The following is a 56961-nucleotide window of genomic DNA, read 5'->3' on the forward strand; positions in this document are numbered from 1 at the left end:
CTCAACCTCTACGGCATCATCGCGGTCGTTGGCGCCCTGGTCGTCTCCGCCCTGGTCTGGGCCTGGGGCCACCACTCCGCCGGGCACCAGGCCGAGGCCAACGGCAAGAAGGGCGTCATGGTCGCCATCGGCTGTGCCCTGTTGATCGGCGCCGCCAACGGGCTCATCACGTTCTTCTCCGCACTCGGCGGGCAGGTGAAGTGATGCCCCGTCAAGTGAATCTCCCCGCCTCCGGCCGCAGTCGCCTCCTGCTGCTCGCGGCGTGCACGATGGTGGTCCTGGCCGTGGCCGCGGGCATTGCCGTCCTGCTGGCCCGCGGCAGCGGCCACCATGACGCCGCGAGCCCCAACCCGACGCATACCGCCGTGCCCGCCCCCAGCCCGACAGCGTCGGAGCCGACTGCGCCGGGCGCCGCGCCCACAGGCTCAGCCCGGATCCCCGGCCCGCCCTCCACCACCGACCCGGTCGCCTTCGCCCGGGCGGCCGCGGCGGTGCTGTGGAGCTACGACACCCGAACCGAGACCCGCGCCGCGCATCTGGCGGTTCTGGAGCGGTGGATGACCGGCGATCGTGCGGTCGCCGACCCCGCCTCCGTCGACGATGTCGTGCCGGATGTGCCGCTGTGGCCGCGGCTGGCCGCTGAGCGGCAGCATGCGACGGCCACGGTGGCCGAGGCGCACATTCCGTCGGCGTTCCGGCAGGCGATGGCGGCCGATCCGCAGGCCATCACCCGCACCTACACCTACGCCGTGACCGCCACCGGCACCCAGCACCTGGCCTGGACCGGCGGCTCGGGCGCCCAGGGTCAGGCGATCACCCTGGCCGTCCAGTGCCGACCGGGCACCCCGTGCCGGCTGGCCGGGATCGCCCCCGTCACCGCCCCCTGAACGACCTTCATCCCGACCGACACGGAGGAGATGCCTGCCGTGGGCGTGTGCAACCTGCCCCTGTGGAACGTGGTCTGCGACACCACCAAGGACGTCGGCCTCGGCTTCGTCGGCCAGGCCATCGACCTGGTCAACCAGATGGTCGCCGACCTCGCCGTCAAATGCGCCGACCTGGCCGCCACCGCCACCAACGCCACCACCCGCATCGACCTGAACGCCGCCTGGTTCCGCCACAACTACGAACTGCTGCTGCCCATCGGCCTGACCCTGCTGGTCGGCACCTTCTGCCTGCAGCTGATCACCGCCGCGTGGAGTCGCGACGAACGCGCCCTGGCCGTGGCGGTGACCGGCACCATCAAGGGCTGCATCTTCGCCTTCGCCGCCACCCTGGTCACTGCCATCGCCCTGACCGTGGTCGACGCGTTGTCGGACGGGCTGTTCGCGGCGGCCGGGACCAGCCTGAAGGCGGCGATCAAACGGGTCCTGGTGGTCGATGAGATCCCCTCGCCGCAGGGCGTCAACGGGATCGTGCCGCTGCTGTTCGGGCTGCTGCTGGCCGCCGGCGGCCTGATGTTCTGGGCCGTCCTGCTTTTGCGCAAGGTCGGTGTCTACATCCTGGCCACCCTCGCCGTGCTGGTCGCCTCGGGCGGAGGCTGGGAGGGGGCGGAGCGCTGGCGTCGCCGTTGGACCGAGGCGATCGCCGCCCTGGTGGTCTCCAAGCTGGTGATGACCATCGTCTTCCTGCTGGGCATCTCCGCGATCGGCAAGAGCCAGGTCACCAAGAACCCGATCCAGGGGATGGGCGACATGCTCTCCGGCGTAATGATCATGATGCTGGTGTGTCTGACCCCGTTCGCCGTGTACAAGTTCCTGCACTGGGCGGACGAATCCGGGGCCGGCCACAGTCTCCACCTTGGTGCCGCCTCCGGGGCCGCGACGGCGGGTCGGGCCGGGGCGCAGGCGGCCTCGAAGGCGCAGATGCTGGCGGGCCGCGGCAGCGGTCCCGCCCCCCAGGGCCCGGCGACGAACCCCGAGTTGAACATCCCCGCCACCGGCGGCCAGGGCACGGGCGGGAAGAGCAAGTCCGGCGGACAGTCGGGGGCACCCGACCCCAACCCCAACCGCCCCATCCCCGGCGCGTATCCCGCCAGCAAGGCAAGCAGGGACACCAATCCGTCGGCAGACCACCAGGCGAACAACGGAGGAGGTCTTCCTCCGTGGCCAGATGACTCTAATCCGCTGCCCGGGCCGGCCACGACCGTGTCGCCTCCGGATCGTGCACCTCGAACGCCTCGTGTCGCTGATCCGCTGAGCAGCCCAAGCGCTCCGTCGAGTGTTGAGCCCTCTGGCGATCCACAGCAGCACCGTGCTCCGTAGATCACGCATGACGAGATGAGGCATCGTGCCAGCCCAGGTCTTCGAATCGTCGACTGTTCGTTTTCCGCATCGCTCGCGCCGTGGTGTGCTGCTGGGCCTGAGCGTCCCGCAGCTCGTGGTCGCCGGCGCCGCCGCGCTGCTGCTGCTGATCGCCCTGATGGGCTCCGGCCTGCTCGGCGCGGCCAAGCTGATCCCCTTGTGGATGGCCGCGGCCGTCCTCGTGGCGGTCCGCTTCCAGGGCCGGTCGCTGGCCGAGTGGGCGCCGATCGCCGCCCGCTACACCCTGCGCCGCGCCACGGGCCAGCAGGCCTGGCTCGCCCAGGTCGGCACCCGGCCGCGCAAGGCCGGGCTTCTGCACCTGCCCGGCACCGCCGCCTCCCTGACCCTGGTCACCGCCCCCGACCGACGACTGTCCGCGGTCCACGACCCGCACCATCGCACCCTGACGGCCGTGTGCCGGGTCACCACCCGCGCCTTCGCGCTGCTCGATCCGGCCGTCCAGGACGCTCACGTCGCCGGGTGGGGGCGGGTGCTGGCCGCCCTGTCGCGGACCGGCCACCTGACCCGCATCCAGGTCCTGGAGCGCACCGTCCCCTCCTCCGGAGACGCCCTGCAGCGGCACTGGAGGGGCCGCGGCAACCCCGCCAACCAGGAAGCCTCCCGCATCTACACCGAGCTCGTGGAGGCGGCGGGCCCGGCCGCGGCCGCCCACGAGACATATGTGGTGCTCGCCCTGGACCTGACGGCGGCCCGCCGGCTGATCCGCCAGGCCGGCGGCGGCCTGACCGGCGCCTTCACCCTCCTCACCCAGATCGCCTCCACCTTCGACCAGTCCGCGCGCACCGCAGGACTCACCCCGGCCGGCTGGCTGACCGGCCCCCAGCTCGCGGCCGTGATCCGCACCGCCTACGACCCGGCCGCCCTGCCCGCCCTGGAGCACTGGGCGCCCGACGGCCCCGCCCAAGCCGACCCTGCCGCCGCCGGCCCGGTGCTGGTGGTCGAGGAGGCCGACCATCTGCGCACCGACAGCGCCTTCCACACCGTCTACTGGATCGAGAACTGGCCCCGCACCGAGGTCAGCCCCGGCTTCCTGCACCAGCTGCTGTTCACCGCCGGCATCCGCCGCACCCTCTCCCTGACCTACACCCCGCACCGCATCGACGCCGCCTTGAAGGACGTGCGCCGCCGCAAGGCCACCGTGGTGGCCGACGCGCACGAGCGCACCCGCCGCGGCCAGGTCGACTCCGAAGAGGACGGCATCGAGTACGCCGACATCACCTCCCGCGAACGGCAGTTGATCGCCGGCCACGCCGACATCTCCCTGACCGGCCTGCTGACCGTCACCGCCGATTCCCGCCGGCAGCTGGAGGCCGCCTGCGCCTCCATCGAGACCGCCGCCGTGACCGCCCAGGTCGACCTGCGCCGACTGACCTGGCAGCAGACCGAGGCCTTCACCACCGGCGCCCTCCCCCTGGCCCGACCCTGACCTGAAAGGCAGCCGGCCACCGGAGCGTTTCGGATCACTTCCACCTCGGACCGGTAAGGAGCCCAGAAGTCTCGTGCCCGAATCCGGAGCCCCGAACGAGCCCGCCCCCAAACTCCTGGTGAACCCCCGCTACCTCGCCGGACCCACCCGGACCCCCGACGCAGCCCTGTTCCCCCTGCTCGATGCCGGATGGCCCTTCCACACCGACCATCTGGACAACCTGTACTTCGCCAGCCCCGACGAGCGGATCCGCATCGCCTACCTGCCACAACCGACCGCATGGGGACGGGAGATGACCTGGAGCGTCACCGGCTGGCGCAACCCCTTCGATCGCCCCAGGTGGTCCGCCCGATTCAGCGCCGACACGCCCGAGGAGATCGTCGCCGGCCTCACCAAGGCCCTGCTGGACACCTACACCGACGGCGGCGACCGGCATCTGTACGGATCCCGCCTCCGGCCCACCGCCCTCGAACCGCTGACGGCCGCCGGATGGGACCTCACTTCCGATCCCGCGATCACCCTCCGCCACCGCGCTACCTCGCCCGACGGGCACGCCGTGCTGGCAGCCGATGCCTCCGCTATCCCCGACGATCAGGATCCTGACGGGTTCGACCTGGTCCGCCTGCAGGTAGCCGAGGCGTGGGCGGCCCGCTTCTCCTACTTCTTCCCGCCGCATCTGCTCCACGCCGTCACCAGGGCGCTGGCCGATCCGGCCCCGGTGCTCCGCTGCGAGTCGCAGATCCCCGAGGTCTTCCGCACCGCTGTCCGCTGCGCCCCCGTCCGCCGCCCCGACCCCGGCACGGCCGCGACGACGGCCTCCGCACTCGCGACCACCGCAGCCGAGGCACCCGCCGAGCCCATTTCGCCGGCGACACCGGACCAAGCCGCACCGCCACACCCAGCAGACCCCTCGCGCAGCTCCTCGCATCCCCGCTGAAAGCGCCCAGCACGCACACCCCAACGCCTACGGAGGCTTCCCGAACATGCCCGACCACAGCGTCCTTGTCGCCCCCCGCTACCTCGCCGGAGCCATCAACGACCCGCAGCAGCCCCTGAACCCGCTCCTGGCGGCCGCCTGGCCCAGCCACGACGACGAAGTCGGAAACCTCCACCTCACCAGCCCCGACGCACGCATCCGAGTCGGCTACGTCCCCGAACCAGGCACCCTCGCCTCCCTGTGGCAACCGGTCGACCTGTGGCACATCACCGCACACGACCACCCTTATGAATCCCCAAAGTGGACCGCGCGGTTCACCGCCGACGTCCCCGAGGAAATCGTGGCCGCCCTGACCCAGGTCCTGGCGGAGCAGTACGCACGCGCCGACGACCGCCTCCTGCGTCCCCTCGGCGGCAAGCAGGACGCCGTCGCCCCGCTGATCGATGCCGGATGGACGATGCACGGCACTCCGGGCACCGACCGCCAGCTCGACCTCACCGCGCCCGACGGCCTGGCCGCCCTGCACGCCGACACCAACGGCCGCACCGACGCCTGGGTGGTGACGGTCCGTTCCGACCGCGCGGTCGACCTGACCGGGGCCGGCTGGTCGGCCCGCTTCAGCCAGGCGATCCCACCCCAGTTGCTCGCCGCGATCACCGGTGCCGTAGTCGACCGAGCCCCGGTGCGCCGCACCGAGCACCAGATCCCCCTGGCCTTTCGCGGCGCCGCCCACCTCACTCCTGCCGCCAGCAACAACGCCGCCGCGGCCGCCGCTGCAACCTCCCCGCACCTGTCCTCTCAGGCAAGTGCAGCCGCAGAACCGAATCCGCCGACTCCCGAGGCCACACCTACTCGTAGCCACCGGCGCTGACCCAGGACCGAGGTGAAATCTTGTCGACCCCAACGACACCGCCACCGATCCCGCGGCTGGCTCACGCCACGGCCTCACAAGCAGTCGACGCCGAAATCCTCCGCCTTGCCGCAGAAGTGAGCGACACCCAGCAGCGGTTGCTGGGCTTCCCGGCCAATGCCGCGCCGCAGGTCGACGACGAGCTGGCGGCGCCGCTGCTGAACATGCTGCTCAACAACATCGGCGACCCCCGCACCCCCGACCCCTACGGCATGGGCTCGAAGGACTTCGAGCAGGAGGTCGTGGAGCTGCTGGCCTGGCTGGCCGGCGCCCACCCGGACGATACCTACGGCTACCTCGCCCCCTCCAGCAGCTACGGCATCGGCCACGGCCTCAAACTCGGCCGCGACCGCCTCCCGCACGCCCCCGTCTACTACTCCTCCGCCGCGCACTACGCGGTGCCGCGGCAGATCGACCTGCTGCGAATGGACGCCGTCCAGGTCCCCGCCCTCCCGGACGGCCGCATGGACACCATCGCGCTGGAACGCGCCTGCAAGGCACGGCCCGGACGGGGTGCGGTGGTGCTGGCCACCATCGGCACGACGATGACCGGCGCGATCGACCCGCTGCCCGAGATCCGCCGCGCCGCATCCCCCGCCGGCCCGATGCACCTGCACGCCGACGGGGCGCTCGGCGGCCTGGTCGCCGCCCTCGCCCCACCTTCGGAGCGGCATCCGTGGGCGTTCGACGGCGGCGCGGACTCCGTGACCGTCTCCGGGCACAAGTTCCTCGGCTGCCCCATCCCCTGCGCGATCCTCCTCGCCAGGAAGGAACTGGTTCGCCCCGCGCAGCAGGGCCAGTACGTGGGGAGGCACCAGGACGGCACCCTGGCCTGCTCCCGCTCCGGCCTGGCCGCACTCCTGCTGTGGCGGACCCTCGCGCGCCTGGGGCTGGGCGGCATGGAAAAGCAGGTCCTCAGTTGCCTGGAGGTCGCCGACTACGCCCAACAGCGGCTGACCGAGCTCGGGCTGCACGCCTGGCGCCACCCCGGATCGATCACGGTCGTCCTCGACCCCCCGCCGCCCGAGGTCCGCGCCCGCTTCAGCATCCCCGTCGAGGACGGCATCGCCCACATCATCGCCGTGCCTCACGTCACCCCGGACCTGGTGGACGAGTTCTGCGACGCCCAGCAAACGGCGAAAGCCCAGGGGAGCCCTCTCTCCTGACGCCGCTTCGCACACGGCGCCCCCCTATGCACCCGGATCTTCCTGACGACAGCGAGAGGAACCGCCTCCATGGCCTACCTTCGTCCGCGCCTGGTTCCCGGCCTGGCCAGCCTCGCCCTGTGGGTGCCCCAGCACACCCCAAGCCCCGGGGACATCCACGACTACCTGCTGGGCGCCACCCCCAGCGGCGCCTACCAGCTGCGGCACCTGTCCGGACTCCGCGAAGACCTCAACGCCCTGCTGACGGCCCATGAGGGCGAGCATCCGATCCTCGCGGCCCTGTCGGACAACGCCGCCCCGGCCGGCACCGGCCTGCGCTGGGAGTGCGCGGCCGCCTGGGTGGAGATGACCGCCGACGGCCACGCCTCCAGCAGCCGCGGCGAGCTGCCGCCGGAACTGATCGAGGTGGCCTGGCACCGGCTGCGCGGCAAGCTCGGCACCGCCGCCACCGGCGAACACCTCAACAGCCGCCACCCCACCCCGCTCATGGCCCGCGCCGCCCAGGTGGGCTGGCCCCTCCTCTACCGCGTCAACACCGACCCCGTCCCCGCCGGCCAGAGCGCAGGCGGCGCCCCAATCACCGCCATCCGGATCGGCAGCGTCCACGACCTCTACCTGTGGCCCGCCCCGTTCACCGCACCCTGACCCGAGGCAGAAAGCCCGACCCGACCGCACCTCAAGGAGGCCCACCCGCCCTTGCACCAGACCACGCTGACGCCCCGCCAGAACCCGCTCCTATTCTGGCCGCCGCCGGTCCGCCTGGCCCTGGCCGGCACCGCGGTGACCCACGTCCTCGGCTTCGCCAACGCCTTCCTCGCCTACGCCCTCGCCCACCGCGGCCTCACGCCCCCGGCAGTCTCCGCGGTTCTGAGCGCCTACGGTGCCGGATGGATCGCCGGCCAACTGGCCTTCGGCCACCTCACCGACGCCCTCGGCCGCCGCCGCACCCTCATCCTGGCCAACACCGCCTCAGCCGCCGTCCTGATCACCCTCCCGCTGCTGCATCCCCTGCCGGCGCTGATGGTCGGTGCGTTCGTGCTCGGCGCTGTCTTGGACGGAAGTCGACTGGCCGTCAGCGCGCTGATCAACGACCAGCTGGCCGACAGCGCCCAGCGCACCCGCGTCAACGGCTGGCGCCACTGGTGCCTGAACGCCGGCGCCGCCCTGGCCGGCGCCACCGGCGGACTGATCGCCGACCACTACGGCTACGGCCCGCTGTTCGTCGCCAACGCCGTCTCCTGCGCGGCCTTCGCTGTCCTGGCCGCCGTGCTGCTGCCGCCCGATCAACCCGGCACCCGGACGAAGGAGGCGGGGCCGGGGCCGGCCGCGCTGCTCGAAGATGACCGGCTGCACTGGCTGCTCGCCAGCAGCCTGTGCGCGTTCACCTGCGCAGTCTCCCTGACCAGCGCCCTGCCGATCCTCATGGTCCAAGACCGGCTCCCGGCCGCCGACTACGGCCTCGCCAACGCCGCCAACGCCCTTGCCGTCCTGGCCCTGACCCCGCCGCTCACCGTGGTTCTTACCCGGCGCGCCCGCAACGCGCCGCTGATTGCGGATCTGGCCGTCGGCTCGCTGATCCTCGGCGCCGGCATGGGCGGCTGCGCCCTGGCCCACACCGCATCCGGCTACCTGACCGCCGTCGTGGCGGCCACCCCCGGGGAGATCATCCTGGCCGTCGCCGCCTACGACATCCTCGCCCGCATCGCCCCCGCCCACCTGCAAGGCCGCTACCAGGGCGCGCTCGGCATGACCCTGGCCACGGCGGGCCTGCTGGCACCCGCGCTCACCAGCCTCGCCCTCCACCTCGGCGGCAGACCCGCCGTCGCCCTGGCCCTCGCCGCCCTCGGCGGTGTCGGAGCGCTGAGCTGCCTGCCCCTTCACCACCGCATGCCGAAGGGGATGAGCTCGTGAGTCTGCGCTCCGTACTGGCCCTGGCCAGAGACCCCCGACGCGGCAATGGCCACGCTGCTGCCGCACCGCTAGGCACGGGTCTGCCTCCGACGGCGGCCATCGTCGCCCCCTACGGTTCCGGCGCCCTGTATGCCGCCGAGTTCCGCCGCCGCGGATGGCAGCCGGTCGCCGTCACCACCCCCGACCATCACCTACCAGCCGTCTTCCGCGACGCCCTGGTCCCCAGCGACTACCACGCCACCGTCGTCCACACCGGCAACCTCACCGCCACCCGGCGCCGCCTCCAAGCCCTCGGCACCGCAGCCGTCGTGGCCGGCAACGAGATCGGGACCGTGCTGGCCGAACGCCTCGCCGCCGACCTCAACCTGCCCGGCAACCCGCCCGCCACCAGCACGGTCCGGCGCAGCAAGACCGCCATGGCCCAGGCCCTCACCCGGGCCGGGCTCCCCGCCCCCGCCACCCTGCACACCCGCCACCTGGACCAGGCCCTCGCCTTCGCAACCGGCCTGCCGGCCGGCACCGGCTGGGTGCTCAAGCCCGACGACGCGGCCGGCTCCGACGGCGTCACCCTCGGCGCCACCCCCGAGCAACTCGCCGCCGCCTGGCACCGCACCCACCACGGCGTCAACATCCTCGGCCACCGCAACACCCACCTGGTCCTCCAGGAACGCCTGACCGGCATGCAGTACGTCGTCAACAGCATCAGCCGCGCCGGCCACCACCACATCACCGAGACCTGGCGCGACACCCGCCTGCACCGCGACGGCGCCACCCTCTACGACCGGCGCGACCTCCTCCACCCCGACCACCTCCTGCACGCCGCCCTGGCGGTCCAAGCCCGCCGCGTCCTCGCGGCCCTGGAGATCACCGACAGCGCCGCCCACAGCGAGTTCATCCACACCGGCGACGGCCGCCTCATCCTCATCGAGACCGGCGCCCGCGCCGAAGGCTGGCTCCACCCCCACCTCGCCCACGCCCTCGGCAGCCACCAGGTCCGCGACCACGTCGCCGTCCTGACCAGCCATCTGCTCCCACCGCCCGCAACGACCCGCCCGCCGCGGCACTGCGCCAAGATCCACCTGATCGCCCCCGGCCCCGCCCGCCTCACCGACCGCGGCCTGAAGGAACTCGCCGCCCTCCCCGGGCTGATCGCCATCCTCGGCACCCTCACCTCCGGCACCCCCGTCGTCCGGACCCGCGACCTGATGACCTCCCCGGGCATGGCCGTCCTCGCCGCCGACGACCCGAACGTGATCGACCGAGCCCACCGAGCCCTGCGCGCCCTGGAAGACACCACCCTCTACGCTCCGGAGGACTCAGCCATATGACGCCCCGTCACCGCCTCGTCCGCGCCGCCGCCCTGGCCGTCACCGCCCTCACCCTCACGGCCTGCACCACCACCCACCCCACCGCGACACCCAGCCCCGCACACCACATCCCGGCCGCACAGCGCCCCCTGGTCACCCGCGCTCAGGCCCAACGGATCCTCGATCACTACGTGCGGGTCAACAACCAGGCCAACGCCAAGCTCGCCGACGCGCCGCTGCGCACCATCGAGACCGACCCGCTGCTGGCGATCGACGAGCAGGCCAACCGCCAACTGCGCACCTACAGCCGCAAGGACCAGGCAGAGGACCAGAAGCCCTTCTACTACACCAAGCCGGTCTACTACATCCCCGCCGCCGGCCACGCCACATGGTTCGCCGTCGAGGTCACCGGGACCGGCCCCGCCTGGAAGCCCCCGTCCAAGCGCCTACTGATTTTCGATCACACCGGTGCCGCCGGATACAAGATGGCCACCACGGTCGACCTCACCTCCCGCCTCCCCAGGATCGCCACCGACCGGAACAGCTGCGCCCTCGTCTCCACCCCGAGCACCACCGTCACCCGCCAATTCCAGCAGGCCCTCGCCGACCTCTACGACGGCGGCCACAGCGACGGCACCCTGTTCGGGACGAGTCCCGCCCGCGGCTGGATCACCAACGACACCAAGGACACCGCCAAACACCTGGCCCCGTACGCCGACGCCGTCTACCGCGACATCAGCACCAGTACTGATAACCGCCGCCTCGCCGGCCGCACCTACGCACTGGCCACGGCCGACGGTGGCATCCTTGCCGTCACCCTCGACCGCGTCCAGATGAACGCCTTCCCCACCAGCCCGACCGCCTACATCAAGCCCGGTCGAGCCGAGGCCGCCTACACCGGCCACCACCGCCTGGACAACCTGACGGTCGACTACGCTCACCAGACCGCCAGCTATGTATCAAGCAGCGGTCAGGCCCGTCTCCTTGGGCTCGACCGTGACGTCGTTCAGGCAACCGGCGTTTCAGAGTGAAGGGCTGCAGACTGCCGACGGCTGATCACGCCGAACCGCGACGTCCAAAGGAAGTGGCATGGCCATGACTAACTCTCGGCTGGGGCGTGCCGCGGGCCCCGAGCGCTCATCGGTTGATGGGCCGATCAAGCTGTACACCGCCGAAGAGGCCGCCAAGATCCTCCAATGCAGTGCCAAGTTCCTCAACGAGCTTGCCAACGCACGCAAGATCCCGTTTACCTTCGTGGGCGACAGCCGCAAGATTCGCCGGTGGACCGACGAACACCTTCGCGAGATTGCGCTCATGGGAGAGTACGTCCCGCCCGTCCGGCGATGAACTCTGTCGCCGTGCCCCTGGTGGAGGCCGCTTCATGCGCGGCTGCCGCCAGGGGCGCGAAGGCTCAGCCTGGATTCGGGCAGCCCGCGGGCGGCGGATCGCCGTACTCACGGTGGTCGGGGTCGGGCCGGGTTGAGGCTTCCCACAGCTCTTGCAGCGTCGCGGCGATCTTGAGTTCCATGCCCAAGGTGACGTGCGAGTAGACCCCTTCGGACCCTTGAAGTACATGTCCCATTCGCGCTTCGACGGCGACGCGCGGGTGTCCGGCCTCGTCCAACCAGACCTTCATCGAGTGGCGCAGTCCATGGGGTGTCATCCCGGAGAGGCCGGGCACTGGGCGGACGGCCGGGCGGGCTTTGGCGCCGCGGACCGTCGGGCGGAATGGTCGGCCCTCGACGATGGGATGCCACGTATGAAGGTAGAAGTCGCCGCCGGAGAGGAGGCGACCGCCCCGGACGGCGGTGAAGACGAACTTCCCTCGTCTGGCTTCCCCGGTCTGGGCCGCGATCGTCTCGTGCAGCAGCTCGGCGAGGAACGGTGGGAGGATCAGGCCGCGTCCGCTGTCGTATTTGCAGGGGATCAGCTGAGGTAGTCCATCGACATACTGAGCCTGGTACTCCAGCAGGATCCGGGCTCCAGAGCCGTCCGCATCCTCCAACTTCAGCCGATCTTTTGTCAGACCGGACAGCTCACCGATCCGCAAGCCGCAGTACGCAGAGGTGAGGACGAGGGAGTACGTGCTGAGCCCCTGCAGTACGAGCGCGTTGCGGGCGATGAGGAGGGCCTGCCGCGGGGTAGCGATGACCCGGTCGTCGTCCTTGGGGCGCGGCTGGAAGCGCCCGCGTCGTCCTGCGAGACGGCTGGGTATCGGATTCTCCTGGATCATTTTTGAGGCGACGGCGTCGTCGAGCATGGTCCGGAGCAGACCGCGGATGCCGTCGATGCTGTTCTTGGCGCGCCCCTCGACACGGAGTTGCTTCTCCCAGCGGCTGTAGCTGATTGGCGTGATGTCTTCGAGGTTGACGTCGCCCCACGCAGGAAGAATCACGGACCGCAGTCTGCTGCGGTAGTCGCGCTCGGTCAGCGGAGCGACGTCGATGGAGTCGATCCATATGTGCGACCAGTCTCGGACCGTGACCTTGCCGGCCCTGGGGCTGATGTAGACCTTGCGGTGGACATCAGTCTCGAGCCGTCCCGCATACTCGACTGCGGACCGTTCGGTTCTGAACCGTTGGCCGTTCTCGTCCTTCCGGTGTGCGCCGTAGCGGCCGTTCGGCAGCTTGTTGTGCGCGCGGTAGTACCACCTCTTGTCCTTCTTTGACCAGTATTTCGAGGCGTACGGCAAGACGCGAATCCCTTCACATGGCGGGTGGTGGGGGAGGTGCGCGCCGCTCGAACCTGCGGCGGAAGCGGTCGTACGTTGACATCCCTGCGAGGCGTGTCACCAGTCGCTTCGGGATGTTCTGCCGTGGGCGAATGGCTCATCAGGAAGGAGCAGGAGCATCATCCAGAGCTGCCGTCCGCGGTCGCTCCGCGGAGCGACTCTCGGCACTGTCTATGGTAGTTGGGAGGGCGGGATGATCCTTGTTGAGCGAGACCGCCCAAAGGGGGCCTCGTGTGGGTACCGACGAGGCCAGCAGAACCGGTAGAAAAACGGTAGATCAACTTCGGGTGGGACCTGGTTTCATGAGGGGGCGACAGGGGGTCCTCTGGGTGTCACTGGAGGACTCTTCCCAGCTCAGGTCCGGGCTGGCTCGATCGTCGCAGGTCGGGGCTGCCCGGAAGCGGTCCCTTGAAGATCTACACGATCTTCGAGGGCACCAGCGAGATCCAGCGGCTTGTCATCTCCCGGGCGATCAGCGGGGTGCAGATCCGCTGAACCCGGCCCGCCCGCCTGGCATGATCGCGGGATGAGCGAGATCGAGATACCGGCGCCGGGCGGCGGCCTCCTCCGGGGCGAGCGGACCGGCGCCGGCGCCGGCCGCCCGGTGGTGGTGCTGCTGCACGGCGCCGGGATGGACTCCCGGCTGTGGGACGGGGTCGTCCCGGGGCTCGCCGCGCACCACGAGGTGGTCCGCTACGACGCCCGCGGACTGGGGCGGTCCGACGCGCCCGTCCGGCCGTTCGACGACGTCGCGGACCTGCTGGCGGTGCTCGACCACTGCGGGCTGGAGCGCGCCGCGCTGGTCGGCCTGAGCATGGGCGGCGAGACCGCGCTGGACTTCGCCCTCGTCCACCCCGAACGGGTCGCCGCCCTGGGGTTGGTGGGCGCCTCGGTGAGCGGCCACGCCTGGCCCGACGACGACCCCGAGCAGGCGGCGTACGCCGCGGCGCGGCGGGCGGGCGACGCCGGCGAGCTGGCCCGGCTGGAGCTGTCGATCTGGGCGTCCCTCGGCCGCGGCGCCCCGGGTGGCGCGCTGGTCGAGGCGATGGTGGCGGAGAACGCCGAGCGCCGGATCGTCAGCGAGCACTACCTGACGGGGGCCGCGGCCCTCGACGCGGAGCGGCGGCTCGGCGCGATCGGCGCACCGGCGCTGGTGGTGCACGGCGACCGCGACCACCCCGAGATCGGCGCGATCGCCCGCCGCCTCGCCGCCGATCTCCCGCACGCCCGCGCCGCGTTGATTCCCGACGCCGACCACTACCTCCCGCTCCGCACGCCCGAGCGCCTCGTCGCGCTGCTGCTGGAGCACCTCGCCAAGCCCGCTTAGGGGGTGACGCGGGCCAGCGCGCCGATCTCCAGGGCCGTCCACAGCGCGCCGTCCGGGCCGAGGACGATGCCGTGCGGCTCGGAGGCGGGGGTGGGCAGGTCGTGCACCTCGACCGTGCCGTCCGCGGTGATCGAGCCGACCCGGTTGGCGCCCCACTCGGTGAACCACATCGCACCGCCCGCCGGTCCGGCGGTGACAGCGTGCGGACGGGCGGCCCGGTCCGGCAGCGGGAACTCGGTGATCGCGCCGTCCACGGTGATCCGGCCGATCTGGCCGGCGCCGATCTCGGTGAACCACAGCGCGCCGTCCGGGCCGGGGGCGATGCCGACCGGCGCGGCGCCCTCCGTCGGCAGGGGGTGGGTTGTGACGGTGCCGTCCATGGCGATCCGGCCGATCGCGTTGCCCTGGTTGAGGGCGAACCACATCGCGCCGTCCGGCCCGGCGGCGATCGCGGACGGGAACGCGCCGGCCGCGTCCAGCGGGTACTCGGTGACCTTGCCGTCCACCGTGATCCGCCCGATCCGGTCGGCGGCGGTCTCGGTGAACCACAGCGCGCCGTCCGGGCCCGCGGCGATCCCGAACGGCCCGCACTCCGCGGTCGGCAGCGCGAACTCGGCGACCTCGCCGGCGACGGTGATCCGCCCGATCCGGTGCGCCCGGTACTCCGTGAACCACAGCGCGCCGTCGCCTTTCGGCCCCGGCGCGATGACCGTCGGCCCGCAACCCGGATCCAGCTGGTGGCTCCCCGCCTCCCCCTCCCCCGGCACCAGCCGCCCGATCCGCCCGGCGTGCACCACCGTGAACCACAGCGCCCCGTCCGGCCCCACCGCAAGCGCGTACGGCCCGTCCCCGGGCCCGGCGACCCGCACCTCCTGAAGCGACGTCATGCGTACCTCTCCTCCCGTTGATCGGCGGCGTCCGGCCATCATGGCGCACAGCCGGAGGAGGACGGGGAAGCAGAGGGCAGGCCGACGGTGCCCACCCCGGGCGGCGGGCCGACGCCGTCGTCGCGCTGATCCGCAAACGTTCGCCGGGTGCTGGGCAAGGGGGCGGGGGGCGGGTACGGTGATCTCTCGGATAGCGCTTACTGCACCTCACAACTGCCTGGGAGCAGACGTCATGCGCCGGATATCGCCCACCGCCATCGGCATCCAGCTGTACACCGTTCGAGACCTCATGGAGAAGGACGCGGCAGGCACGCTCGCCGAGTTGGGACGCATCGGCTACGCGACGGTCGGGGTGAGCGGCCGGTACGGCCACAGCCACGCCGAGTTCCGCGCGATGGCCGACGACGCGGGCGTGCGGCCCGTCCTGACGCACCTTCCGCTCACCGCCGTCCGCGAGGACTGGGCCGGCGAGCTGGAGGGCGCCCGCGTCCTCGGCGTCGACCACGTCGTGGTGCCCGCGCTCCCGGTGGAGCTGCGCAACCCGGACGGCTACCGCGCCGTCGCCGAGGAGTTCAACGAGGCCGGCCGGGCGGCGAAGGAGGCCGGTTTCCAGTTCCTCTACCACAACCACGCGTTCGACTTCGAGGTCGTGGACGGGGTGCGGCTCTACGACATCTTCGTCGAGCGCTGCGACCCGGAGCTGGTCAAGTTCGAGCTGGACCTCTACTGGGCCGTGAAGGGCGGCGTCGACCCGGTCGCCTACTTCGACGCCTCGCCGGGGCGGTTCCCCGCCCTGCACGTCAAGGACATGGCGGAGGACGGCTCCTTCGAGGACGTCGGCTCCGGCACGCTCGACTTCGCGCAGCTCTTCGACCGCGCGCTGGCCGCCGGCTCCCAGGAGTTCGTCGTCGAGCACGACGCCCCGGGCGACTCGCTCGCCTCGGCCCGCGCCAGCTACACCTACCTGAAGAACTTCGAGTTCTGACGGACCGGCCGCACACCGCGAAGCGGGGCCCCGTTGCGCAACGGGGCCCCGCTTCGCGGTGTGCCGGCGGTCAGGCGATGCGGCGGACCTCGGAGCCGCCGTTCCAGCCCGGCCAGTGCTGCTTGTGGAGGTCGAGGAAGTCGGTCGCGCGGGCCGCGGCGTCCGCGTCGGTGGCGGCCTCGATGATCGCGTAGGCGGTGGGGACGGGGGCGCCCTCCCCGCCGACCCCGCGGGAGGCGGTGATCGCGCCGTTCTCCAGCTGGAGGCGGGTGCCCTCCTCGGCGGGGGCCAGCCCGCCGGTGTCCAGCAGCACTCCGGCCTGCTGCCACGCGGCGGCGGCCTTGCCGATCGCCTCGAACAGCTCCGCGGGCGGGGCGCCGGCCTCGGCGTTCTCGGTGGCGACGAGGGTCATCAGGTAGCGGGACATGGCGGTCTCCTTCTCGGTGCGCGACGCGATGCGGTGCGACGCGGTGCGGTGCGGTGGGGATGGAGGGTGGCGGTGACGGGGCCTCAGGTGGCGCTGCGGTAGCGGCTCACGGCGAGCGCGGCGATCCAGGCGAAGGAGAGCACCACGGACGCGGTGAAGACGAGCGTCGCCCAGGAGGCGTGCGCGCCGGCGACGATGCACAGGAACCCGGCGAGGAACTGGATCCCGGTGAAGCGGGTGTACCCCGCCCAGCCCGGGGCCCCGCGGTTCTTGAAGTAGCGGGCCAGCACCAGGCATCCCGCGATCAGCGACAGGAAGCCCAGGCCGCCGAAGAGCAGGTGGAGCATGCCGTGCCAGCTCACCGTGGTCGCGTCGGCCGGCGTGCCGGCCGGGAAGCCGAGCGCCGGGTCGGCGCGGAAGACGCCGGCCAGCATCATCCCCAGCCCGAAGCCGGAGACCAGTCGCGGCGCGACGCGCCGGGCCCGCCCGAGGTCGAGCGTGCGGCGCAGGCCGACCGCGAAGGCGATCGTCATGGCGCCGGTGAGGATCAGGTTGGTGCTCTGGATCCAGCCCGTCGGGCCGTTGGCGAGGGTGCTCCAGTCGTGCTTGGTGAAGTCGAACCCCTGGCGGAGCGCGCCCTGCAGCACGGAGGTGAGCACGTACACCGGGCCGGCGATGACGCCGTAGCCGAGCAGGGAGCGGGTGACGCGGGACTCGGGGGAGCAGTCGGAGCGGGTGCGGGCGGCGGAGTCGGCGACGGTGCTCGACATGGCGGCGGTTCCTTCCGGATCGGGCTGTACCTCGGACTTTCGGGTGTTCCTGCGTTCCGGGAACCACTGTGGCCGCCACACCTTCAGAGACACTTCCGGTGCGCTTACGGTCCTCCTCTACAGTGCGTATGTGCTGCTCTTCGAGGTGCTGGGCCCGCTGGTGGTGCTGTCCGACCGGGGCGCGGACACGGGTGCGGACGGGCGCGGGGACAGGGGCGCGCGCGGAGGCGCGGACGGCGCCCGGGTGCGGGCGCCGATCCCCGACCGCCGGGTGCGCGCGCTCCTCGCCGACCTGCTGGTCCACGACGGCCGGATGGTCCCCGCGGAGCGGCTCGTCGACGACCTGTGGGGGGAGCGGCTGCCCGCCAACCCGTCGGCCACCCTGCAGACCCGCGTCTCCCAGCTGCGGCGGGCGCTGGAGGAGGCCGAGCCCGGCGGGCGCGGGCTCGTCGTCACCCGCGCGCCCGGCTATCTGCTGCAGCTCGCGCCCGGACGGCTGGACGCGGCGCGGTTCCGCGCCCTGGCGGCGGACGCCCGCCGGGAGGGGGACGCGCGCGTCCGGGCGGACCGCTACGGCGAGGCGCTGGCGCTCTGGCGCGGGCCGGCGTACGCGGAGTTCCGGGAGCTGCCGTGGGCGGAGGCGGCGGCCGTCCGGCTGGAGGAGGAGCGGCTGGCGGTGCTGGAGTCGCTCGCCGAGACCCGGCTGGAGCTGGGCGCGTACGACCAGGCGGCCGCCGAGCTGGCCGAGTTGACGACCCTGCATCCGCTGCGCGAGCGGCTGCGGGCGGCCCAGATGCAGGCGCTCTACGGCAGCGGGCGGCACACCGAGGCGCTCGACTCCTACCACGAGCTGCGCACCCGGCTCGCCGACGAGCTGGGGCTGGACCCGGGCCCCGAACTGGAGGCGCTGCACCGGGCGATGCTCGCCCGGGACCCGTCGCTGACTCCGGCGGCTCCGGCGGCTCCGGCGGTCCCGGCGGCTCCGGCGGTCCCGGAAGCCGTCCCGGAGGCCGCACCGGACGCCGTCCGGGATGCTCCGGACGCCTCCGTCCGGCCCACCAACCTCCCCGCCGCGCTCACCGAGCTGATCGGCCGTCGGGAGGCCGTCGCGGAGGCGTGCACCGCCCTGGCCCGCGACCGGCTGGTCACCCTCACCGGTCCCGGCGGGGTCGGCAAGACCTCGCTCGCCCTGGAGGTCGCCCGCGCCGCCGCCGACCGTCACCCGGACGGCGCCTGGCTGGTGGACCTCGCCGCGCTGCCCGCCCGCGCCCCCGCCGGGCAGGTGTCCGCGGCCGTCGACGAGGCGACCGGGGACGGCGGCATCCGGGGCCGGGAGCTGCTGCTGGTCCTCGACAACTGCGAGCACGTGGTCGACGCCGCCGCGGCCGTCGTCGCCGGGCTGCTGCGCGAGCGCGCCGCCGCCGGCCTGCGGGTCCTGGCCACCAGCCGGGAGCCGCTCGGCGTCCCCGGCGAGCGCACCCTCCAGGTGCCGCCGCTGGACCTGCCCGGCCCCGACGCACCGCCCGAGGACGCCGCCGCGGCATCGGCCGTCCGCCTCTTCGCCGCCCGCGCCGCCGACGCCGCGACCGGGTTCGTCCTCGACCCCGGCAACCTGCGCGAGGTGGTGGAGATCTGCCGCCGCCTGGACGGGCTGCCGCTGGCACTGGAGCTGGCCGCGACGCGGGTGCGCGCCCTCGGCGTCCACGACCTGGCCGCCCGCCTCGACGACCGGTTCCGGCTGCTGGCGACCCGTCAGCACACCCTGCGCGCCGTCATCGAGTGGAGCTGGGAGCTGCTCGGCCCGGCGGAGGGCGCGGTGCTGCGGCGCCTGGCGCTGCACGCCGCGCCCTGCACGCTGCAGGCCGCCGAGGCCGTCTGCAGCGGGGACGGAGGCGGGGACGGGGGCGGGGACGGCCGCGGCGCCGCCGACGGCGACGGCCTCGACGTCGACGTCCACGAGTTCGAGGTCGCCGACCTGCTGGCCCGGCTCGTCGACCGCTCGCTGGTGGTGCGCGTCGAGGGCAGCAGCGGATCGCGCTACCGGCTGCTGGAGACCGTCCGGGCGTTCTGCCTGGAGCGGCTGGAGGAGGCCGGCGAGCGGGAGGCGACGGGGGAGCGCTACGCCCGCTACTACGACGGGCTGGCGCAGCGCAGCGAGCCGCGGCTCTTCGGCTACGGCGAGATGTTCGCGCGGATGAGCGACGTCTACCTCTCCGGGACCGGCGCCGGCGCCGGCGGCAGCGGCAGCGGTCACCCGACCGCGACCGCGACCGCGGCCGCCCCGCCGGCGGCGTCACCGCAGCCCGTGGCCGCCGCCCGCTCCACCGTCTCCGCCGACGGCACCCGGATCGCCTACGAGCAGCACGGCGAAGGCGACGGCGGCGGCAGCGGCGACCGGCCGGTGGTGCTGCTGGTCGCCAACACCCTGGCGACCCGCGGTGCGCTGCGCCCGCTCGCCGCGAGCCTCGCCGCGGCCGGCTTCCGCGCGGTCGTCCACGACCGGCGCGGGCGCGGCGGCAGCGGCCCCGTCCCGATCGGCGCCACCCCGCCGGACGCGCTGCGGCGCGAGGTGGAGGACCTCGCCGCGGTGATCGCGGCGACGGCCGGTCAGGCGCCGGACCGCGGGCCGGTCTTCGCCTTCGGCGTCACCACCGGCGGGGTGCTCGCCGCGGAGGCCGCCGCCCGCGGCATCGGCCTGGCCGCGGTGGCGATGGTGGAGCCGCCGATCATCCTGGACGGCAGCCGCACCCCGATGCCGGACGGCTTCCGCGAGCAGCTGGACGCGCTGATCGCGGCGGGCCGGCGCGGCGACGCGGTGGAGCGGTTCCTCAGCGAGGCGGTGCAGATGACGCCGGAGGTCATCGCCCCGCTGCGCAGCACGGACCGGTGGCGCGAGCTGGAGGCCGTCGCCCACACCATCGGCCACGACCTCGCCGTGATGAACGGCTGGGTGCTGCCGGGGCATTGGGCGGACCGGGTCGCCGTCCCGGTGCTGGTCCTGGAGGGCGGGGTGAGCATGGAGTGGCGGCGCGCCGGGGCGCGCGCCGTCGCGGAGCTGCTGCCGCACGGCCGGCTGCGCACCATGCGCGGCCAGCCGCACGACCCCGATCCGGAGGTGCTGACCCCGATCCTCACGGAGTTCTTCCGCGGCGTCACCCGTTGAACCGTGCCGCGGAACCGCCGGGATACCCCGACTCGTCATGGTGGGGACAACCACGGGGCGACCCGTGGGTCACGGGGACATGCCACGGGGACACGGGGAGGCGACCGCGATGAGTCAGCCATGGGGTCTGAGCGGACCGGAGTTCCTCGGCCTGTACGCGCCCGCCTTCGCGGCCGCCGCGATCGCGGCGGGCCTGCTGCGGCCGGTGCTGCGCCGCGGCCGGACGCCCGTGCCGCCGGCGGCGCTGGACCGCGACCCCTACACGGTGGCCGCGGTGCAGGAGGGCGCCGGCCGGGTGGTCGAGGTCGCGGTGGTGGCGATGGTCGACGCCCAGGTGCTGAGCGTCAGCCGGGACCGGAGGATCCGCCGGACCGGGGTGCCGCCGGAGGGGGACGCGGTGCAGCGGGCGGTCTTCTCCGCGGTGCCGGAGGACGGGACGACCACCCTGGCGTCGCTGACGTTCCGGGCGGCGGACACGGAGGCGGTGCGGCGGGTGACCGAGGCGGCGGCCAAGTCCGGCCTGCTGCTGGACGACGGGCAGCGCGCCCGGATCGGCGGCCTGCTGCTGATCCCCGGCGCGGTGCTGCTGGTCGGGGTGGTCCGGCTGCTCATCGGGATGTCCGCGCACCGGCCGGTGACCTTCCTGGTGCTGATGCTGATCGCCTCGGTGGTGGTGATGTTCGCGCTGGGCTCGTCGCGGCCGCGCCGCACCCGACGCGGCGACGAGTTCCTGGCGGCGAGCCGGAGCAGCCATGCGGCGGCGCCGCCGGCCGACCGGGGGTCCGTGACGGGCGGCGGACCGGGCTCGCCGACGGCGGCGCACGCCGCGCTGGGCGTGGCGCTGCTCGGCTCCGCCGCGCTCGCCGACGTCGAACTCCGGCATGCGCTGTGGGGCGCGCCCTCGGTGTCCTCCTCCGGGGGCGGCAGCAGCTGCGGCTCGTCCTCCTCCAGCTGCGGGGGCGGTTCCAGCTGCGGCGGGGGTTCGAGCTGCGGCGGCGGAGGCGGCTGCGGCGGATGACGCCCCGTCAGCCCGCGGCGTCCGGCCCCGCCGCGGGCTCCGGCGCGGGCTGGTGGCAGACCGCCTCGACGTTGTTGCCGTCCGGGTCGCGGACGAACGCGCCGTAGTAGTCCGGGTGGTACTCGGGGTGCAGCGCCGGCGCGTGCAGCGACTCCGCGCCCATGGCGAGCGCCGCCGCGTGGAAGGCGCGGACGGCGGCGCGGTCCGGGGCGGTGAAGGCGAGGTGCGTCTCGCGTCCCTCGTGGCCCGCGTCCGCGTCGCCGACCGGCCCGATCCACAGCGCGTAGTGCCCGCGGCCGAACGCGATCACCTCCCCGAAGTCGAGGACGCGGCCCGCGCCCAGCGGGGCGAGGACCGCGTCGTAGAAGGCCGCGGAGGCGGCGACGTCCGCGCACTGGAGGGCGATGTGGTCGAGGAGCTCGGGCATGCGGCCACCCTGCCAGGCCCGGCCGACAACGACCGGCGTTCATCGGGGGATCGATGCCGTCCGGTGCCGCCGTTGGGCCACTCGGGTGACGGTGCGCAACGCCGGGCGCCCGCGGGCAGTTGGGACGTGCGGGGCTCCCTGCCCCCTTGCCGACGATCCTTGTGCACATGTCCCGGGAGGAACCCATGGAACGCATCCCCGTCGTGCGGTCGCTGGCGGCGCTCGCCGCCACCGGAACCGCGCTGCTCGCCGGTGCCGGAGCGGCCCACGCCGATTCAGGGGCTTCCGGGTCGGCCTCCGGCTCCCCGGGCCTCGGCTCCGGCAACAGCGTGCAGGTGCCGGTGAACGTGCCGGTCAACGCCTGCGGCAACACCGTCAATGTGATCGGCCTGCTCAACCCCACCTTCGGCAACTCGTGCAGCAACGGGACCCCGTCGGCGGCGCCCGCCGCGCCCCGTCCGGCCGCCGCGGCCCCGAAGCCGGCCGCACCGCCCGCGCGGCATGTCGTCGCCCCGCCCCCGCCGCCGGCCGGCCACGCGGGCCGCGATGCCGTTCCCGCCGCCCCGGCGCACCGGTCGCTCGCCACCACCGGCGGCGGCCTCACCCCGCTGGAGGTGCTGCTGCCCACCGGCGCCGCGGCGCTGCTCGGCGGCGCGGTGCTGATGCGCCGCTCCGCCCTCGCCCGCCGCCGCTAGCACCGGGCCACGGAACCGCACCACCGAACCGCGCCACGGAACCGCACCACCGTCAGTGCCGCCCCTGCAGCCGGGCGGCCTCGGCGCGGATGCGGGGCATCGCGTCGTAGAGATTGCGCCCCGGGCAGTACGTCTCGTAGGTGTCCCGGTGGCCGAGGATGGCCGGCAGGTCGACGGTCCGCCCGGACGGGTAGCGGCTGTGGTCGTCCGTCGAGGTGATCCGGGTGGTGCCGCGCGGGTCGACGCCCTCCAGCCCCAGCTTCCACGCCGCGAGCGCGGCGATGGCGCGCCCCATCGCGGCCGGGACCCGGCAGCTCGGCCCGTAGGAGCCGATCGCGGCGACCCCGGCCGTGCCCACGTTGAAGCCGTCGGCGTGCGCGCCGATCACCGCGCGCGTGATGCCGCCCGCGCGCCCCTCGTAGATCGTGCCGAACCGGTCGACCATGAAGTTGTAGCCCAGGTCGCCCCAGCCGCGGCGCCGCACATGGTCGACGTAGAGGGAGCGGATCATCTCCGGGACCTCGTCGGCCCGGTACCCGTTGCCGCTGTTGGTGTGGTGCAGCACCATCGCCGTGACGGCCGGCGCGTAGTGCGCGGAGGGGTCGCGCAGCCGCTCGTCCGCGCCCCACTCCGCGCGGGTGACGACCCGGGGGCGCGGCGCCGCGAACGGGGAGCGCGCGGCCACCGGATGCGCCTGGGCCAGCGCGGCCGAGGCGCGCGGGGGATGCCGCTGCAGCAGCCCGGGGGCGCCGGCGGCGACGGCGGAGAGGGCGCCGGCCGTGCCGACGCCGAGGGCGGCGGTGATTGCGGTGCGTCGCCGCATGCGGTCCTCCGCGGGGTAGGGAGTGGGACCGCGATCCATCTAACGAGGCGTCAGCGGACGCTGCATCAGGTGATCACCCCTTTGGGGATCGGACGGGGCAGCGGGCGGGGCAGCGGCCCCGCTGGGCGAGACGGAGCGGGACGGCGCCGGCGAGGCGTGCGAGGCGTGTGCGGCGTCGGAGTCGTGTGCGGCGTGGTGCGGGTGGTGCGGGTGGTGGCGGACCGGCCCGGCCCAGGGGCAGGGGTGCATCCAACCGGGGCACCAGGCCCGCGCCGGCGGCCCGGCGGGCAGCGCGACGGCCGCGGTCGGGAAGAGGGCCAGCGCCAGCAGCGGGGTGACGGCGCGTCGGGACAGGCGGCCCAGGCGGGGCAGCCGGCGGAGGCGGGACGGGCGAGGGGGGAGGTGCATTGGCTCGGTCTATCGCGCGCCCGCCCGGGCGCGGGGGAGCTTCGCGGGCGGGTGCACCCGAACGTGGGAAGGACCCGTCACCCGCGAGGGGGCGGCGGGCGCCGCGCGTGAGACTGATCACCGTTGCCGCGCGCAGCCCCCCACGGGGAAGATCCGCCTCCCGCGGTGTGGTTCTCTGGTGGTCCCCCCACCTGCAGTTCGGAGAGTTCTCGCATGCCCGTGGCGCTCGTCGCCCTCGCCGTCGTCGCCTTCGCGATCGGCACCACCGAGTTCGCCGCGATGGGCCTGCTGCCGCAGATCGCCGACGGCATGGCGGTGTCGATCCCGCGGGCCGGCTGGCTGATCTCGGCCTATGCGCTCGGCGTCGTCCTCGGCGCGCCGCTGCTGAGCGCGCTGGCCGCGCGCCTGCACCGGGTGCCGCGCAAGCAGATCCTGATGGGCTTCGCCGGGCTCTTCGCGCTCGGCAACCTGCTCTGCGCGGTCGCCCCGAGCTTCTGGTTCCTCGCCGGCGCCCGGGTGATCGCCGGGCTGCCGCACGGCGCGTTCTTCGGCGCCGGGGCGGTGGCCGCCGCCGAGCTGGCGCCGCGTCATCTGCGGGCCCGCGCGGTGTCGGTGATGTTCGCCGGGCTGACCATCGCCAACATCGTGGGCGTCCCGGCGGCCACCCTGCTCGGCCAGCACCTGGGCTGGCGGGCGACGATGCTGGTCGTGGTGGGGATCGCGGTGCTCGGCCTGGTGCTGATCGGCCGGCTGGTGCCGCAGCTGTCCTCGGACGCCCGGCCGGGGCTGCGGCAGGAGCTGGGCGCGTTCCGCAGCGGGCAGCTGTGGCTGGCACTGGCGACCGTGGTCTTCGGCTGCGGCGGGTTCTTCGCCTGCTACTCCTACATCGCGCCGATGATGACGGACGTGGCGCACTTCGCGGACGGCACGGTGACGCTGATCCTGGCGCTCTTCGGGGTCGGCATGACGCTGGGCAACGTGGTCGGCGGCTGGGCGGCGGACCGGGCGCTGCGGCCCAGCATGTGCGCGGCGTTCCTGCTGGTCGCGGTGGTTCTCGTCGCCTTCGCCTGGACGGCGCACGTCAAGTGGGCGGCGGCGGTGACGGTGCTGGTCATCGGGTTCGCCGGCTTCGCGATCGTGCCGACCGCGCAGACCCTGGTGATGGAGAAGGCGCGGCAGGCGCCGACGCTGGCCTCGGCGACCGTCCAGGCGGCCTTCAACCTGGCGAACGCGGGCGGCGCGTACCTGGGCGGGGCCGCGATCGCCGCCGGGTTCGGGCTGACGTCGCCGAACCTGGTGGGGGCCGGGCTGGCGTTCGCCGGGTTCGGCATCGCCTCGGTGGCCTGGAGGCTGGAGCGGCGCGCCCCGCGGGCATCCAGGGTGGTTGCCGGCGGGGGGCCGGTTGCGGAGCAGGACGGGCCGCGGCTGCGTTCCGGCCACCCGTCCTGAACCGCTTCTGAAGTGGCAGGTCAGACGCGGAAGACCTGCTTGGGGAGGGTGTGGGCGAGGTCCGCGGCGGTCTGCGCGGCCTCCTCCTCGCTGAGGCGGTGCTCCGCGACCAGCCCCGACAGGTAGGCGCAGTCGAGCCGGCGGGCCACGTCGTGCCGGGCCGCGATCGAGCAGAACGCGCGGGTGTCGTCGACGAAGCCGGCCGTGTTGTAGAACCCGGCGGTCTCGGTGACCGCGGCCCGCCAGCGCAGGATCGCCTCCGGCGCGTCCAGGAACCACCACGGCGCGCCGACCTTCATCGCCGGGTAGTGCCCGGCCAGCGGCGCGATCTCCCGGCTGAAGGAGGTCTCGTCCACGGTGAAGACGACGAACGTGAAGCCCGGCTCCCGGCCGAAGGCGTTGAGCAGCGGCTGGAGCGCCCGGGTGTACTCGGTGGCCACCGGGATGTCGCAGCCGGTGTCCGGGCCGAACTCCTCGAAGACCGCGCGGTGGTGGTTGCGCCGCACGCCCGGGTGGAGCTGCATCACCAGGCCGTCCTCGACCGACATGCGCGCCGACTCGAAGAGCATGTGGGCGCGGAACGCCTCGCCCTCGGCGGCCGTCACCGGCTCGCCGCGGTAGGCCTTCCCGTAGATCTCCGCGGCGGCGGACGCCTCCAGCGGCGCCGTGCCGGCCGCCTCCACGCCGTGGTCGGTGCAGCTGGCGCCGTGGGCGAGGAAGTGGCGGCGGCGGTCGCGCAGCGCCGCCAGGTAGCCGGCGTAGTCGGCGGTGTCGATGCCGGACGCCTCCGCCAGCAGCCGCAGGTTGGCGGCGATGTCGGGCCGCTCGGGGTCGGTGACGCCGTCCGGGCGGAAGGTGGGGGCGACGCGGCCCTTCCAGCTCGGGTCGTCGGCGAGCGCCCGGTGGTCGGCGAGGTCGTCCCACGGGTTGTCGGTGGTGGCCAGCACCTCGAGGTTGAACCGGTGGTAGAGCGCCCGGGGGCGCAGCTCCGGCTCGGCGAGCGCGGCGGTGATGCGGTCGTAGAGCGCGTCCGCGTTGCCGGCGGACGGCTGCTCCCGCACCCCGAACAGGTCGTGCAGCTCCGACTCCAGCCACAGCCGGGAGGGGGTGCCGCGGAACAGGTGCCAGTGGGCGCAGAGCAGCCGCCAGATCTCCCGCGGGTCCGCGTCGGGGTTGCGGACGCCGAGCCGGTCGAGCGGGACGCCCGCCGAGTACAGCATCCGCGTCACGTAGTGGTCGGGGGTGACCAGCAGCGCGGCGGGGTCGGGGAACGCCTCGTCGCGGGCGAGGATGCCGGCGTCGATATGGCCGTGCGGGGAGACCAGCGGCAGGTCGGCGACGTGCGCCAACAGGCGCCGGGCGACCGCGCGCCGGGACGGCTCGGAGGGCAGCAGCCGGTCCGGGTGCGGGGCGAGCGGAAGGGCGTTCGGCTGGGGCATGGGCGGCATCGTGGCACCGATGACAGAGCGGTGCAAGCGCTCCCAGGAAATACGTCAGAAATTCCCAAGACATCAACGATCAATGTCTCCAGGGGCATTGACGGCTCTGCAACCGCGTGCAAAAGTCCCAGGCAATCCTGCCCAGTTGTCCCCGTCACAGGACCACCGGCCCTGCTCCGAGCCACCCGATTGCGAGGTGCCGTATGGGCGGCCCCCCACGCCCCACCTCCGAACGCCCCCCGAACCGCCGAGCCGTGCTCTCCGCGCTGGCCGCCGCGCCCGCCGCGGCGCTCCTGGCGGGCTGCGGCTCCGACTCCACCTCCGGCGGGGGGCGCACCCTCACCTACAACTACTGGGGCGCCTCCGACCGCGCGCTGCTCGTCGAGAAGGCCGTCCGCCTCTTCGAGAAGCTCCACCCCGGCACCACCGTCAAGACCAGCTTCTCCGACTTCGGCTCCTACTGGCAGAAGATGATGACGGCGGCCGCGGGCGGCAACACGCCCGACGTGCTGGAGATGGACTACGCCTACATCCACGCCCTGGGCGACCACGGCGTCCTCGCCGATCTCAACCCGTACGTCGGCGCGGACAAGCAGATCGACCTGAGCACCCTGCGGCCCCAGCTGAGGGCCTCCGGCATGGTCGGCGCCAAGCGGTACGCCGTCCCCGTCGCGCTCAACAGCCTCGCGGTGATGTACGACGCCAAGCTCTACAAGGAGGCCGGCGCGGTGCCGCCGTCCCTGTCGATGAGCTACGAGCAGTGCATCCACGAGACCGCCAAGATCAGCCGGTACACCCGCGGCAAGCAGGCCGGGATGACCGACCCGGCCGTCAACTACCAGGGCCTGGAGATCTGGCTGCAGCAGCACGGCAAGGCGCTCTTCACCGCCTCCGGGAAGCTCGCCTTCGAGCCCGAGGACCTGCGCACCTACCTGACGCTGATGCAGAAGTGGCGGGAGAGCGGCGGCCTCGGTCCGGCCAGCGTCATCAACGACACGCTGCCCGGCACCCCCGTCGGCGCCAACCGCGCCGCCGCCGTCATCACCTGGGACAACCAGCTGGCCGGCTTCGCCGGGCAGCGCGGCTCGGCGCTCTCGCTGTCGCTGCCGCCCACCGACACCGGCGTCTCCGGGGTCTACCCCAAGGCGTCCATGCTGATGAGCATCTCCGCCAACAGCCCCCGGCGGGCGCTGGCGGCCACGTTCGTCAACTTCATGATCAACGACCCGCGGGTGGGCCGGATCCTCGGCTCCAACCTCGGCATGCCGCCCACCGACGGCCAACTGCCCTACTCCCGCACCTTCAAGGGCACCGACGCCGTGGTCCGCGACTTCGAGGCCTCCATCGCCTCCAAGCAGGTCCGCACCCCCGTCGCGCCGCCGCAGGCCGGCGGTGAGTTCAACACCTACTACGGCCGCGTCTACGAAAAGCTCAGCTACCGCCGGATCGGCATCGACGAGGCCGTCAAGGAGATCTTCCAGCAGGCCGAGGTCATCCTCGGCTGACCCGCCGCCACCCCCAGGAAGGAGGGCAGCAACCCATGGCAGCCACCACCGCCCCACCCGCGTCGCGCACACCGGGCAAGGACGCGCCGCGCCGCCGGCGCCGCGGCAACGCCGCGTACGTCTTCCTCACCCCGTGGATGATCGGAGCCGCCGTGCTCACCGTCATCCCGATGCTCGTCTCCCTCTACCTGTCCTTCACGGACTACAACCTCTTCGACGCGCCGCACTGGCTCGGCCTGCAGAACTACAGGCGCCTGCTCTTCGACGACCCGCAGTTCCGCGAGTCGGTGTGGGTGACGCTCAAGTACGTCGTCGTCTCCACCCCGGTGAAGCTGGTGCTGGCGCTCGCCGTCGCGCTGCTGCTCAACACCCGCCGCCGGGGCCGCAACTTCTACCGCGCCGCCTTCTACATGCCCTCGCTGATCGGCGCGAGCGTCGGCGCCGCCATCGTCTGGCGCATCCTGTTCTCCTCCGGCTCGGTCATCGACCAGCTGACGTCGGCCTTCGGGCTGCACACCGGCGGCTGGGTCGGCAACCCCGACTGGGCGCTGATGGTCGTGGTGGCGCTCTCCGTCTGGCAGTTCGGCGCCCCCATGGTGATCTTCCTCGCCGGGCTGCAGCAGATCCCGCCGGACCTCTACGAGGCCGCCTCGATGGACGGCGCCGGGCCCTGGCGCCGCTTCCGCTCGGTGACCGTGCCGATGCTCTCGCCGGTCATCTTCTTCAACCTGGTGCTGGAGATGATCCACGCCTTCCAGGTCTTCAACTCGGCGTTCATCGTCTCCAACGGCAACGGCGGCCCGGCCGGCTCGACGTTCGTCTACAGCATGTACGTCTACGAGCTGGGCTTCACCGACTACCGGATGGGCTACGCCTCCGCCATGACCTGGATCCTGGTCGTCGTGGTCGGTGTGATCACCGGGGTGCTCTTCAAGACGAGCGGCCGCTGGGTGCACTACTCGGGAGAGGTGAAGTAGCCGATGTCGCTCCCCGTTTCCTCCGGGCGGCCCGGCCGCACCACGCTGTGGCACGTCTGCGCGCTGGCCGTGCTCTGCGTGCTGCTCTACCCGCTGGTCTGGGTGCTCACCTCCGCCGTGAAGCCGGCGGACGAGATCATCTCCAGCCTCGACATGCTCCCCAGCCATCTGGACTGGAGCGGGTTCTCCACCGCCTCCCAGGGCATCGCGGACGTGCCGGCCTGGCGGTTCTTCACCAACTCGCTGATCCTGGCGATCGGCGCGGTGATCGGGAACGTGCTCTCCTGCTCGATCTCCGCCTACGCCTTCGCCCGGCTGCGGTTCCGCGGGCGCGGCCCGATGTTCGCCGTCATGATCGGCACGCTGCTGCTGCCGCAGCACCTGCTGCTCATCCCGCAGTACATCATCTTCCAGAAGGCCCACCTCATCGACACCTATGTGCCGCTGCTGCTGGGCAAGTTCCTCGCGGTCGACGCCTTCTTCGTCTTCCTGATGGTGCAGTTCGTCCGCGGGCTGCCGCGCGACCTGGACGAGGCCGCGCTGATCGACGGCTGCGGGCCGTTCCGGATCTTCGGGCACATCGTGCTGCCGCTGATGCGGCCGGCGCTGATCACCACGTCGATCTTCACCTTCATCTGGTCCTGGAACGACTTCTTCACCCCGCTGATCTACCTGCAGTCGCCGGACAAGTACCCGCTGCCCATCGCGCTGCGGCTGTTCGTCGACGCCACCAGCACCCAGGACTACGGGGCGATGCTCGCCATGTCGGTGATGTCGCTGGCCCCCGTGGTGATCTTCTTCATCGCCTTCCAGCGGCTCCTCGTCGAGGGCGCCTCCACCTCCGGGCTCAAGGGGTGACCGCCGTGACCGCACGCGCCGCCAAGAAGGACACCCCCTACGGCGACCGCTTCAGCCTCTTCGCCGAGTGCCTGTGGCTCGGCGTGCTGACCGCCGTCGCCTGCGTCCCGCTGGTCACCTGGTCCGCCGCGCTCGCCGCCGGCGCGGCGGCGGTGCGCCGCACCCAGCCCGACGGGCCGTCGCCCGGCCTCGCCCGCCGCTACCTGCGCGACCTGCGGGCCGCGCTGCCCGGCGGGCTCGCGGTCGGCGCGGGGTCGCTGCTGCTCCTGGGGTTCCTGCTCTTCGACATCCGGCTGGTGCTGGCGCAGCCCGCGCTGCCCGGACGCCCCGCGGTGCTGGCGCTCGCGCTGCTCGCGGCGGTCCTGGTCCCCGCCGCCGGCCTGCGCGCCGCCGCGCGCTGGGCCTCGGACCGCGACTGGCGGACGGCGGTCCGCGGCGCCCTCGCCGACAGCCGCCGCGACCCCGGCGGGACGGCGATGCTGCTCGGCGCGGTCGTCATCTGCCTCGCCGTCACCTGGCAGCTGCCGGTGATCGCACCGCTGGCGCTCGGCGTGCTGGCGCTGGCCGCGGTGGCGGTCCAGCGGCGGACGGAGCGCATGGGCCGGGCCGTGCGGACGTAGCCTGCCTGGTGCCCGTCCCTCGTCCCCGTCCCCGATCCCGTTCCAGCGAAGGAGCCCTGAGTGACCGTCACCATCGCCGAGGTCGCCGCCGCCGCGGACGTCTCGACCTCCACGGTGTCGCGCTGCTTCGCCCAACCGGACGCCGTGCGCGCCGACACCCGCGAGCGCGTCCTCGAGGCGGCGCGGCGCCTGGGCTACACGCCCAACCGCATCGCCCGCTCGCTCGCGGTGGGCCGCACCCGCACCCTCGGCCTGATCGTGCCGGACATCGGCAACCTCTTCTTCGCCTCCATCGCCAAGGCCGTCCAGGCCCGCGCCCGGGCCAAGGACTACGCCGTCTTCCTCGCCGACACCGACGAGCAGCCCGGCGACGAGGCCGAACTCGCCCTCACCATGGCCAAGCAGGTCGACGGCCTGCTGCTGGTCGCCCCCCGGATGAGCGAGGACGAGCTCACCGAGGTCGTCGCCGCCGCCCCCGCAGTGCTGCTCAACCGCCGGATGGACGGCGTCTCCTCGGTCGCCGCCGCCGGCGCCGAGGGCGTCCGGATGGCCGCCGAGCACGTCCGCGCCCTCGGCCACCGCCACCTCGCCCTCATCCTGGGCGCCCGCAACTCCTGGTCCAGCATGGAGCGCAGCCGCGCCGCCCGGCAGGCCTGCGAGGAACTGGGTCTGCAGCTCACCGAGTTCGGCCCGCTGCCGCCCAAGTTCGGCTCCGGCGTCGGCGCCGCCGACCTGGTGCTCGCCGCCGGCCCGACCGCCGTCGTCGCCCACAACGACATGGTGGCGCTCGGCCTGATCAGCCGGTTCGCCGAGCGCGGCGTCCGGGTCCCCGACGACATGAGCGTCGTCGGCTGCGACGACACCCTGCTGGCCCGCACCGCCACCCCCAGCCTCACCTCCGTCAGCATCCCGCTGGACAGCCTCGGCCGGCAGGCCGTCGACCTCATGGTCCGCACGCTCGACCAGCCCGGCCACCGGCCCGCACCCGCCGAGACCGTCCTGGAGAGCGGCCTGACCGTGCGCAGGTCGACCGGCCCGCTGCGCACCCAAGCCGCACCGCCCACCGCCACCACGACGCAACCCCACCGGAGTTGAACCGCATCGTGACCTCCTCAGCCCAGCACCGCGCCGTCGTCGTCGGCACCGGCCACCGCGCCCGGATGTACACCCAGGCGCTCGCCGCCCGCGCCGGCCACCGCGTGGTCGCCCTCTGCGACCCCAACCCCGCCCGCATCGCCTTCCACAACCAGCTCCTCGCCGACGCCGGCGAGCCTCCGGCGCTCGCCTGGTCGCCGGACGAGTTCGAGGCCGGCCTCGCCGCCGAGCACATCGACGAGGTCGTCGTCACCACCGTCGACGCCGAGCACCACCGCTACATCCTCGCCGCGCTCAAGGCCGGCTGCCGGGTCGTCACCGAGAAGCCCATGACCACGGACGCCGACAAGTGCGCCGAGATCCTCGCGGCCGTCAAGGAGACCGGCGGGGAGCTGCGCGTCGGCTTCAACTACCGCTACAACCCCGCCCACGAGACGGTCTACGAGCTGCTGCGGGCCGGCGCCATCGGCGACATCACCTCGGTGCACTTCGAGTGGATGCTCAACGTCCGGCACGGCGCCGACTACTTCCGCCGCTGGCACCGCGAGAAGGACCGCAGCGGCGGCCTGATGGTGCACAAGTCCGGCCACCACTTCGACCTGGTCAACTGGTGGCTCGGCGCCGCCCCCGAGCAGGTCTTCGGCTTCGGCCGGCTCGCCTTCTACGGCCGCGAGAACGGCGAGCGCCTCGGCCTGCGCCGCGACTACGCCAACGCCTCGGAGGACCCGGACGCCGCCAAGGCCGACCCCTACTCCATCGACCTGGCCGCCGACCCCACCCTCAAGTCCCTCTACCTGGACGCCCAGCACCTGGACGGCTACCACCGGGACCGCAACGTCTTCGGCGACGGCATCACCATCGAGGACGACATGGCGGTGCTGGTCCGCTACGAGACCGGCGCCTCGATGAGCTACCACCTCACCGCCTACTCCCCGTGGGAGGGCTACCGGGTGATGTTCAACGGCACCCAGGGCCGGCTGGAGCTGGAGGTCGAGGAGAACCTCTGGGCGCAGCCCCACGAGGGCGCCGAGACCGGCCCCTCCGGCGCCACCGAGCACGGCGGCGTCCTGATGGACAACCCCGGCGGCAAGCGCATCCTGCTGCGCCGCCTGTGGGAGGCGCCGCGCGAGATCGAGATCCCCGAGGGCCGCGGCTCGCACGGCGGGGGCGACCCCCGGATGCTCAAGGAGCTGTTCGGCCCGATCGGCGACGGCTCGGACGACGGCGCCGCGCCGTCCGCCGGCGGCGGCGCCACCGAGCGGGACGGCGCCCTCGCGCTGGCCATCGGCCTCGCCGCGAACCGGTCCTTCGCCACCGGCCAACCCGTCGCCACGGCGGACCTGTTCACTGTCTGACGTTTCCGACGCCTTGACGCCTTGACGCCCCGTTCCCCGCGCCCCCGCCAGGGGCGCGGGGAACCGCGCCCGGCAACCCGGCCGCCTTCCAGTCCCCAAGGAGCCATGCCCGTGCCCACCCCCCTCCGCGCGGCGATCGTCGGAACCGGCGGCATCGCCAAGTCCCACCTGCGCGCGCTGCGCTCGCACGCCGACCGCGTCGAGCTCGTCGCCGCCGTCGACATCAACGGCGACGCCGCCGAGGCCTTCTGCGCCGCGGCCGGCGGCACCGCCACCCCCTACACCGACCTCGACGCCATGCTCGCCGCCGAGCGCCCCGACCTGGTCAGCATCTGCACCCCGCCCACCCTGCACGCCGACCAGACCGCCACCGCGCTGCGCGCCGGCGCGTGGGTGCTCTGCGAGAAGCCGCCCTGCCCGTCCCTCGCGGAGTACGACGCCATCACCGCCGCCGAGGGCGCCGAGAACACCGACGAGCCCGGCCGGGCCGGCCCGTTCGCCTCGATCGTCTTTCAGCACCGCTTCGGCTCCGGCGCGGTCCACGTCCGCCGGCTGCTCGCCGAGGGCGCGCTGGGCCGTCCGCTGGTCGCGCACTGCCAGACCACCTGGTACCGCGACACCGCCTACTACGCGGTGCCGTGGCGCGGCCGCTGGGCCACCGAGGGCGGCGGCCCGGCGATGGGCCACGGCATCCACCAGAACGACCTGCTGCTGGACCTGCTGGGGCCCTGGGAGACGGTCAACGCGATGGCCGGCCGCCTCGTCCACGACGTGGAGACCGAGGACGTCTCCACCGCGCTGGTGCGCTTCCGCGGCGGCGCGCTGGCCACCGTCGTCAACTCCGTGCTGAGCCCGGACGAGGTGAGCCGCATCCGCATCGACTGCGAGCTGGCCACCGTCGAGCTGGTGCACCTCTACGGCCACTCCAACGCCAACTGGACGATCACCCCCGCGCCCGGCGTCCCCGCCGAACAGGCCGCCGCCTGGCGCAACTTCGGCGCCGACGTCCCCAGCGGGCACGGCCCCCAGCTCGGCGAGCTGCTGGACGCGATGGCCGCGGGCCGCCGCCCCCGGGCGAGCGGCCCGGACGGCCGCACCAGCCTGGAGTTCACCACCGCCCTCTACAAGTCGGCGTTCACCGGCCGCCCGGTCACCTCCGGCTCCATCGGAGCGGACGACCCCTACTACACCGTCCTCCACGGCAACGCCCCGGGCTGGGCCCCGGAGGCCCCGGCGGAGAGCAGGTAATGCGCGCCGGTGGATGCACCGACGCCGGCGGCGGCGTCGCGGGGCGGGGGCGCGCGGTGCGCATCTCCGGTCACGGCGCCGGCCCGGCGCGATGCTGACGCTCGCCCCCTGGGACCCCGCCCGCGCGGACGAGGTGCGGCGCCTCCTCGGGCCGGCGCCCGACCACGGGGTGTCCTTCGGCCGCGGGCTGTGCCGGCCGGACTCCGACGGCTCCGGTCCGCGGCCGTTCGGCCGCGCCCGGCTGCTCCTGGACGGCGACGGTGCCCCGGTGGGCGTCGCCGCCGTGCGGGAGAACCCGGGGCACCCGTCCCGGCTGCGCGCCTATGTGGAGATCCGCCCCGACCACCGCCGCCGCGGCCTCGGCACCGCCGCACTGGCGGCGCTCGGGCGGCTCGCCGCGGCCGAGGACGGCCGCCGACTGCACGTCCGCTGCGTGCGCGGCACCGCGGGCCACCGCTTCACCGAGGCCAGCGGCGGCGTCGAGATCCAGCGTGCCCGCGAGCTGCGGCTGCGTCCCGCGGACCTCGGCCCGCCGCCCGGCGGCTGGAGCGTCTCCCGCCAGCTCGTCGGTCCCGGCACCCACATCCCCGAGGACTGCGTCCGCGCCTACCGCGACTCCTTCGCGGCCGGCCACCGCGACTGGAACCCCGCCCGGGAGCGGACCGTCGAGGACTGCCGTCGCGACTTCTTCACCGACATCCCCGCGGTCTTCCTCGCCGTGCGGCGGCCGGGCGACGGCTCCGTCGCCGGCGTCGCCTTCGTCGACCCGCCGGGCCTGGACGGTGAACTCTTCGGCCCGGACACCGGGTTCAGCGGGTGGCCCACCGACCTGGACGACCCCGACGGTCCGGCGATCGTCGCCGCCCTGCTGGCCGCGGCCGCCCGCGAGGCGCCGGACGGCGAGCTGGTCGCCGAGGTCGACGACGCCTTCCGGGCCACCGCCGCCGTCGTCGACCCCATCGTCCGCGAGGTCCTCCTGGACCTCGTCCACGCGCAGCTGTAGCCCCTGCGGCTGCCCGGGGAACGGCGCGCCGGCCCCCGACCGACCGGCCTGAACCTCCCAGGGTGCCGATCCGCTACGTTGCGGGGGCCCCGTAGGGGCGCGGGGAACTGCGCGCCCGACCACGTCCGACCCGCCGCGTCCGCGTCGGGAGCCGACCCGCTCCGTCGAACGGGCCCCGTAGGGGCGCGGGGAACTGCGCGCCCGACCACATCCGGCCTGCCGCGTCCGCGCCGGCCCCAGCCGAGCACCGCACCGCACCGCACCGAAGCGCCGCGCGCGCCGCGCAGCGTTCAGCTCAGCACCCGCACCGGCTCGCCCGTCAGGAAGGCGGCGATGTCCTCCACCGCCTCGCCGTAGGAGAGCCGCAGGCCCTCGCCGGTGACGTAGCCCAGGTGCGGGGTGAGCACCGTGCGGTCCGGCTCCCAGCCGCGGACCGGGTCGTCGACGGCCAGCGGCTCGTCCTCGTAGACGTCGATGCCGACGCCGCCGAGCCGGCCCTCGCGCACCGCGTCGCCCAGCGCCTCCATGTCCACGATGGGCGCTCGCGAGGTGTTGACGAGGATCGCGGTGGGACGCATCAGCCCCAGCCGGCGCTCCCCGATCAGCCCGCGGGTCCGCTCGCTCAGCCGGGTGTGGATGGTGACCACGTCCGCCATCCGCAGCAGCTCGTCCAGGTCGGCGGCCTTCTGCACGCCCGCCTCCGCCGCCGCGGCCGGCGTCAGGTTCTGGCTCCAGGCCACCACGTTCATGCCGAACGCCTGCCCGATCGCCGCCACTTGCCGGCCCAGCCGCCCCAGCCCGATGACGCCCAGCGTCTTCCCGGAGAGCCCGACGCCCACCGTGTGCTGCCAGCGCCCCTCGCGGACCGCGCGGTCCTCCTCGGGGATGTGCCGCGCCACGCCCAGGATCAGACCCCAGGTCAGCTCCGCGGTCGGGGTCGGCGCCATCGCCGTCCCGCACACCGTGATGCCCAGCTCGCCGGCCGCCGCCACATCGATGGCCGCGTTCTTCATGCCGGTGGTGACCAGCAGCCGCAGCTCCGGCAGCCGGGCCAGCAGCTCCCGGGGGAACGCGGTCCGCTCGCGCATCGCCACCACGATCGGGTAGTCGGCGAGCTCCTTGACGATCTCGTCGGCGGTGCCCAGCGGATGCGGGTAGAACTCGACCTCCACGCCCTCCGGGAGCCTGCCCCAGTCGGCGGCCTCCTCGGCGACCCTCTGGTAGTCGTCCAGCACCGCCACCCGCACCGTCATACCGGTCGCCTCCCGGGAACCCGCGTTCCGAAACCTCGGCGTGATCTTCGAACGGACGCACCGTAACACCGCTCCGGAATCGTCCCCACCCGCCACGCACACCACAACACCTCTAAGGCGGGCCCCAGATGGCAGATACCGGTCGCCGTACGCCAGACTCCCACAGCGCCACCGCACCCGGCAGCAGCCGCCGCAGCTTCCTGCGCTCCGTCGGCGTCACCGGCGGCGCGGGCGCCCTCTTCGCCACCATGGGCGCGCTCGGCCTCGCGCCCACCGCGCGGGCCGCCGCCGCGCCGCGCTTCACCGCCCCCGCCCGCTCGGACTTCACCCTCACCGGGCGCGCCGCCGCCAAGGTCGTCGTCCTCGGCGGCGGCATCGCCGGCCTCACCACCGCCTACGAACTCGGCAAGGCCGGCTACGACTGCACCGTCCTGGAGGCCCGGGACTTCGCCGGCGGGCGCAACACCACCATCCGCGGCGGCTCCCGCATCACCGACCTGGACGGCCACACCCAGACCGCGGCCTTCTCCGACGGCCAGTACATGAACGCCGGGCCCGCGCGCCTCGCCCAGTGGATGGTCACCCTCGACTACTGCCGGGAACTCGGCGTCCCCGTCGAGGTGTTCACCAACACCAACGGCTCCGCCTACATCTACAACGAGGGTGCCGGCATGACGGCCCCGCAGCGCTACCGCACCGCCAAGGCGGACGTCTACGGGTACGTCTCCGAGCTGCTCGCCAAGGCCACCGACCAGGGCGCCCTCGACAAGCAGCTGACGGCCGACGACAAGGAGCGGCTGCTGGCCTTCCTGGAGGACTTCGGCGACCTCGGGGCGAAGGCCGACGGGTATCCCTACACCGGCTCCGCGCGCCGCGGCTACAGCACCGACCCGGGCGCGGCCGGCACCCCCGGCACCGTGCTGGGCGACGTCCCCACCGCCTCCGAGGTGTTCGCCTCGCAGGTGGGCCGCACCTTCACCTTCGAGTTCGAGTACGACCAGGCCATGCTGATGTTCCAGCCCGTCGGCGGGATGGACCGGATACCGGCGGCGTTCGTCCGCGCCATCGGCGCGCACAAGGTGCGCACCGGCTGCGCCGTCACCTCGGTCTCGACCACCGGCTCGGGCGTCACCGTCACCTACACCGCGGGCGGCCGCGAGCGCGCGCTCACCGCCGACTTCGCCGTCGCCGCACTGCCGCCGCACCTGATGGCGCGGATTCCGCACAACCTCGGCCCGGACGTCCAGACGGCGCTGAAGGCCGTCACCCCGTCCAACGCCGGCAAGATCGGGCTGGAGTACCGCAGCCGCTGGTGGGAGAGCGCCGACCGGATCTACGGCGGCATCACCGAGACCGATATGGACCTCGACCACATCTGGTACCCGTCGCACGGCTACCACGACCGACGCGGGCTGCTGATCGGCTACTACAACACCGGCGCCCATGCGAACGCCTATGCGGCGCTGACCCCGGCCGAGCGGCAGGCGCGGGCGCTGGCCCAGGGCATGAAGATCCACGGGGCGAAGTACCGCGACGAGTTCGCGGCCGGCTTCTCCATCGCCTGGTCGCGCACCCCGCACCTGGAGGGCGCCTGGCACTCGATGCAGGGCGGCGGCCCCGACGCGGCGGTCTACGCCCCGCTCAACCGCCCCGCCGGGCGCGTCTACTTCGCCGGCGACTACCTCTCCTACATGGACGCCTGGCAGCACGGCGCGATCTGCTCGGCCCGCAAGGCCGTCACCGCGCTCCACCAGAGGGTGCTGTCGTCCTGAGGAGTGCCGGAGCCGTAGCCTGAGGCGCATGTTGAACGTCGGCCTCACGGGCGGAATCGGCTCCGGCAAGAGCACCGTCTCGCAAGCGCTCGCCGCCCGCGGCGCGATCCTGATCGACTCGGACGTCCTGGCGCGCGAGGTCGTCGCACCCGGGACGGACGGCCTCGCCGCCGTCGTCGCCGAGTTCGGCGCCGCCGTCCTCGCCCCCGACGGCAGCCTGGACCGGCCCGCGCTGGGCGCCGTCGTCTTCGCCGACGAGACGCGGCGCGCCGCCCTCAACGCGATCGTCCACCCCCGGGTGCGGGCCCGGTCCGCCGAGATCGCCGCCGCGGCCGGCCCCGGGGACGTCGTCGTCAACGACATTCCGCTGCTCGTCGAGACCGGCCTCGCCGACCGCTTCGAGGTGGTGGTGGTCGTGGACGCCGCCGACGAGGTGCGGCTGCGCCGCCTCGCCGAGTCCCGCGGGATGTCCGCCGAGGAGGCCCGGGCGCGGATGTCCGCGCAGGCCACCCGCGAGGAGCGGCTCGCCGCCGCCGACGTCGTCCTGGACAACAACGGCACGCCCGAGGAGCTGGAGGCGCAGGTCGACCGGCTCTGGAAGCAGCTGCGCGAGCGCGCCGCCGCCGCGTGACCATGCGCCCGGGGGCATAACCCGGCAGCGACCGCCCCCTCGCTCCTTGTAGAGTCTGGGAGCGTTGGAACGGACCGGCGGGATTCCGGCACCTGCGACCGTCGGCCCAGGCGAATGCCGCATGCCGAATGGCGAATGGACGACACATCGTGACGACGCGCACCCCCACCCCCGCCGACCTCCCGGCCGCGCAGACGGCGTTCCGCGCCCTCGTCGACCGCGGGCTCAAGCTCGACCTCACCCGAGGCAAGCCCGCCGCCGACCAGCTCGACCTCTCGAACGACCTGCTCGGCTTCCCGGGCAGGGCCACGTTCTCCGACGCGGCCGGCACCGACCTGCGCAACTACGGCGGCCCGGCCGGCCTGCCCGAGCTGCGCGCGCTCTTCGCCCCGTTCCTCCAGGTCCCGGCCGACCGGCTGCTGGCGCTCGGCAACTCCAGCCTCACCGTGATGCACGACACCGTGGTGCACGCGCTGCTCTCCGAGATCCCCGGCGCCAAGCGCCGCTGGGTGGAGGAGCAGGCCGACACGGGCATCGCGTTCCTCTGCCCGGTCCCCGGCTACGACCGGCACTTCTCCATCTGCGAGCGGTTCGGGATCGACATGATCCCGGTGCCGATGACGCCCGACGGCCCGGACATGGACGTCGTCGAGCGCCTCGCCGCCTCCGAGCCGCGCATCAAGGGCATCTGGTGCGTGCCGAAGTACAGCAACCCCGACGGCGCGGTCTACAGCGACGCCACGGTGCGCCGCCTCGCCGAGATGCCGACCGCCGCGCCGGACTTCCGGATCTTCTGGGACAACGCCTACGCCGTCCACCACCTCACCGAGGAGGAGGTGGAGATCGCCGACATCCTCGCCGAGTGCGAGGCCGCCGGGCACGCCGACCGCGCGTTCGTCTTCGGCTCCACCTCGAAGGTGACGTTCGCCAGCGCGGGCGTCGCGTTCTTCGGCTCCTCGCGGGCCAACGTGGAGTGGCTGCAGTCCAAGCTCGCCAAGAGCACCATCGGCCCCGACAAGGTCAACCAGCTGCGGCACGTCATCTTCCTGCGCGACGGCGACGGCCTGCGCGCGCTGATGGCGCGCCACCGCGCACTGCTCGCGCCGAAGTTCGAGGCCGTCGACCGGATCCTCACCGAGCGCCTGGGCGCCTCCGGCGAGGGCCCGGGGGAGTGGACGAACCCCAAGGGCGGCTACTTCATCAGCCTGCGCGTCCCCGAGGGCTGCGCGGCGCGGGTGGTGGCGCTGGCGAAGGAGGCCGGCATCGCCCTCACCCCGGCCGGTGCGACGCACCCATACGGCCAGGACCCCGAGGACCGCACCATCCGCCTCGCCCCGACCTTCGCCACCCTGGCGGACGTCGAGGCCGCGGTCGACGGCGTCGCCACCTGCGTCCAGCTCGCCGCCGCCGAAAAGGCCGTCTGAGGACGCGCCCCGTCAGGGGCGCGGGGAACCGCGCGAGCGAGCCGCGCGGACCCGCCGCGGGGCAGGCACCGCGCCCCCCGCGGCGGCACCGCCCTCAGCCGCGCCGCGGCCGCCGCGCGACGACCAGATCCCGGTCGATCGCCTGGTCGACCCGGTGGCGGAACCCCGCCTCCGGGCCGGCCACCGGCGTAAGCCCCGCCTCCGCGAGCAGCTCCGCGACGGCGTCCCCGCTCGCGGTGTGGGTGTTGAAGGAGACCCCCACCGCGCCGCCGGGCCGCACCAGCGCGGCCCACACCGGCGCCGCCTCGGCCAGCAGCTCCAGCGGACGGCGGGCCAGCCCGCCGCCCCGCACCGTGCTGCCGTGCTGGACGCCGTACGGCGCGTCCGCCACCACCAGGTCGAACGCCGCGGGACGCCAGAACTCCGCGGCCCGCAGGGTGTCCGCGTGGACGACGTCCACCGTCCGCACCTCGCCGGCCCGGTACTGCTCCTTGCTGAGCCCGAACTCGGCCTCGAAGCGCCGCCCCAGCCGCTCCTTGTTGCGGCGGATCGGCTGCACGCCCGCCTTGTGCTTCATCCGCTTGTCCTTGAGCCAGGTGCGCAGGAACGTGGCGTAGGCGTCGAAGTCCTTGCCGTCCACGTCCATCCCGGCCGCGTCCCAGCCGTACATCAGCACCTGGTTGAGGGTGGTGCCGCGGCCGCACATCGGGTCGAGCACCCGCAGCGGGCGGCGCAGCATCGCGGTCGGGTCGTCCATCGCCAGCGCGGTGGCGTTCAGCAGCAGCTTGGTGAACTGCTCGTTGGTCTTGCCGACGTACTTCTGAATGGTGATCAGGTCGTCGTCTAGGGTGTCCAGCCGCTCCAGCGCGACGGGCCGCAGCAGTGTGTCGTCACCCTCGCCGACCAGCTCGAAGAGCGCGTAGAGCGAGGAGAGGTTGGACAGCGCCCGCACCGCCTCCGCGTCCAGCGTGCCGCCGTCGGCCCGGAACCCCAGGTAGGGGACGCCGCCGATGGTGTGCTCGCCGATCTCCGACAGACGCCCGCCGAGCAGCGCGCGCCCGAAGAGCTCCAGCTCGCCGGCGGCCATCCGGGGCGCGGTCTTGGTGTAGACGCGATTGCTGGACGGGGCGATCAGCGCGGCGTAGCCGCGCGGTGACGTGCTCTCGGGCATGGGTGGGCGCTCGCTCTGACGGGGGATCGGGAATCCCCCGGATCCTACCGGAGCCGCCCGCCGCGGCCGCGCAACCGTCCAACCCCCTCGCGGCCGCGCAGCGTCCGGCTGGGGTGCCGCAGCGTTCAGCGCCGCCGAAGCTCCTCCCCGACCATCCGCCGCACCGCATCCGCCAACCCGTGATGCAGCGCCGCCCGCCTCGCCACCGCCGGATCCCGCCGCAACTCCGCAACCAGCGCCACGCACAGCGCCAGCATCACCACCACGAACGGCAGCGCCACCAGAATCGTCGCCGACTGCAGCGACCCCAGTCCGCCCGCCACCAGCAACCCGGCCGCGACCGCGGCCATCAGCACGCCCCACCCCACCACCAGCCAGTTCTTCGGGTGCGCGGCCCCCCTGCTGGTGAGCGACCCCATCACCAGCGACGCCGAGTCCGCGCTGGTCACGAAGTACGCCATCACCAGGATCATGGCGATCCAGGACATCACCGTGGAGATCGGCAGCGCGTGCAGCAGCCCGAAGAGCGACGCCTCCGGCCCCTCCTTCGCCGCCGACGCCAGATCGGCCTTCCCCGTCATGTGCAGCCGCAGCGCGCTGCCGCCCAGCACCGAGAACCACAGCACGGACGCCCCGGAGGGGATCAGCAGCACCCCGATGAGGAACTCCCGCACCGTCCGGCCGCGCGAGATCCGTGCGATGAAGGTGCCCACGAACGGCGCCCAGGACATCCACCACGCCCAGTAGAAGATCGTCCAGCTGCCCAGCCAGTCGACGCCGCCGAAGGCGCCCGTCGCGGTGGCCATCGGGATGAGATGGAAGAGGTAGGCGCCGACCCCGGAGGGGATGAGGTCGAGCAGATAGACCGTCGGGCCGAGCACGAAGACGAAGACCACCAGCACCGCCGCCAGCACCAGGTTGCCCGTGGAGAGCCACTTCACCCCGCGGTGGATCCCGCTGAACGCCGAGCCGACGAAGGCCGCCGAGAGCACCGCGATGATGATCAGCTCCACCGTGAGGCTGTCCTTGACCCCGGCGGTGAGGTCGAGGCCGCGGGCCACCTGGAGGGCGCCGAGCCCCAGGCTGGTGGCGGTGCCGAAAACGGTGGCGAAGACCGCCAGCAGGTCGATCACCCGCCCCGGCCAGCCGTCCGCCCGGCGCGCCCCCAGCAGCGGGACGAAGACCGAACTCAGCCGGTTGCTGCGGCCTTTGCGGTAGGCGGAGTAGGCGAGGGCGAGGCCGGTGACGCCGTAGATCGCCCAGGGGTGCAGCGTCCAGTGGAAGAAGGAGTACTCCAGCGCGGCCTGCGCCGCGGCCGCCGTCCCGGGCCGGGCGCCGCTCGCCGGCGGGGGAGTGAAGAAGTGCGTCAGCGGCTCGCCGACGCCGTAGAAGAGCAGGCCGATGCCCATCCCGGCGCTGAACATCATGGCGATCCAGGCCAGGTTGCCGAACTCCGGGCGGTCGTCGTCCGCGCCGAGCCGGACGCGGCCGTACCGGCCGAAGGCCAGCACCACGCAGGCGACCACGAACAGGTCCGCGGCGATGACGAAGAGCCAGGCGAAGTTGCGCAGCACCCAGGCGAGCGCGGTGGCGGTGGCGGTCTCGAAGGAGTGCTTGCCGAGGACGGCCCAGAGCACCACCGCGGCGACCGCGGCCGCGCCGATCACCACGGTGGGGATGTCCGGCGGATGTGCCCCGGACTCCTCGCCGGGGGCGTTAGGACCGGGCTCGTTGCGGGATGTCGCGCTGCTCACAGGGAGCAACTATGTCGGCATTCGCGGAACTTGTCCGGAATGAAACCCTTGTCGGCGCGTCCTCCGCGCCCTCCGCTGCGTCGACGTCAGCGCGCCACGTCCGTCACATCAGAACGCGCGGCCCGGCCGCTTGCGGAACTGCCGGGCCAGCGGCCGCACCAGCGCCTCGAACTCCCGCTGCTCCGCCAGCGTCAGCGGCACCGCGTCGTGCGCGCCGGCGGCATCCACCACCATCCGCCACCCCTGCCTTCGCGGTGCCAGCATCGCCTCGGCGGCCAGCCAGACGATGCAGGAGAGCGCGGTCGCCGCGGCGATGGCGGCGAAGATGTAGTTCGGGGTGGAGAGGGTGCTCACGGCGGGGATCCTCCCGGGGACTCGGCGAGGGGGCTTCCCCTGGGACTTTAGTCCCCGATCCTGGGAATATGATCAGAACCCCCGCGTGAGCATGGTTACTTCACCGCAATTGTTCGCATCTCCGTGCGGGATCTCACTCGACGGTGACCGACTTGGCCAGATTGCGCGGCTTGTCGATGTCGCGCCCCAGCTCCAGCGCCGTGTGGTACGCCAGCAGCTGCAGCGGCACCCCCATCAGCACCGGGTCCAGCTCCGGCTCGTTCTTCGGCACCACGATGGTGCGGTCCGCCCGCTCCTGCTCGCGGTGCGCCACCGCGACGATCCGGCCCTTGCGCGCCTTGATCTCCTCCAGCGTCGCCCGGTTCTTCTCCAGCAGCTCGTCGTCCGGGACGACCGCCACCGTCGGCACCTCCGGCTCGATCAGCGCCAGCGGGCCGTGCTTCAACTCCGAGGCCGGGTACGCCTCCGCGTGCACGTACGAGACCTCCTTGAGCTTCTGCGCCGCCTCCCGCGCCACCGGGTAGCCGCGCACCCGGCCCACGAACATCGCGCTGCGCGCCGACGCGAACTCCCGCGCCGCCTCCGCGATCGCCGCCTCGCCGTCCAGCACCTGCTGGATCTGCTCCGGCAGCCGGCGCAGGCCGTCGACGATCCGCCGGCCGTCCGCCACCGACAGGTCGCGCACCCGGCCCAGGTAGAGCGCCAGCAGGGCGAAGGCGACGGCCGTGTTGGTGAAGCACTTCGTCGACACCACGCACACCTCGGGGCCGGCGTGGACGTACATCCCGCCGTCCGTCTCCCGGGCGATCGCGCTGCCCACCACGTTGACGACGCCGAGCACCTTGGCGCCCTTGCGCTTCAGCTCCTGCACCGCGGCGAGGGTGTCGTAGGTCTCGCCGGACTGGCTCACCGCGATGTAGAGGGCGTCCGGGTCGACCACCGGGTTGCGGTAGCGGAACTCGCTGGCCGGCTCGGCGTCGGCGGGGATCCGGGCCAGCTCCTCGATCAGCTGGGCGCCGATCTGGCCGCTGTAGTAGGCCGAGCCGCAGCCCAGGATCTTCACCCGGCGCACCGCGCGCGCCTCGCGGGCGTCCAGCCCGAGGCCGCCCAGGTGGACGGTGGCGAACCGGTCGTCGATGCGGCCGCGCAGCACCCGGTCGACCGCCTCCGGCTGCTCGGCGATCTCCTTGTGCATATAGGTGTCGTGGCCGCCCAGGTCGTAGCTCTCCGCCGCCCACTCCACGGTGGTCGGCTCGGCGCTGGTGCGGGAGCCGCCGGTGGTGTAAGTCCGGTAGTCGTCGGCGGTGAGGGTGGCCATCTCGCCGTCCTCGAGGGTGACGACCTGGCGGGTGTGGCGCACAAGCGCCGCCACGTCCGAGGCGACGAACATCTCCTTCTCGCCGATGCCCAGCACCACCGGGGAGCCGTTGCGGGCCACCACGATCCGGTCCGGGAAGTCGGCGTGCAGCACGGCCACCCCGTAGGTGCCCTCGATCATCGACAGGGCGGCCCGCACCCGCTCCTCCAGCGTCTCGCCGCCGGCCCGGGCGACCAGGTGCGCCAGCACCTCGGAGTCGGTCTCCGAGGCCAGCTCGATGCCCTCGGCGGCGAGCTTGGCGCGCAGCTCCGAGGCGTTGTCGAAGATGCCGTTGTGGACGATGGCCACCTTGCCGTCGGCGCTCAGGTGGGGGTGGGCGTTGTCGTCGCCGGGGGCGCCGTGGGTGGCCCAGCGGGTGTGGGCGATGCCGGTGGAGCCGGCGAACCGCTTGGGCAGCCGCTCCTCCAGCTCGCGCACCCGGCCCTTGGCCTTGACGGCCTTCAGCGTCCGGGTCGAGCCCGAGCGGCCGAGCACCGCCACGCCGGCCGAGTCGTAGCCCCGGTACTCCAGCCGCTGCAGCCCCTCCACCAGCAGCGGCGCCGCCTCGCGCCGTCCGATGTATCCGACGATTCCGCACATACCTGGATGAACCTCCGTCAGCCGTAGACGATCCGGCGCAGCTGCCGCGCGCTCAGCCCCGGCGCGGCCACGGCCCGGTGCGGCAGCTCCTCGCCGATCACGGCGAAGATCTCCGGGTTGGTGAGGCCGCGGGCCTGCAGCTCGCGGTGGCGCCGGCGCACGAACTCCTCCACCGACTCGTCGAAGTAGGCGAGCACGTCCATCACCACCCGCAGCGCCTCCCCGCGCCGCAGCGGGGTGGTGCGCACCAGGTGGTCGACGAGCTCCTCGTGGGGGGTCCGGCGTTCGAGCACCCCAGGATCCTGCCCGCCCGCCGCACCGGAAGCCAACCCTCCTGCCCGATTCCGGGCAGGATCACGCGCGAATGCCCCAGGGGTCCGACGGAAAGCGCTGACGCTTGCCGCCGCGCGCCGCGGGACGGCAGGATCTGCCGTCATGACCGCGTCAGCTGCGCCCCGGACCGACCCCCGCACCCTCCCGGCCGCCCGACGGCGCAGCCATCCGGGGCTGGTGGCCCAGGCGGTCCTCCAGTTCCTCTACGTCCCGGCGTGGTACCTCGTCGGCATCCCCGGAATCATGGCCCTGATGGTCTGGGGGACGAGTTCCCCTCCCTGCCGGCCGCCGCCTTCAAGGTGCGCGGCGTCTGCCTGGGCTGGACCCGGCTGCAGGCCGAGTGGACCGGATCCGCGGAGGCCTGGGCCGCCTTCACCGCCCCGCTGCTGGCCCGGCGGACGGGCGACGCCGAGCGCCGCCACGCCCGCAAGGCGCGCCGCAACGCCCGCCGCCGGATCCGCCGGCCCCGCCCGATGGCCAAGCACCCCGCGGCGGAGCTTCCGCTCCGCCACTACCGCGGCCTCGCCCCCGCCCAGGTCGACGCCCTCGCCCGCCGCCAGGGCTGGACGGTCGCCTGGGACCGCTCCCGCCTCCCCCGCCAGTCCCTGACCTTCGTCCCGGCCCACCTCCCGGACCTCCCGGCCCCCGCGGACCCGGCCGCCGCGCGCTGATCGGCCGCGGTTGTCGGTGGTGCGCCGTACCGTGGATGACGTGCGTCCGACTACCGACATCCAGCGCAAGGTGGCGCCCTTCGAGGTCGTCAGCCCCTACCAGCCCAACGGCGACCAGCCGACAGCGATCGACGACCTCGAGCGCCGTGTGCGCGCCGGCGAGAAGGACGTCGTCCTGCTCGGCGCCACCGGCACCGGCAAGTCGGCGACCACGGCGTGGATGATCGAGCGGCTGCAGCGGCCCACCCTCGTCATGGCGCCCAACAAGACCCTCGCCGCGCAGCTCGCCAACGAGTTCCGGGAGCTGCTGCCGAACAACGCCGTCGAGTACTTCGTCTCGTACTACGACTACTACCAGCCCGAGGCGTACGTCCCGCAGACGGACACCTACATCGAGAAGGACTCCTCGATCAACGAGGAGGTCGAGCGGCTCCGCCACTCCACCACCAACTCGCTGCTCACCCGCCGCGACGTGGTCGTGGTCGCCTCCGTCTCCTGCATCTACGGCCTGGGCACCCCGCAGGAGTACGTCGACCGGATGGTCCCGCTCAAGGTCGGCGACGAGATCGACCGCGACGCGCTGCTCCGCCGCTTCGTCGACATCCAGTACCAGCGCAACGACATCGCCTTCACCCGCGGCACCTTCCGCGTCCGCGGCGACACCATCGAGATCTTCCCGGTCTACGAGGAACTCGCCGTCCGCATCGAGATGTTCGGCGACGAGATCGAGGCGCTCTCCACCCTCCACCCCCTCACCGGCGAGGTCGTCACCGACGACCAGGAGCTGTACGTCTTCCCCGCCTCGCACTACGTCGCCGGCCCCGAGCGGATGGAGCGGGCCATCAACGGCATCGAGGCGGAGCTGACGGGCCAGCTCGCCAAGATGGAGAAGGCCGGCAAGCTGCTGGAGGCCCAGCGGCTGCGGATGCGCACCACCTACGACATCGAGATGATGCGCCAGGTCGGCTCCTGCTCCGGCATCGAGAACTACTCGCGGCACATCGACGGCCGCGAGGCCGGCACCGCCCCCAACACCCTCCTCGACTACTTCCCCGACGACTTCCTCCTCGTCATCGACGAGTCCCACCAGACGGTGCCGCAGATCGGCGCGATGTACGAGGGCGACGCCTCCCGCAAGCGCACCCTCGTCGACCACGGCTTCCGGCTGCCGTCCGCGCTCGACAACCGCCCGCTGAAGTGGGAGGAGTTCCTGGGGCGCATCGACCAGACGGTGTACCTGTCGGCGACCCCCGGCGCCTACGAGCTCTCCCGCGCCGACGGCACCGTCGAGCAGATCATCCGCCCCACCGGCCTCGTCGACCCCGAGGTGGTCGTCAAGCCCACCGAGGGCCAGATCGACGACCTGGTGCACGAGATCCGCACCCGCACCGAGAAGGACGAGCGGGTCCTGGTCACCACCCTCACCAAGAAGATGTCCGAGGACCTGACGGACTATCTGCTGGAGCTCGGCATCCGCGTCCGCTACCTGCACAGCGACATCGACACCCTGCGCCGGGTGGAGCTGCTGCGCGAGCTGCGGGCCGGCGAGTACGACGTGCTGGTGGGCATCAACCTGCTCCGCGAGGGCCTCGACCTCCCCGAGGTCTCGCTGGTCGCCATCCTCGACGCCGACAAGGAGGGCTTCCTGCGCTCCGGCACCTCGCTGATCCAGACGATCGGCCGCGCGGCCCGCAACGTCAGCGGCCAGGTGCACATGTACGCCGACAAGGAGACCCCGGCGATGGCCAAGGCCATCGACGAGACCAACCGGCGCCGCGAGAAGCAGATCGCCTACAACACCGAGCACGGCATCGACCCCCAGCCGCTGCGCAAGAAGATCGGCGACATCCTCGACTCCATCGCCCGCGAGGACGCCGACACCGATGCGCTGATCGGCGCCGGCCGCCAGCAGTCCCGCGGCAAGGCGCCGGTGCCCGGGCTGTCCGCCCGCGCTCAGCAGGCCCGCAAGGGCGACTTCGGCGACATGCCGGCCACCGAACTCGCCGAGCTGATCGAACAGATGACGCAGCAGATGCACGGCGCCGCCGCCGAGCTGCAGTTCGAGGTCGCGGCCCGGATGCGCGACGAGATCAACGAGTTGAAGAAGGAGCTGCGCGGGATGCGTGAGGCCGGGCTCTCCTGACCGCGGCCGGGTCGCGCGCCGGTCACGCCCTGGCGGCGATCCGGGCGCGGCCTGACACGGCGCTCCGCTTTGCATAGGGTTGGGGCCGCTCGAACCACGACAACGGGAGGACAGTTCGGTGTCGGTGAACCTGCAGAAGGGCCAGGCCGTCAGCTTGCAGAAGCAGGGCGGCGGCTCGCTCACCGTGGTGCGGATGGGCCTGGGCTGGAAGGCGGCGCCCAAGCGCGGCCTCTTCGGCACCCGCACCCGTCAGATCGACCTGGACGCCTCGGCGGTGCTCTTCGCCGACCGCGAGCCGGTGGACGTCGTCTTCTTCCAGCATCTGACGAGCGACGACGGCTCGATCCGGCACACCGGCGACAACCTGGTGGGCGGCGCCGGAGGCGAGCAGGACGACGAGTCGATCCTGGTCGACCTCGCCAACGTCCCGGCGAACGTCACGCAGATCGTCTTCACGGTCAACTCCTTCACCGGCCAGACGTTCGCCGAGGTGCAGGACGCGCACTGCCGCCTGGTCGACGAGACCAACGACGAGGAGCTGGCCCGCTACACCCTGGGCGGCGGCGGTCGGCACACCGCGCAGATCATGGCGAAGGTAAGCCGGGTGGGCGACGGCTGGTCGATGGCGGCCATCGGCGAGCCGGCGGACGGCCAGACCTTCCAGGACCTGATGCCGGTGATCGCCAAGTTCCTCTAGTCCCGCCGGCCGGTCTGGTTCGTCGGGTTCGTCTGGTTCCTCTAGGGGACGTCCCTCGGGGTCGAGTCGGGGTTCTGTGACCGGGACCATGGTCCCGGCGTTTTACCATCCCTTGGTAAAGCAATTACTCTCTCTTGGTATGGACGGGGTACAACCCCCGCGCTCATCCCTCCGACTGCCCCGAGGAGCAGCCGCACGTGGACGTCCATGCCAGTACCTGGATCATCACCGTCGTCGTCCTGATGGCCCTGATCGGGATCGACTTCCTGATCGGCGGCCGAAAGCCCCACGAGGTCTCCGTCAAGGAGGCCGGCATCTGGACCGCGGTATGGATCGCGCTCGCCTGCCTCTTCGGCGTCGGGCTGCTGATCTTCGCCGGCGGCGCCCCTGCCGGGCAGTTCTTCGCCGGCTTCATCACCGAGAAGTCGCTGAGTGTCGACAACCTCTTCGTCTTCGTCCTGATCATGTCGAAGTTCGCGGTGCCGGCGATCTACCAGCAGCGGGTGCTGCTGGTGGGTGTCCTCATCGCGCTGGTGCTGCGTGCCGCGTTCATCGCGGCCGGCGCGGCCGTCATCTCCGCCTTCGCCTGGGTCTTCTTCCTCTTCGGCGCGTTCCTCATCTGGACCGCCTACAAGCTGATCCGCGAGGCGATGTCCGACGAGGACGAGGAGGACTTCAAGGAGAACGCCGTCCTGCGGTGGGTGGAGAAGGTGCTGCCCACCACGAAGGAGTACCACGGCACCAAGCTGACGGTCCGCGAGGCGGGCCGCCGCGCCGTCACCCCGATGCTCATCGTGATGATCGCGATCGGCACGACGGACGTGCTGTTCGCGCTGGACTCCATCCCCGCGATCTTCGGCCTCACCAAGGAGCCGTACATCGTCTTCACCGCCAACGCGTTCGCCCTGATGGGCCTGCGTCAGCTGTACTTCCTGATCGGCGGGCTGCTGAAGAAGCTGGTGTACCTGTCGTACGGGCTCTCGGTGATCCTCGGATTCATCGGCGTCAAGCTCTTCCTGGAGGCGTTCCACGGCGTGGGCGTCCACGTCCCGTCGATCTCCATCCCGGTGTCGTTGGGCGTGATCGTCGGGGTGCTGGCCGTCACGACGGTGGCCAGCCTCGCCAAGACCCGCAAGGACACCAGGGCCGAGGCGCTGGAATCGGGTGAGAACGCCGAAGCGGCGGCCGACGGCTCCGTCACCGGAGCCGAGGACCGCCGCCTGGGGGAGTGAAAGTCTAGTTCACGGCACCCGCTGGTTTGGCGAAGACCGCCTTGAACGGGCAGTACATCTTGAGCATCGAGTCCGTCTGTTTCTGGATGGTCTCGGCCGCCTGCATCGGGGTGTGCTTCCCGAGGAGCACCGCGTCCTGCTCGGTCTCCTGGTCGTTCCAGAGGAACGCACCGATGGGCAGCGGCACGCGGCTGCGGGCGAAGGAGAGCTGCTTGGCGAAGAACTCCTGACCCTTGATCACCTGCGGGTCCTTCAGCAGGGCCGTGTAGGTGGGCAGGTGAGAGGTGGCCGTCATGAACACCTTCTGGCCGTACGCGCTGTCGTACAGCTTCATGACCTCCCAGGCCAGCTGGCCGTGGTTGCCCTTGGTGCCCTTGGGCATCGTCAGCGCGAAGCCGCCGGCCCAGGTGGAGGGCGGCTGCCCCTTCTTCTCCACCGGGAGGTAGGTGACGCCGTACTTCATCTTCGGGGCGTAGTTCTTGAAGTTCGCCATGTCCCAGTTACCGGTGATCTCGAAGCCGAACCGGTTCTGGTAGATCGGGCTGATCGTCGGCGGCGCGTTCGGCGGCGCGTAGGCGGCCAGGAACGCCTGCAGCTTGGTGTAGTTGAGCTTGCTGACCCAGTTGTCGAGCAGCGTGTAGGCCTTCACCGCCGCCGGCTCGGTCGCGGTGACCCGGCAGGTCTTGTTGTCGAAGAACTTCGCGCCGAAGCCCATCATCCAGGTGGCCGGCTCACCCTGGCCCCACCAGGGCACGATGCCCACCTGGGTGTAGTTGCCGTGGCTGTCCTTCTTGTCGACCTTGGCCGCCATCGCCTGCAACTCGGAGATGGTGATCGGGCCGTTCTTCGGGTCCAGCTTCGAGATGTCGACGCCGGCCTTCTGCAGGACCTCTTTGTTGTAGACCAGGGCGCGGTCGTCGGTGTCGTAAGGGAGGGCGTAGTTCTGGCCCTTCCAGGCGCCCTCGCCGACGGCGAACGGCAGGTACTTCTTGGTGACGTTGCCCTTGCCGGCGGCCTCGTCCTTCTTGATGTACGGCGTGAGCGACTTCAGCATGCCCAGCGCGGCCTGCTGGATGACGCCGAACCGGTCGGTGAGCATCAGGTCAGGGGCAACGTTGCCGCGCACTGCAGTGATCAACTGGGTGTTGTCGCCCGCCGCGACGCCCGGCTTGCGGTCCAACTCGATGGTGACGTTGGGCATCTGCTTTTCGATCCAGTTGATGACCTTCTGCTGGGCCGCCATCCCCACCGGGTCGGCCTGCTGCGTCCAGACGACGATCTTTGTCTTGCCCCCCGTCGACTGGGTTCCGCAGCCGGCGGCCGTCAGGACGAGTGCCCCCGCGGCGACCCCGACGGCCAGCTTCCTGCCACGTCTCATCACTTGAAGCTCCCCATGGTGATGCCGCGGATGAAGTACCGCTGGAAGATGAAGAACAGGATCACCAGCGGCAGAATGATCATCAGCGAGCCGGCCATCAGCAGGTTGTAGGGCACATTGCCGTTGGCCTGCTGGAACGACTGGATGCCGATGGACAGCGTCATGTGCGCGTTGTCCTGGAGGTAGATCAGGGGGCCGAGGAAGTCGTTCCAGGCGCCCACCGCCGAGAAGATCGCCACGGCGCCGAGGGCGGGCCGGGCCATCGGTGCCACGATCTGCCAGAGGATTCGCCACTCGCTGGCGCCGTCGATGCGGGCGGCGTCCAGGTTATCCCGGGGGATCTGCAGCAGGAACTGCCTCAGCAGGAACGTGAAGAACGCGCTGCCCAGGAACGCCGGGACCACCAGCGGGAGATAGGTGTTGATCCAGTGCAGCCGGGCGAACATGTCGAACATCGGGATCAGCGTGATCGGGAAGGGCAGGAAGAGGGTGCCCAGGACGAGGTAGAAGACCTTGTCCCGGCCGCGCCACTCGATGCAGGAGAACCCGTACGCCACGATGAAGTTCGAGGCCACCGAGCCGATCGTCGTCAGCAGGGTGATCCAGAAGGAGTTCAGATAGAAGGTGCCGAAGGGCAGCTGTTTGAAGACTTCCTTGAAGTTACTCCAGGCCCAGTGCTGCGGGATGATCGGCGGCGGCACCTTCGACAGGTCGCCGGTCGACTTCAGCGCGGTGGAGAGCATCCACAGCAGGGGGATCAGGAAGATCACCGAGATCACCACCAGGAAGATTCTCTTCCCGATGCCCGCGGTGATCTTCTTCCTGCGGAGGACCCGCTGAGCGTTTTCGCGCGCTGCGGCGGGGTCGATCGGGCTCGGCGACGGACCGCCGGGCTGCTCGGTCAGGGTAGCCATGACTCGTTCCCTCCTCTCACGCTGCGGAAGCGTCGTAGTTGACGAAGCGGCGGGTCACCCAGAAGACCAGCAGCGCCAGCAGCATCCCGAAGAGGAAGAGCGCCACCGCCATCGCCGAGGCGAAGCCCAGCTGGGCGTAGCTGAACGCGTTCTTGTACAGGTAGTACATGTAGAAGAGCGTTCCGTTGTCCGGGCCGCCGCCGGTCATGATGTACGCCTGGGTGAAGACCTGTAGGCCACCGCTGATCCCGGTGATCAGGTTGAAGAGGATCGCGGGGGTGAGCAGCGGCAGCGTGATCTTGGTGAAGGACTGCCAGGGGTTGGCGCCGTCGATCCGCGCGGCCTCGTAGAGCGTCTGCGGGATGTTGTTGAGGCCGGCGAGGAAGATCAGAGCGGCGTTGCCTGCGCCCAGTTGAGCCATCACCACGATGACGACCTTGGCGGAGGTCGGCTCGGCCAGGTAGTTGACGTTGCCGCCGCCGAACGCCTCGATGACCTTGTTGACGATGCCGTACTGGGGGTTGACCAGCACGACGAAGATGAAGGACATCGCGAAGACCGGGACCAGCGAGGGCACATAGAGCGCCGTCCGGTACCAGGCGACTTCCTTGACATTGCGGTTCATCGCCAGGGCCAGCAGCACCGAGACGACGAGCCCGATGGGCACGGCGAGCACGGCGTAGAAGAGCGTGTTCCCGATGGACTGGCCGACCAGCGGGTCGGTGAACAGGCTCTTGTAGTTGTCCCAGCCGATGAACTTGGCGTGGTTCATCCCGGTGTAGCTGGTGAAGCTGATGATGATCGAATACACGAGCGGGTACGCGATAAAGACGAGGAACCCGATCGCCCAGGGGGTCAGGAACAGCAGGCCCCGCCGCATGTTCTGCTTCTCACGCGGCGACATGGGCTTGCGTGGCTCCCGCCTCCTTCCGGCGCTCGGCGCCTGCGCCTGCAGGGTGTCGGCCATTTTCAGCAATCCCTCCCAGATGGCTGCAATGCCGTGGCAGCGGTGTCGGACAACGTTGTCCAGACCCCCCGCAGATGGGGCGTCTCCCGAGCACCGTTTCCGGAAGTGTGGGGTTGGGGCGGCAGCACGTCAAGATGTCGTGCCATAACAGATCGTCAATCTCCCGGGCCGGTACCCGGGGTTGCAGGCCCCCGCCGCGGAAGTCTGCGGAGGTCAATCCGCTTGCGGCCCCTGCGTTCGAAGGGATCGAGGAAGATCGGCCGCATCCGGCCGCCGCGCCTCCACATGTCGCACTATGTAGCCGTTGCGGCCGTCGAGTTGGGGGAGCGCCTGGGTGTGCGGACGCTCGCGCCGCCGGATCCCGCCCGCACCCTCAGCCGTCGCGTCGGAGGTGCTCGATCGGCGCGTGCGGATCGGTGTCGGGATGGCCGGAATGCTGACGCTCGGTGATCGGACTCTGCCTGTGCCCCTCCGGGGCGGTGTGTCGAGAAGGGACGATTCTCTTCCGGATAGCGATCTGCGGCGTCCGAACGGACATGGGTTCCGCCCGATGTTGCTCCTAGTTGCCCGTATCCGTGTGCTCAACGGGATTTCGCATCATGGGACTTGTCGCTGTGGCAAGGTGGGCGCCTGCCTGATGTCGGCAACATGACCATGTCAGCGTGGGGGAACACAGACGTGGAGGTCGTCCCGCTTGACTTCGGTACAGCCACGCTTGGGCGGTTTGCCCGGCAGCCAAGGCGAGCACCGGCTCCAGGAGGAGTACGGTTCCGCCGGGCGTGCCCGCCGCTTCTATGACGATCAGGTCCTGGACCATCTGAACCCGCGGATGCGGGAGTTCGTGGCCCGGCAGGAGCTGGTCTTCGTCGCCACGGCCGACGGCCGCGGCGAGTGCGACTCCAGCCTGCGGGCCGGCCCGCCCGGGTTCGTCCGGGTGCTGGACGACCGCAGGGTCGCCTACCCCGAGTACCGGGGCAACGGCGTGCACGCCTCGCTCGGCAACATCAGCGAGAACGCCCATGTCGGCCTGCTCTTCGTGGACTTCGTCCGCGACATCATTGGGCTGCACGTCAACGGCGGCGCCGGCATCGTCGACGACGACGCGCTGCGCCGCTCCGTCCCCGACCTCCCCGAGGAGACCGTCCCCGGCCGGCGCGCCGCGCACTGGGTGGTGGTGGACGTCGAGGAGGCCTACATCCACTGCGCCAAGCACATACCCCGGATGGTGCCCGTCGCCCGCGGACGGGAGTGGGGCACCGACAACCCCCGCCGGAAGGGCGGGGACTTCTTCGGCGCGAAGGAAGGACGCCAGGAGAAGGACGAGCAGCACTCCGGCCCGCCGGGCGGGGAGGAGGGGCGCGCGGCCGGGAGGCCGCATGCCTGAGCCGGCGGCGGACCTGGGGAGCATCGTCCGCGGCTCGCTCGGCCGCCTCTCCGGGGAGGCGGACGCCCTGGTCGCGCACTTCTACGCGGCGCTCTTCACCGCCGCCCCCGCGCTGCGCGAGATGTTCCCGGTCGCGATGGACCACCAGCGCGACCGGCTCTTCAAGGCGCTCTGCGACGCCGCCGGGCTCCTCGACGACCCGGCGCGGCTCGACCGCTACCTGTCCCAACTGGGCCGTGACCACCGCAAGTACGGGGTGGTCCCGGAGCACTACGCGCCGGTCGGCGAGGCGCTGATGGCCACCCTGCGCGCGCACGCCGGGGAGGCGTGGACGGCACCCGAGGCGGAGGCGTGGGCGGCGGTCTACAACCACATGGCCTCGGTGATGATCGCCGCCGCCGAGGAGGACGCGGCCGCCCACCCGCCGGTGTGGAGCGCCGTGGTGGTGGACCACCAGCTGCGCACCCCGGACGTCGCGGTGCTCACCGTCCGGCCCGACCAGTACTACCCCTACCGGGCCGGCCAGTACGCCACCGTGGAGACGGGCCGCTGGCCGCGCGTCTGGCGGCCCTACTCGATCGCCAACGCCCCGCGTCCGGACGGCCTGTTGACGCTGCACGTGCGGGCGGTTCCGGCGGGGTGGGTGAGTTCGGCGCTGGTGCGGCACACCGGCGTCGGGGACGTGATCCGGCTGGGGCCGGCGCGCGGCTCGATGGTGGTGGCGGGGGAGCTGACCCGCCGGGTGCTGTGCGTGGGCGGCGGCACGGGCCTGGCGCCGGTGAAGGCGCTCGCCGAGGAGATGGTGACGGTGAACCGCCCGCCGTCGCTGCACCTGTTCTTCGGCGCGCGCACCCGCGAGGAGCTCTACGACTGGGCGGACCTGGAGCGGATGGCGTCGTTCTACCCGCGGCTGCTGGCGGTGCCGGTGGTCTCGGACGACCCGGGCTGGTCGGGGGTGCGCGGCACGCTCTCGGAGGTGCTGCCGGCGCAGGGGCGGTGGACGGACCACGAGGCGTTCGTCAGCGGGCCGGACCCGATGGTGCGCTCGGTGGTGGCGTGGCTACGGTCGGAGGGGGTGCCGGAGGAGCGGCTGCACTTCGACCTCTTCGGCCCGGACGGGGAGCGCGCCCCGGCGCGGGTGCCGGCCGGCGTCTGAGCGGCCCCGCCCCGCGAGCCGCGGGGTTCAGCACCGCTCGGCGGTGCCGACCTGCGCGGCGGCCGCCTCGGCGACGTCCGCGTAGGGCGGCAGCACGCCGTGCAGCCGGACCAGGCGGATGACGGTCGCCACCCGGCCGGTCGGCCGGTAGACGAGTCGGAGCCAGCCGCCGCGCTCGGCCAGTTGGCTGCGTATCCGCACCAGCAGGCCGAGCGTGCAGCACTCCAGGAAGGTGACCCCGCGCAGGTCGACGACGAGCCGCGGCGGGCCTTCGAGGGGTTCGAGGACGCGCCGCATGGCGGCCTCGAACTCCTGCAGGGTCGCGATGTCGAGCTCGCCCTGCGGAGCCAGCACGGCGACATCGCCTCCCGGTGCGGAGGCGGGTCGGCGCTGAGAGGGGAGGGTCATGGCTGCCAACCGGGGTGACGTGCGCGGACACGCGGGTGCTGCTGGTGCGGCTCGTCGTGCCGGGGGCCGGGGCGCGATGAGGCGACGATATGTCGATCTGTGCGCCATGGGGTGCGATTGCGGGAATCGAGGGACCTTCTGCCCCAGGTTCGGACCGACATGGGTGAACCC

Annotated in this window: 53 protein-coding genes; 35 read left to right on the top strand and 18 right to left on the bottom strand. The window is 72.5% G+C overall.

Annotated features, from left to right (window positions below; genetic code table 11):
* The 12 genes from BIV57_RS19485 to BIV57_RS19540 form a co-directional block, all read left to right on the top strand.
* A partial coding sequence (locus BIV57_RS19485) for a DUF6112 family protein (RefSeq protein WP_245797815.1) occupies positions 1-204 on the top strand: 204 nt, incomplete at its 5' end.
* Positions 204-887, top strand: coding sequence for a hypothetical protein (locus tag BIV57_RS19490; protein WP_071658146.1), 684 nt, complete (start codon positions 204-206; stop codon positions 885-887). The genes BIV57_RS19485 and BIV57_RS19490, both read left to right, overlap by 1 nt.
* Before the next feature lie 30 nt (positions 888-917).
* Positions 918-2264 (top strand): SCO6881 family protein, encoded by a 1347-nt coding sequence (locus BIV57_RS19495; RefSeq protein WP_139275728.1) that lies wholly within the window; start codon positions 918-920, stop codon positions 2262-2264.
* Positions 2265-2289: 25 nt separating this feature from the next.
* Positions 2290-3750: an SCO6880 family protein gene (locus BIV57_RS19500; protein WP_071658148.1), complete on the top strand. Its 1461-nt coding sequence runs from the start codon at positions 2290-2292 to the stop codon at positions 3748-3750.
* A 73-nt stretch (positions 3751-3823) separates the two neighbouring features.
* Positions 3824-4687, top strand: a complete 864-nt coding sequence (locus BIV57_RS19505) for an SPDY domain-containing protein (RefSeq protein WP_071658149.1) — start codon at positions 3824-3826, stop codon at positions 4685-4687.
* A 46-nt stretch (positions 4688-4733) separates the two neighbouring features.
* Positions 4734-5558, top strand: coding sequence for an SPDY domain-containing protein (locus BIV57_RS19510; RefSeq protein ID WP_071658150.1), 825 nt, complete (start codon positions 4734-4736; stop codon positions 5556-5558).
* Positions 5559-5674: 116 nt separating this feature from the next.
* Positions 5675-6763: a pyridoxal-dependent decarboxylase gene (locus BIV57_RS19515; protein ID WP_079170502.1), complete on the top strand. Its 1089-nt coding sequence runs from the start codon at positions 5675-5677 to the stop codon at positions 6761-6763.
* 69 nt (positions 6764-6832) lie between these two features.
* Positions 6833-7408, top strand: a complete 576-nt coding sequence (locus BIV57_RS19520; protein ID WP_071658151.1) for a hypothetical protein — start codon at positions 6833-6835, stop codon at positions 7406-7408.
* A 51-nt stretch (positions 7409-7459) separates the two neighbouring features.
* The gene (locus BIV57_RS19525) at positions 7460-8674 is read left to right on the top strand and encodes an MFS transporter (RefSeq protein ID WP_071658152.1); all 1215 of its coding nucleotides are present in this window, start codon (positions 7460-7462) and stop codon (positions 8672-8674) included.
* Positions 8671-10002 carry a hypothetical protein gene (locus tag BIV57_RS19530; RefSeq protein WP_071658153.1) on the top strand — a complete coding sequence of 444 codons (1332 nt, stop codon included), beginning with the start codon at positions 8671-8673 and terminating at the stop codon, positions 10000-10002. Before BIV57_RS19525 ends, BIV57_RS19530 begins: the two co-directional genes overlap by 4 nt.
* Positions 9999-11012 (top strand): DUF8094 domain-containing protein, encoded by a 1014-nt coding sequence (locus tag BIV57_RS19535; protein WP_071658154.1) that lies wholly within the window; start codon positions 9999-10001, stop codon positions 11010-11012. The genes BIV57_RS19530 and BIV57_RS19535 overlap by 4 nt, the downstream gene beginning before the upstream one ends.
* A gap of 58 nt (positions 11013-11070) precedes the next feature.
* The gene (locus tag BIV57_RS19540; RefSeq protein WP_071658155.1) at positions 11071-11328 is read left to right on the top strand and encodes a helix-turn-helix domain-containing protein; all 258 of its coding nucleotides are present in this window, start codon (positions 11071-11073) and stop codon (positions 11326-11328) included.
* A 64-nt stretch (positions 11329-11392) separates the two neighbouring features.
* On the opposite strand, the gene BIV57_RS19545 is transcribed toward BIV57_RS19540, so the two are convergent.
* The gene (locus BIV57_RS19545) at positions 11393-12673 is read right to left on the bottom strand and encodes a site-specific integrase (protein ID WP_071658156.1); all 1281 of its coding nucleotides are present in this window, start codon (positions 12671-12673) and stop codon (positions 11393-11395) included.
* 565 nt (positions 12674-13238) lie between these two features.
* Here BIV57_RS19545 and BIV57_RS19550 point away from each other — a divergent pair.
* Complete coding sequence (locus BIV57_RS19550; protein ID WP_079170503.1) at positions 13239-14039, top strand: alpha/beta fold hydrolase; 801 nt, start codon at positions 13239-13241, stop codon at positions 14037-14039.
* Here the strand turns inward: BIV57_RS19550 and BIV57_RS19555 are convergent.
* Positions 14036-14926, bottom strand: coding sequence for a Vgb family protein (locus BIV57_RS19555; RefSeq protein WP_071658157.1), 891 nt, complete (start codon positions 14924-14926; stop codon positions 14036-14038). The two genes, BIV57_RS19550 and BIV57_RS19555, sit on opposite strands and share 4 nt — an antisense overlap.
* 232 nt (positions 14927-15158) lie before the next feature.
* Between BIV57_RS19555 and BIV57_RS19560 the strand changes: the two genes are divergently transcribed.
* On the top strand, positions 15159-15911 hold the full coding sequence (locus BIV57_RS19560; RefSeq protein ID WP_071658158.1) for a sugar phosphate isomerase/epimerase family protein: 753 nt from the start codon (positions 15159-15161) through the stop codon (positions 15909-15911).
* A gap of 70 nt (positions 15912-15981) precedes the next feature.
* Here the strand turns inward: BIV57_RS19560 and BIV57_RS19565 are convergent, their stop codons facing one another.
* Positions 15982-16338 (bottom strand): YciI family protein, encoded by a 357-nt coding sequence (locus BIV57_RS19565; protein ID WP_071658159.1) that lies wholly within the window; start codon positions 16336-16338, stop codon positions 15982-15984.
* An 83-nt stretch (positions 16339-16421) separates the two neighbouring features.
* A complete protein-coding gene (locus BIV57_RS19570) occupies positions 16422-17108 on the bottom strand; it encodes a DUF998 domain-containing protein (RefSeq protein ID WP_071658160.1) in 687 nt (228 codons plus the stop codon).
* 130 nt (positions 17109-17238) lie between these two features.
* Here BIV57_RS19570 and BIV57_RS19575 point away from each other — a divergent pair, with 130 nt between their 5' ends.
* Both BIV57_RS19575 and BIV57_RS25395 read left to right on the top strand, forming a co-directional pair.
* Positions 17239-20271 carry an AfsR/SARP family transcriptional regulator gene (locus tag BIV57_RS19575; protein WP_071658161.1) on the top strand — a complete coding sequence of 1011 codons (3033 nt, stop codon included), beginning with the start codon at positions 17239-17241 and terminating at the stop codon, positions 20269-20271.
* Positions 20272-20380: 109 nt separating this feature from the next.
* Entirely contained in the window at positions 20381-21289 is a 909-nt protein-coding gene (locus BIV57_RS25395; protein ID WP_071658162.1) for a TIGR04222 domain-containing membrane protein, read from the top strand.
* Between the two features lie 7 nt (positions 21290-21296).
* On the opposite strand, the gene BIV57_RS19585 is transcribed toward BIV57_RS25395, so the two are convergent.
* A complete protein-coding gene (locus tag BIV57_RS19585; protein WP_071658163.1) occupies positions 21297-21716 on the bottom strand; it encodes a VOC family protein in 420 nt (139 codons plus the stop codon).
* 185 nt (positions 21717-21901) lie between these two features.
* Here BIV57_RS19585 and BIV57_RS26585 point away from each other — a divergent pair, with 185 nt between their 5' ends.
* A complete protein-coding gene (locus BIV57_RS26585; protein WP_071658164.1) occupies positions 21902-22411 on the top strand; it encodes a chaplin in 510 nt (169 codons plus the stop codon).
* 52 nt (positions 22412-22463) lie between these two features.
* Here BIV57_RS26585 and BIV57_RS19595 read toward each other — a convergent pair whose 3' ends face one another.
* Positions 22464-23234, bottom strand: a complete 771-nt coding sequence (locus BIV57_RS19595; protein ID WP_071658165.1) for an N-acetylmuramoyl-L-alanine amidase — start codon at positions 23232-23234, stop codon at positions 22464-22466.
* A 39-nt stretch (positions 23235-23273) separates the two neighbouring features.
* Complete coding sequence (locus BIV57_RS24680; RefSeq protein ID WP_139275730.1) at positions 23274-23642, bottom strand: hypothetical protein; 369 nt, start codon at positions 23640-23642, stop codon at positions 23274-23276.
* Between the two features lie 213 nt (positions 23643-23855).
* Between BIV57_RS24680 and BIV57_RS19600 the strand changes: the two genes are divergently transcribed.
* Positions 23856-25091, top strand: coding sequence for an MFS transporter (locus tag BIV57_RS19600; protein ID WP_071658166.1), 1236 nt, complete (start codon positions 23856-23858; stop codon positions 25089-25091).
* A gap of 20 nt (positions 25092-25111) precedes the next feature.
* On the opposite strand, the gene uxaC is transcribed toward BIV57_RS19600, so the two are convergent.
* On the bottom strand, positions 25112-26530 hold the full coding sequence (gene uxaC / locus BIV57_RS19605) for a glucuronate isomerase (RefSeq protein ID WP_071658167.1): 1419 nt from the start codon (positions 26528-26530) through the stop codon (positions 25112-25114).
* 203 nt (positions 26531-26733) lie between these two features.
* Between uxaC and BIV57_RS19610 the strand changes: the two genes are divergently transcribed.
* The 8 genes from BIV57_RS19610 (at position 26734) to BIV57_RS19645 (ending at position 35191) form a co-directional block, all read left to right on the top strand.
* A complete protein-coding gene (locus tag BIV57_RS19610; protein ID WP_079170507.1) occupies positions 26734-28035 on the top strand; it encodes an ABC transporter substrate-binding protein in 1302 nt (433 codons plus the stop codon).
* A 35-nt stretch (positions 28036-28070) separates the two neighbouring features.
* Entirely contained in the window at positions 28071-29012 is a 942-nt protein-coding gene (locus tag BIV57_RS19615) for a carbohydrate ABC transporter permease (RefSeq protein WP_071658169.1), read from the top strand.
* A 3-nt stretch (positions 29013-29015) separates the two neighbouring features.
* A complete protein-coding gene (locus BIV57_RS19620; protein ID WP_071658170.1) occupies positions 29016-29870 on the top strand; it encodes a carbohydrate ABC transporter permease in 855 nt (284 codons plus the stop codon).
* Positions 29871-29875: 5 nt separating this feature from the next.
* The gene (locus BIV57_RS19625) at positions 29876-30490 is read left to right on the top strand and encodes a hypothetical protein (RefSeq protein ID WP_071658199.1); all 615 of its coding nucleotides are present in this window, start codon (positions 29876-29878) and stop codon (positions 30488-30490) included.
* Between the two features lie 60 nt (positions 30491-30550).
* Positions 30551-31585: a LacI family DNA-binding transcriptional regulator gene (locus BIV57_RS19630; RefSeq protein WP_071658171.1), complete on the top strand. Its 1035-nt coding sequence runs from the start codon at positions 30551-30553 to the stop codon at positions 31583-31585.
* A gap of 8 nt (positions 31586-31593) precedes the next feature.
* Positions 31594-32940, top strand: coding sequence for a Gfo/Idh/MocA family protein (locus BIV57_RS19635; RefSeq protein WP_071658200.1), 1347 nt, complete (start codon positions 31594-31596; stop codon positions 32938-32940).
* A 105-nt stretch (positions 32941-33045) separates the two neighbouring features.
* Entirely contained in the window at positions 33046-34188 is a 1143-nt protein-coding gene (locus BIV57_RS19640; protein WP_071658172.1) for a Gfo/Idh/MocA family protein, read from the top strand.
* Positions 34189-34279: 91 nt separating this feature from the next.
* Positions 34280-35191, top strand: a complete 912-nt coding sequence (locus tag BIV57_RS19645) for a GNAT family N-acetyltransferase (RefSeq protein ID WP_071658173.1) — start codon at positions 34280-34282, stop codon at positions 35189-35191.
* Between the two features lie 290 nt (positions 35192-35481).
* Here the strand turns inward: BIV57_RS19645 and BIV57_RS19650 are convergent, their stop codons facing one another.
* The gene (locus BIV57_RS19650; RefSeq protein WP_071658174.1) at positions 35482-36444 is read right to left on the bottom strand and encodes a D-2-hydroxyacid dehydrogenase family protein; all 963 of its coding nucleotides are present in this window, start codon (positions 36442-36444) and stop codon (positions 35482-35484) included.
* Positions 36445-36572: 128 nt separating this feature from the next.
* Between BIV57_RS19650 and BIV57_RS19655 the strand changes: the two genes are divergently transcribed.
* The 3 genes from BIV57_RS19655 to BIV57_RS19665 all read left to right on the top strand — a co-directional run bounded on the left by BIV57_RS19655 (position 36573) and on the right by BIV57_RS19665 (position 40271).
* A complete protein-coding gene (locus tag BIV57_RS19655; RefSeq protein WP_071658175.1) occupies positions 36573-38216 on the top strand; it encodes a flavin monoamine oxidase family protein in 1644 nt (547 codons plus the stop codon).
* Positions 38217-38244: 28 nt separating this feature from the next.
* The gene (coaE, locus tag BIV57_RS19660; protein ID WP_071658176.1) at positions 38245-38847 is read left to right on the top strand and encodes a dephospho-CoA kinase; all 603 of its coding nucleotides are present in this window, start codon (positions 38245-38247) and stop codon (positions 38845-38847) included.
* A 149-nt stretch (positions 38848-38996) separates the two neighbouring features.
* Complete coding sequence (locus BIV57_RS19665) at positions 38997-40271, top strand: aspartate aminotransferase type Ic (protein WP_245797816.1); 1275 nt, start codon at positions 38997-38999, stop codon at positions 40269-40271.
* 94 nt (positions 40272-40365) lie between these two features.
* Here the strand turns inward: BIV57_RS19665 and BIV57_RS19670 are convergent, their stop codons facing one another.
* From BIV57_RS19670 to BIV57_RS19690, 5 genes are all read right to left on the bottom strand, one after another.
* Positions 40366-41442 (bottom strand): TRM11 family SAM-dependent methyltransferase, encoded by a 1077-nt coding sequence (locus tag BIV57_RS19670; RefSeq protein WP_071658178.1) that lies wholly within the window; start codon positions 41440-41442, stop codon positions 40366-40368.
* A gap of 125 nt (positions 41443-41567) precedes the next feature.
* Complete coding sequence (locus tag BIV57_RS19675) at positions 41568-43196, bottom strand: BCCT family transporter (RefSeq protein ID WP_079170509.1); 1629 nt, start codon at positions 43194-43196, stop codon at positions 41568-41570.
* A 108-nt stretch (positions 43197-43304) separates the two neighbouring features.
* Positions 43305-43550 (bottom strand): hypothetical protein, encoded by a 246-nt coding sequence (locus BIV57_RS19680; protein ID WP_071658179.1) that lies wholly within the window; start codon positions 43548-43550, stop codon positions 43305-43307.
* A 133-nt stretch (positions 43551-43683) separates the two neighbouring features.
* Positions 43684-45507 carry a glutamine--fructose-6-phosphate transaminase (isomerizing) gene (gene glmS, locus BIV57_RS19685; RefSeq protein ID WP_071658180.1) on the bottom strand — a complete coding sequence of 608 codons (1824 nt, stop codon included), beginning with the start codon at positions 45505-45507 and terminating at the stop codon, positions 43684-43686.
* 17 nt (positions 45508-45524) lie between these two features.
* On the bottom strand, positions 45525-45800 hold the full coding sequence (locus BIV57_RS19690; protein ID WP_071658181.1) for a hypothetical protein: 276 nt from the start codon (positions 45798-45800) through the stop codon (positions 45525-45527).
* Positions 45801-46055: 255 nt separating this feature from the next.
* On the opposite strand from BIV57_RS19690, the gene BIV57_RS19695 reads away from it, so the two are divergent.
* The 4 genes from BIV57_RS19695 (at position 46056) to BIV57_RS19710 (ending at position 50583) form a co-directional block, all read left to right on the top strand.
* On the top strand, positions 46056-46511 hold the full coding sequence (locus BIV57_RS19695) for a hypothetical protein (RefSeq protein WP_139275731.1): 456 nt from the start codon (positions 46056-46058) through the stop codon (positions 46509-46511).
* Between the two features lie 40 nt (positions 46512-46551).
* A complete protein-coding gene (gene uvrB, locus BIV57_RS19700) occupies positions 46552-48654 on the top strand; it encodes an excinuclease ABC subunit UvrB (protein WP_071658183.1) in 2103 nt (700 codons plus the stop codon).
* Between the two features lie 118 nt (positions 48655-48772).
* Positions 48773-49351, top strand: coding sequence for a TerD family protein (locus BIV57_RS19705; protein ID WP_071658184.1), 579 nt, complete (start codon positions 48773-48775; stop codon positions 49349-49351).
* Positions 49352-49548: 197 nt separating this feature from the next.
* Positions 49549-50583 carry a TerC family protein gene (locus tag BIV57_RS19710; protein ID WP_071658185.1) on the top strand — a complete coding sequence of 345 codons (1035 nt, stop codon included), beginning with the start codon at positions 49549-49551 and terminating at the stop codon, positions 50581-50583.
* A gap of 4 nt (positions 50584-50587) precedes the next feature.
* On the opposite strand, the gene BIV57_RS19715 is transcribed toward BIV57_RS19710, so the two are convergent.
* The 3 genes from BIV57_RS19715 to BIV57_RS19725 are packed head-to-tail and all read right to left on the bottom strand — an operon-like array spanning position 50588 to position 53779.
* On the bottom strand, positions 50588-51961 hold the full coding sequence (locus BIV57_RS19715) for a type 2 periplasmic-binding domain-containing protein (protein WP_071658186.1): 1374 nt from the start codon (positions 51959-51961) through the stop codon (positions 50588-50590).
* Complete coding sequence (locus tag BIV57_RS19720; protein ID WP_079170510.1) at positions 51961-52875, bottom strand: carbohydrate ABC transporter permease; 915 nt, start codon at positions 52873-52875, stop codon at positions 51961-51963. Before BIV57_RS19720 ends, BIV57_RS19715 begins: the two co-directional genes overlap by 1 nt.
* Positions 52876-52891: 16 nt before the next feature.
* Positions 52892-53779, bottom strand: a complete 888-nt coding sequence (locus tag BIV57_RS19725; protein ID WP_071658187.1) for a carbohydrate ABC transporter permease — start codon at positions 53777-53779, stop codon at positions 52892-52894.
* Positions 53780-54566: 787 nt separating this feature from the next.
* On the opposite strand from BIV57_RS19725, the gene BIV57_RS19730 reads away from it, so the two are divergent.
* Positions 54567-55226 (top strand): pyridoxamine 5'-phosphate oxidase family protein, encoded by a 660-nt coding sequence (locus BIV57_RS19730; RefSeq protein ID WP_336446902.1) that lies wholly within the window; start codon positions 54567-54569, stop codon positions 55224-55226.
* Complete coding sequence (locus BIV57_RS26510; RefSeq protein WP_071658188.1) at positions 55219-56382, top strand: globin domain-containing protein; 1164 nt, start codon at positions 55219-55221, stop codon at positions 56380-56382. The genes BIV57_RS19730 and BIV57_RS26510 overlap by 8 nt, the downstream gene beginning before the upstream one ends.
* A 27-nt stretch (positions 56383-56409) precedes the next feature.
* Here the strand turns inward: BIV57_RS26510 and BIV57_RS19740 are convergent, their stop codons facing one another.
* Positions 56410-56790, bottom strand: coding sequence for an STAS domain-containing protein (locus BIV57_RS19740; protein ID WP_071658189.1), 381 nt, complete (start codon positions 56788-56790; stop codon positions 56410-56412).
* Positions 56791-56961 lie beyond the last annotated feature (171 nt).

Source organism: Mangrovactinospora gilvigrisea, from assembly GCF_001879105.1.
GTDB classification, from domain to species: domain Bacteria; phylum Actinomycetota; class Actinomycetes; order Streptomycetales; family Streptomycetaceae; genus Mangrovactinospora; species Mangrovactinospora gilvigrisea.

Bases quoted from the DNA above. Each gene is read 5' to 3' on its own strand.
- BIV57_RS19490 (WP_071658146.1), top strand. From the start codon at position 204: ATGCCCCGTCAAGTGAATCTCCCCGCCTCCGGCCGCAGTCGCCTCCTG.
- BIV57_RS19495 (WP_139275728.1), top strand. From the start codon at position 918: ATGCCTGCCGTGGGCGTGTGCAACCTGCCCCTGTGGAACGTGGTCTGC.
- BIV57_RS19510 (WP_071658150.1), top strand. From the start codon at position 4,734: ATGCCCGACCACAGCGTCCTTGTCGCCCCCCGCTACCTCGCCGGAGCC.
- BIV57_RS19520 (WP_071658151.1), top strand. From the start codon at position 6,833: ATGGCCTACCTTCGTCCGCGCCTGGTTCCCGGCCTGGCCAGCCTCGCC.
- BIV57_RS19535 (WP_071658154.1), top strand. From the start codon at position 9,999: ATGACGCCCCGTCACCGCCTCGTCCGCGCCGCCGCCCTGGCCGTCACC.
- BIV57_RS19540 (WP_071658155.1), top strand. From the start codon at position 11,071: ATGGCCATGACTAACTCTCGGCTGGGGCGTGCCGCGGGCCCCGAGCGC.
- BIV57_RS19550 (WP_079170503.1), top strand. From the start codon at position 13,239: ATGAGCGAGATCGAGATACCGGCGCCGGGCGGCGGCCTCCTCCGGGGC.
- BIV57_RS19555 (WP_071658157.1), bottom strand. From the start codon at position 14,926: ATGACGTCGCTTCAGGAGGTGCGGGTCGCCGGGCCCGGGGACGGGCCG.
- BIV57_RS19560 (WP_071658158.1), top strand. From the start codon at position 15,159: ATGCGCCGGATATCGCCCACCGCCATCGGCATCCAGCTGTACACCGTT.
- BIV57_RS19565 (WP_071658159.1), bottom strand. From the start codon at position 16,338: ATGTCCCGCTACCTGATGACCCTCGTCGCCACCGAGAACGCCGAGGCC.
- BIV57_RS19570 (WP_071658160.1), bottom strand. From the start codon at position 17,108: ATGTCGAGCACCGTCGCCGACTCCGCCGCCCGCACCCGCTCCGACTGC.
- BIV57_RS25395 (WP_071658162.1), top strand. From the start codon at position 20,381: ATGAGTCAGCCATGGGGTCTGAGCGGACCGGAGTTCCTCGGCCTGTAC.
- BIV57_RS19585 (WP_071658163.1), bottom strand. From the start codon at position 21,716: ATGCCCGAGCTCCTCGACCACATCGCCCTCCAGTGCGCGGACGTCGCC.
- BIV57_RS26585 (WP_071658164.1), top strand. From the start codon at position 21,902: ATGGAACGCATCCCCGTCGTGCGGTCGCTGGCGGCGCTCGCCGCCACC.
- BIV57_RS19595 (WP_071658165.1), bottom strand. From the start codon at position 23,234: ATGCGGCGACGCACCGCAATCACCGCCGCCCTCGGCGTCGGCACGGCC.
- BIV57_RS24680 (WP_139275730.1), bottom strand. From the start codon at position 23,642: ATGCACCTCCCCCCTCGCCCGTCCCGCCTCCGCCGGCTGCCCCGCCTG.
- BIV57_RS19600 (WP_071658166.1), top strand. From the start codon at position 23,856: ATGCCCGTGGCGCTCGTCGCCCTCGCCGTCGTCGCCTTCGCGATCGGC.
- uxaC (WP_071658167.1), bottom strand. From the start codon at position 26,530: ATGCCCCAGCCGAACGCCCTTCCGCTCGCCCCGCACCCGGACCGGCTG.
- BIV57_RS19610 (WP_079170507.1), top strand. From the start codon at position 26,734: ATGGGCGGCCCCCCACGCCCCACCTCCGAACGCCCCCCGAACCGCCGA.
- BIV57_RS19615 (WP_071658169.1), top strand. From the start codon at position 28,071: ATGGCAGCCACCACCGCCCCACCCGCGTCGCGCACACCGGGCAAGGAC.
- BIV57_RS19620 (WP_071658170.1), top strand. From the start codon at position 29,016: ATGTCGCTCCCCGTTTCCTCCGGGCGGCCCGGCCGCACCACGCTGTGG.
- BIV57_RS19640 (WP_071658172.1), top strand. From the start codon at position 33,046: ATGCCCGTGCCCACCCCCCTCCGCGCGGCGATCGTCGGAACCGGCGGC.
- BIV57_RS19645 (WP_071658173.1), top strand. From the start codon at position 34,280: ATGCTGACGCTCGCCCCCTGGGACCCCGCCCGCGCGGACGAGGTGCGG.
- BIV57_RS19650 (WP_071658174.1), bottom strand. From the start codon at position 36,444: ATGACGGTGCGGGTGGCGGTGCTGGACGACTACCAGAGGGTCGCCGAG.
- BIV57_RS19655 (WP_071658175.1), top strand. From the start codon at position 36,573: ATGGCAGATACCGGTCGCCGTACGCCAGACTCCCACAGCGCCACCGCA.
- coaE (WP_071658176.1), top strand. From the start codon at position 38,245: ATGTTGAACGTCGGCCTCACGGGCGGAATCGGCTCCGGCAAGAGCACC.
- BIV57_RS19670 (WP_071658178.1), bottom strand. From the start codon at position 41,442: ATGCCCGAGAGCACGTCACCGCGCGGCTACGCCGCGCTGATCGCCCCG.
- glmS (WP_071658180.1), bottom strand. From the start codon at position 45,507: ATGTGCGGAATCGTCGGATACATCGGACGGCGCGAGGCGGCGCCGCTG.
- BIV57_RS19715 (WP_071658186.1), bottom strand. From the start codon at position 51,961: ATGAGACGTGGCAGGAAGCTGGCCGTCGGGGTCGCCGCGGGGGCACTC.
- BIV57_RS19720 (WP_079170510.1), bottom strand. From the start codon at position 52,875: ATGGCTACCCTGACCGAGCAGCCCGGCGGTCCGTCGCCGAGCCCGATC.
- BIV57_RS19725 (WP_071658187.1), bottom strand. From the start codon at position 53,779: ATGTCGCCGCGTGAGAAGCAGAACATGCGGCGGGGCCTGCTGTTCCTG.
- BIV57_RS26510 (WP_071658188.1), top strand. From the start codon at position 55,219: ATGCCTGAGCCGGCGGCGGACCTGGGGAGCATCGTCCGCGGCTCGCTC.
- BIV57_RS19740 (WP_071658189.1), bottom strand. From the start codon at position 56,790: ATGACCCTCCCCTCTCAGCGCCGACCCGCCTCCGCACCGGGAGGCGAT.